Genomic DNA, 57237 nt, shown 5'->3' on the forward strand with positions numbered 1-57237 from the left:
TCCTGCGTTGCCTCTGGGTGCTGTCCCGGGCGGCTGACGCCATCGGCGAGGCCGATGAGGCGGCCCGCTGCGCCCAGTTCCTCCGCGACTGCGACCCGGCCGCGGCGGACGCGCTGGCGAGCGACTGACCGGTCTTCGGACGACCGACGCCGGGCTGGCCGCGGCCAGCCCGGCGTACCGGCTCGTCCTGGTGGATCAGAGCCCCTCGGCCACCGCGGCTGCGATCTTGAGCCAGGCGTCCCGGGCGGCCGACGAGAGCGCCGCGTACCGGAGCGGCTCGCCGGAGTCGATGAGCCGTTCGTACGGGGCCAGGAGCACTGCCCGGGTCCGCGCGGCGAAGTGCGCCTGAATCGCTGGCAGGTCGATCTCTTTCCGGGACGGCGGCATCGATACAACGGTCACCGCCTGCCGCACCAGTCGTTGCCGGCCGCTCTGCTCCAGATGGTCGAGCATCCGGGCGGCTGTCTCCGCCGAGTCGTTTCGGGCCGACATGGTCACCACCAACTGGTCGGTGGCGTCGATCGCGGCCTGCCAGTTCTGCGCCCGCACGTTGTTGCCGGTATCCACGAAGATCAGCTTGTAGAAGCGGCTGACCACCTCGCGGATCTCCGCGAATGCCGTAGCGGTGAGCATCCCCCCACCGGTGGCGGACTCGTCCGACGCAAGGACGTCGAACATCCCCTCGCCCTGGGCCCGCACGTACTGTGACAGGTCCCCGACCCGCCCGTGCGAGCCGTGGAACTGATTCAGATCGCGCAGCAGGTCTCGCACCGTACGGGCGTGGAAATCCTGCTGGGCGCGCATTCCCAGGGTGCCCTGCGTCTCGTTGTTGTCCCAGGCCAGGACGTAGCCGCCACGCTTCTGACCGAAGGTCATGGCGAGTAGCAGGATCGCCACCGTCTTACCGGCGCCGCCCTTCGGGTTGACCACGGTCACCTGTCGAAGCCCGCCGAAGTTGCGGCGGACCATCTCCACGTCGCGGCGTAGCTCCTGCTCCTGACGGCCGGGCGGGAGACGGAGCCCCATCCTGTTGGCCATCGCCCGAACGCCCATGGTGGCCATCGGGTCCGCCGGGCGTAACTGTCGGCGCCGGGCGAAGTCCTCGGCAGTGGGCGGCGTCTGCCCCGTTGACGTCCATCCGGCTGCCGGCGGTACGGGGCCGGCGTGCGTTGGTGGTGGGTAGGGTGCCGGTCCTGCCGGTGGCAGCTCGGCGGTGGGTGGTCCTGCTGGCGGTGGGCCGGCGGTTGGGTAGGGCGTCGGGATGGTTGCCCTGCCCGCGGCCGGTCCGGCCGTCGGGGCGGGCGGTACACCAGACTCCGGTCCGTGGGGATGGGCCGGTCCGTGGGGATGGGCCGGGCCGGGGCGGTCCCCGCCCGAGCCCCCCGGGTCGTAGCTGGCAGCACCCGGGTGGCTGACAGCGTCCTCCGGTGCTGGGCGTTGCGGTGGCGCCACCCATGGCGACTCGGTCGAGGTGCCGCCGCGGCCATCCCAGGCAGCTCTGTCGCCAGCGGCCCCGCTCTCCGTCGACGCCTCGGCGGTCGGTCTACCTCCGGTCGACGTCCCGGGTGCCGGACCGGTCGGGTCGAGGCTGAACGGCTGGTGGAGATTGACGCCGGGAGTCGGTGCCAGGTTGGGGGCGTGGGGCGCCGAGGGGGCATCGGTTACCGCGCTGCGTGGATCGCTGTCCGGGTTCGGCGCCCAGGCGCGTGCCGCGTCGGAGGGGGCGCTCGCCCACCCCGCGGGGGCCGGCGTCCCGTCGGGCGGCGAAGGGGGCTGGTTCTGGTCGTCCGGTCCCGGCGTGGGCGACCAGGACACCGGGTCGACCTCGGCCGCCGGCCACAAGGGCTCGATGTCCCGCTCCGGCGTCGGCTGCTGGCCAGACGTGTACGACCGGTCGACGTTCTCGTCCACCATGGCTCCTCCCCATGCCTCCTGCTGAGGATATGCCTCGGGAAAAGGCCCGAGTCGGCTACCGGTGTGCGGTCAGGGAGACCAGACCGCCCACGCGCCCGGCTCGGTCCACCAGGACCGTTTCCGCTTCAGCTCGCCCTCGGCGCCGTCGTCAAGGAACGGGATCGCCCCCTCCCGGGGCACCACGGCCACCGCCCGACCACGGGCGCGACGAACCTCCAACCGGACCCGGCGGCGACCCCACCGGGACGCGGTGCGGACCGGGACCGCCACCGCGACCTCGACCAGACCGTCGCCCGGGTCGGGGGCGGCGAGCAGGGTCACGTCGGCCAGCTGGGCGTACCCACCGGCGTTGCCGATGGCGCAGGCCAGCAGCGGGTCGTCACCGGCGGAGAGGAGCGTGTCGTCGACCTCGACCCGGCCGCGCCAGTGCAGCGGCTGGCCCCCCTCGTCGGCCGCGCCGAGCAGCGCGCCGTCCAGCGTGACCGAGCCGGCGTCGTTGCGCAGCAGGTCGAGCCGGCGGGGCGTGCCCTCCAACACCGCTGCCGCCACCGCCACCGGGTTGCGGGGCAGCCCGAGCTGCGCTGCCAGATCTCGGGGTTGGCTGCCGCCGCGGGCTGGGTCGAGCGGCAGCACGCCGACCGGTGGCAGGTCCGGCACGGTCCGGTTGGCCGGCAGATCCGCCGGGCGGCGGCTCGGCGGCGGGGCGTACCGCCGGACGAGGCGACGTAGGACGGTGCGCAACTGGGCGTCACTGGCGGTGCCGACGATCAGTCGGGTGCGGGAACCGGGGTCGGGCCAGCCGAGGCCGTCCGGTCGAGGTGGGCCATCGAGGCGGCTCAGCACCTCGTCGATCTCCCGCTCGGAACGGGCGGTCACCAGGTCGACCCGTGCACCCCGGGCGGTGAGTGCGTCCGCGCAGGCCAGCACCGGTACGCGGGGGGTCTCGCAGCGTTCGGTCGAGGGCTTGCCGTTGGTCTTGTCGGTGTCGCCGTTGGCCTTGTCGGTGTCGCCGCAGCAGGCACCGTCGCTGCCGCAGCTGCCCGGCACGTCCCGTTCCGAGCCGAGGGTGAGCAGCACCACGTCGTACACGGGTCGCAGCCTCCTGCCTTTGCGCGCGAACCCCTGCCGGCCGCGCCGTCACTTCTTGTTAGCCTGACACCCCGGGCTCGCCGACCGGTCGCCGCCTGGCACCCGAGCCTTCTGGAGGCTGAAGAAGATGCCAGCGATCGTGCTTCTCGGGGCCCAGTGGGGCGACGAGGGCAAGGGCAAGGTTACCGACCTGCTGGGTGAGCGGGTTGACCACGTGGTGCGCTACTCCGGCGGCAACAACGCCGGCCACACGGTCATCACGCCGGACGGGCAGAAGTACGCGCTGCACCTGATGCCTTCGGGGGCGCTCTCGCCGAACGCGAAGATAGTCATCGGCAATGGCGTGGTGGTTGACCCGAAGGTGCTGCTGGCCGAGATCGACGGGCTCGCCGAGCGCGGTGTGGACGTCTCCCGGCTGCGGATCTCCGGCGACGCCCACCTGATCATGCCGCATCACCGGGCGTTGGACCGGGTGGTCGAGCGGTACCTGGGGTCGTCCCGGATCGGCACCACCGGCCGGGGTATCGGCCCGGCGTACGGGGACAAGGTCGCTCGGATGGGGATCCGGGTGCAGGACCTGCTCGACCCGGGGATCCTTCGCAAGAAGCTGGAACTCGCACTACGCGAGAAGAACCAGATGCTGTTCAAGGTGTACAACCGTAAGGCGATCGACGTCGAGGCGACCGTCGAGGAGTACCTGGGCTACGCCGAGCGGCTCCGCCCGTACATCGCCGAGACCCGGGCGATGCTCTGGGAGGCGCTGGACCGCGGCGAGACAGTGCTGTTGGAGGGCGCCCAGGCGACCATGCTCGACATGGACCACGGCACCTACCCCTTCGTGACCTCCTCGAACCCGACTGCCGGTGGGGCCTGTGTCGGAGCGGGAGTCCCGCCGACCGCCATCACCAAGGTGATCGCGGTCAGCAAGGCGTACGCCACCCGGGTTGGTGCCGGACCGTTCCCGACGGAGCTGCACGACGACAACGGCCAGCACCTGCGCAAGATCGGCCACGAGTACGGCACCACCACCGGTCGGGAACGCCGGTGCGGCTGGTTCGACGCGGTCGTCGCCCGGTACGCGTGCCGACTCAACGGGGTCACCGACCTGGTCGTCACGAAGCTGGACGTGCTGACCGGCCTGCCGAAGGTGCCGATCTGCGTCGGGTACGAGATCAATGGCAAGCGCATCGACGAGATGCCGATGACGCAGACGGACTTCCACCACGCGACTCCGATCTATGAGGAGCTCGACGGCTGGTGGGAGGAGATCACCACGGCGCGGACCGAGGCGGAGCTGCCGCCCGCCGCCCGCCGTTACATCGCCCGGATCGAGGAGCTCTGCCGCACCCGGGTCAGCGTGGTCGGCGTCGGCCCCGGCCGGGAGGAGAACGTCGTCTACCACCCGCTGCTGCCCTGAGTTCCCCGCCGCCCGTCCCTACCCCAGGACCGAGCGGGCCGCGAGTGGGGGCCGTAGGATCATCCCCGTGCGGGTACTTCTGATTGGTAGCGGTGGGCGGGAGCATGCCCTCGCGCTCGGGTTGGCGGCCGATCCCTCGGTCGAGGTGCTTTTCGCCGCGCCGGGGAACCCGGGGATCGGCACGGTCGCCGGGATGCGGGACGTGGTCTTCACCGATCCGGCTGCGGTGGCGGCGCTCGCGGTCGAGTGCAACGCGGACCTGGTGGTCGTGGGGCCGGAGACGCCGCTGGTCGCCGGGGCCGCCGACGCCGTGCGAGCCAAGGGCGTCCCCGCCTTCGGGCCGTCCGCGGCCGCCGCGCGCCTGGAGGGGTCGAAGGCCTTCGCCAAGGACGTGATGACCGCCGCCGGGGTGCCGACCGCCCGCGCGTACAGCTGCGCCGACGCCGAGAGCGTCGGTCGGGCGCTGGATGACTTCGGCGCGCCGTACGTGGTCAAGAACGACGGCCTCGCCGCGGGTAAGGGCGTCGTGGTCACGGAGGACCGCCGGGTGGCCGAGGAGCACGCACGGGAGTGCGGCCAGGTCGTGATCGAGGAGTATCTCGCCGGCCCCGAGGTCTCCCTCTTCGTCGTCACCGACGGTGAGACGGCCGTCCCGCTGCTGCCCGCGCAGGACTTCAAGCGGGTCGGGGACGGCGACACCGGGCCGAACACCGGCGGCATGGGGGCGTACGCACCGCTGCCGTGGGCGCCACCCGGGCTGGTCGACGAGGTGATGCGCGACATCGTCCACCCCACCCTGGCCGAGCTGCGTCGGCGCGGCACGCCGTTCGCCGGGCTGCTCTACGTCGGCCTGGCGATCACCGCCGCCGGCCCCCGGGTGATTGAGTTCAACGCCCGCTTCGGCGACCCGGAGACGCAGGTCGTCCTGGCGTTGTTGGAGACACCGCTCGCCGGGCTGCTGCACGCCGCCGCCACCGGTGAGCTGGCTGCGCACCCGCCGCTGCAGTGGCGTGCGGGCGCGGCGGTCACCGTCGTGGTGGCTGCCGAGGGATACCCGGCGAAGCCGCGCACCGGCGACGTGATTCTTGGGGCGGAGGTCTCGGGCGTCATCCACGCGGGCACGGTGCGTCGGGCTGCCGACGGTGCGCTGCTCTCCGCGGGCGGCCGGGTCCTCTGCTGCACGGCCACCGGCTCCGACCTGGCCGCTGCGCGCGACGCCGCCTACGAGTTGGTCCGCGGCATCGAGCTGGCCGACTCGCACCATCGCACCGACATCGCCGCCGCGGCGGTGGACGGCCGGATCACCCTTCCCGGCTGACCGCCCGCCGGCGCCTGCCGGTGGCCCGCCGGCTCATCGGGAAGCTGGCGGGTCGCGGTGCGCGGCGGGCAGCCACTGCTCGCCGAGCGGCACCGGCCCCTCGCTCCGTCCTGTCGTCCCACCGGGCGGGGCGGGCGGATACCGGGGCGGGTCGTCCAACGCCGCCAGCACCGGCAGTGGCGCGGCGACCAGCACGGCCACCAGGAGCGCACCGGCGAGCACCAGGAAGGCGGTGGCCAGGCCCAGCCACTCCACCAGCGGGCCGGCCAGCAGGTAACCGGCGGGCCCGGCGGCGTACGCGAACGAGGTCATCACGCCGACCACCCGGCCGCGAAGCCGCTCCGGGGTACGGGTCTGCATGGCGTAGTTGGCCAGCGGGCTGACCGGCCCGTAGGCGAGCCCGACCAGGCCGGCGAAGGCGAGCATCCCCGGGTACGGGGGCAGGAACGCGAGCCCGAGCAGGGCCAGGCCGGTGATCACGAGGGCGACGGCTAGCAGGGAGCGGCGGCGGATGAACCGACCGGCCGCCGACGAGCCCAGCGCGCCCGCCACGGCTCCGGCGCTCATCGCCATCAGGACGGTACCGAGGCGGGCGGGTTCACCTTCGGCGACGAACCAGGCGGGCAGCAGCACTCCCTCGACCGGCAGGTAGAGCGCGACCAGCACCATCGTGATCAGGGAGAGGGTGCGCAGCAGTGGGTCCCGCCAGACGAAGCCCAGCCCTTCCAGCGTGCCCCGCCACAGGCCGTTGGGTGGGCGGTCGGGGCGGCCCGCGCCGGGCAGCCGGACGGCCGCGACCAGGAGAACCGACAGCGCGAAGCCGGCGGCGGTGACCCAGAACGTCGCCTCCGGGCCGACCGTGGCGATGAGCAGGCCGCCGACTCCGGGGCCGATCAGGAAGGCCAGCCCGAAGATCGCTTCGTGTACGCCGTTCGCCCGCTCGATCCGCCAGCCGGCGGCCTGCGCGGCGGCGGGCAGCAGCGTCTCGCGGGCGGTCATTCCGGCTGGGTCGAAGACCGCGCCGAGGACGGCCAGCGCGACGATCCAGCCGAGGTTCAGCCCGACCAGGGTGTCAACGAGGGGGATGGCGGCGACCGAGACGGCGGAGAGGGCGTCGGAGGCCAGCGCGGTTCGGCGACGCCCGAGCAGGTCAACGACCGTGCCGGAGAAGAGGCTGGACAGCAGGAGCGGTAGTCCGCTGGCGGCGGCCACCACGCCGGCCGCGGTGGCGCTGCCGGTGCGTTCCAGGACCAGCCAGGGTAGCGCCACGATGGCCACGCCGTTGCCGGTGGCCGAGAACAGCGCCGCCGCCTCGACCAGCAGCAACGGTGTCCGGCGGCGGTGTTCGGTCTGAGTCATTGCGAAGATCATCGTAGCCAGTCCGTCGGGACTGGCAGCGGCGGATCACAGTGTTGATGGATCTGGTGACGGCGCCGGCCGTGCGGAGCTCGGGGCCACTCCCCGGGCCCGGCAGCATCCGGGCCCCAGGGAGTGACCGGGGGAACGTCCGGGTGGGGGAGTGGCCGGGGATCCCGGCGCGGGTCAGCGGATCTGGACGCCGGAGATGGCGCGGGCGACGACGAGTCGCTGGATCTCGGAGGTGCCTTCGAAGATGGTGTAGATCTTGGCGTCTCGGTACCACCGCTCGACCGGGTGGTCGCGGAGGAAGCCGGCGCCGCCGAGCAACTGCACCGCCTTCTCGGTCGCGCTGACCGCGACCTCGCTGGCCTTCAGCTTGGACATCGAGCCCTCGCCGGCGATGAAGGCCCGGTTGTTGCGCCCCATCCAGGAAGCGCGCCAGACCAGCAGCCGGGCGGCGTCGATCTCCATCTTCATGTCGGCCAGCGCGAACGCCACCGCCTGGTTCTCGATAATCGGTCGGCCGAACTGAACCCGTTCCTTCGCGTAGTCCAGCGCGTACTCGTAGGCGGCCCGGGCCACCCCGATCGCCTGCGCGCCGACGGTCGGCCGGGAGAGCTCGAACGTACGCATCGCCGCCTGGGAGGCGGCCCGCCGGCCGGAGCGGGCCCGGGCGAGCCGTTCGTCCAGCGCGTCCTTGCCGCCGAGCAGGCAGCGGCCGGGTACGCGGACGTCGTCGAGGAAGACATCGGCGGTGTGCGACGCGCGTAGGCCCAGCTTGCGGAGCTTGCGGGTCGCGGCGAGCCCGGGGGTGCCCGGCGGTACGACGAAAGCCGCCTGCCCGCGGGAACCGAGTTCCGGGTCGACCGAGGCGGTGACGACGTGCACGCCGGCGATTCCGCCGTTGGTCGCGTACGACTTCTGGCCGCTGAGGATCCACTCGTCGGCGGCCTCGTCGTAGACCGCGCGGGTGCGCATCGCGCCGACGTCGGAGCCCGCCTCGGGTTCGCTGGTGCAGAACGCCGCGACGGCGGGGGACTCGAGGTCGCCGAAGCACTGCGGCACCCACTCCATCAGCTGCTCTGGCGTGCCGGTGCCGTAGATGGCGGCCACGGCGAGGCCGGTGCCGAAGATGCTAAGGCCGATGCCGGAGTCGCCCCAGAAGAGTTCCTCACAGGCGATCGGTAGGGAGAGGCCGCTGGGGTCGCCCCAACAGGTGGCGAGGAACTCGAAGTCGTAGAGGCCGACCTTGGCCGCTTCCTGGATGATCGGCCACGGGGTCTCCTCCCGCGCGTCCCACTCAGCCGCGGCTGGGCGAACGACCTCGCTGGCGAAGCCGTGCACCCAGTCACGAAGATCCCGCTGCTCCTCGGTCAGATCGAGCGAGAACTCGGCCACTGTCAGCTCTTGGGAATATCGAAGAGGTTCGCGATGTTGGCGGCCAGCCCCAGATCGCCCTTGGCCTTCAACTTGCCACTCATGAACATCATGACCGGGTTGGCGCTGCCGGAGACGGTCTTGAGGAACTCCACCGGGCCCAGGGTGAGGCTCAGCTTCGGGTCGTGCTGGGAGGTCTGGTTGACGGTGCAGGCGCCGTCGGCGATGACCACCTCGTAGGTGTCGGTGCCGCCGTCGGGACCGCCGGTGATGTTCCAGTGGATGACCGTGTTGGTCGAGCCCGCCCGGTCGGCGCGGAACAGCTGCGGCATCCGGCCGAAGACCTCGTCAAGGACCTTGCCGCGGAGGTCACCCGACATCATCTCGGTGATCTTGTCGTCGGGGGTGGACTTGACCAGCTGCGCGAACTCCTTGGGTCCGACGTTCGCGAACTTGGCCGGGTCGAAGTCAGTCATGGGGCGCACCTTCCGAAATTGACTACTCGCGCGTAACCCTACGCACGAGTAGGTATGCTCGCAAGAGTGTCCAGTGCTCCCACCTTCCGCCGTCTACCCCGAGCCGTCCGCGAGCAACAGATGCTCGACGCCGCAGTCAAGGTCTTCTCCCGGCGGGGCTACCACGGGGCCAGCATGGATGAGATCGCCGACGACGCCGGCATCTCCAAGCCAATGGTCTACGCGTACCTGGGCACCAAGGAGGAGCTCTTCGTCGCCTGCCTGCACCGCGAGGGCACCCGGATGATGCAGGCCATCGCGGACGTCGTCGCCCCCGACCTGTCGGCCGACGAACGGCTTTGGCGGAGCCTGCAAGCCTTCCTCGGCTTCGTCGGCGCACATCGCGACGGCTGGGCGGTGCTCTACCGGCAGGCCCGGGGCGAGCAGCCCTTCGCCGGGGAGCTCACCGCCCTGCGGCGGCGGATCGTCGAGGTTGTCGCCGGGATGCTCGAACACACCCTGCGCAGCGAGGGGCGCGAGGTGACCGAGACCGAGCTGGAGGTCGTCGCGTACGCCCTGGTCGGCGCGACCGAGTCAGTCGCCGACTGGCTGGTCGACCACCCGGAGGCGGACCCGGAGCAGACCGCCACCCGGATGATGAACGTCGCCTGGGTCGGTGCCGCCCAACTGCTCGCCGGGACCAGCTGGCGCCCGCCCAACCGGCGGGGCGAAGCCCCCTCCTGAGCTGCTCTCCGGGTCGTCCCGTCCGCGGCCGCCGACGGCGGTTTCCTCGATCAGGCTGAGCGGGGTACCCCGGTCACCGCGGCGTCCTCGCTCCTCGGTGGGCGCGGTCCCGGCGGCGCGAGCGCCGGCGTAGTCGCCGCGCCAACTCGAGCAGGCCGGTCACTCCGAGCGACAGGGCCAGGCCGGCGAGGACGCCAAGCAGCGGCTCCCGCTGGAACGCCAGCCCGCCGAAGTAGCCCAACAGCACGCTGTACAACGCCCAGCTCGCCGCGCCGATCGTGTCAAAGAGCAGGAACGACCGGGGTGGATAGCGCACCGCACCCATCGTCAGGGTCACCGCCGTTCGTCCGCCGGGGACGTAGCGGGCGGTGGTGAGGACCAGCCCACCCCGCCGGTGCAACGCCCGCCGGGCCCACTCCGAACTGGCTCTCCGCCGGCTCTCCGCCGGGAACCTGGCGAGCCGCCGGGCGCCGCCGCCCCGTCCGATCACGTACGAGGCGTGGTCGCCGGCCAGCGCGCCGAGGGTGGCGGCGGCCCAGATCGCCGCCAACTCCGGCGGGTTGCCGCTGACCAGCACCGCCGCGGTGATCACCGCCGTCTCGGCCGGCACCATCGGGACGATCGCGTCGACCGCGGTGAGCGCGAACAGCAGTAGATACACCACGGGCGAGGTGATCAGCTGCCGCAGCAGGTCGAGCGCGGACTCCATCTCCTCATGCTCGGGGCGCCGGTATGAAAAGGAGGCCCTTCCGTAACAAAAGGAAGGATGAAGCTGCCCCTCACCGCTCCCGGAGCGCGCCGAGGAGGTGGGGGCGGTCCCGCAGGTCACGCAGCGCGAAGTCGCCCGTTGAGGTGCTGCTGAAGGCGACGGTGGCGGGCAACGGCACCGGTAGCTTGAACGCCACGTCAACGGTGTATGCGTCCGGTAGCCGTGGCTCCAGCGCGGCCAGGCAGCGGGCCTTGCTCCACATGCCGTGCGCGATCGGGCCCCGGAAGCCGAAGAGCCGCGCGCCGAGCCGGGAGGTGTGGATCGGGTTGTGATCGCCGGAGACCCGGGCGTACGCGCGTCCGAGCTGGCGCCCGATGCGCCAGTGCGCCCAGGCGTGCGGCGCTGGGGGCTGGTCACCCCGGCTGGCTCGTTCGCCGCCGCCGGACGTCTGCTCCCGGCCCAGATAGGTGGAGACGCCCCGCCACACCTCCTCGCCGCCGGCGGTGCCCACCAACACCACGTCGATCAGCCGGCCCCGGTCGTGCGGGCGCAGGTTCGTCGCGTACGTGACGAAGTCGAGCGTCTCGGCGGCGTCGATCGGGCGGTGGACAGTGATCTGGTTGCCGATGTGGACCACACCGGAGAGCGGGATCGGGAAGTCCGGCGCGATCATCAGGCGCAGCGCCAGCGGGAAGCCCAGGACGTGTGGGAACGTCGCCGGCAGCCGGTCGGTGAGCCGGAACCCGCAGACCCGGTCGTAGTCGGCGAGGTGCCCGCGGTCGACGGCGATGCCGGCCACCCCCAACTCGACTGCCGGGGGCTGCTCGGCCCGCCGCGACCCGGTCCCGGGCAGCGCGCCGACAAGCGCCCGGCGGTAGAGCGCACCGATCGTCGGCAGCGTCGCCAGCTGGACTCGGGACCGGGTGGCCGGGGCGATGGCGGACGGCTCCTGCGGGCCTGCCATCACGCCCCCAGCAGGCTCTGGCCGCAGACCCGGACCACATTGCCGCTGACCGCGCCGGTGGCCGGCCAGGCCAGCCAGCTGATCGTCTCGGCGACATCCACCGGCAGCCCACCCTGGGCGAGGCTGTTCATCCGCCGGCCGGCCTGGCGCAGCATCAGCGGGATCTGGGCGGTCAGCCGGGTCTCGATGAACCCCGGGGCGACCGCGTTGACGCTGATGCCGCGTGCGGCCAGCACCGGGGCGAGCGACTCGACCAGACCGATCACGCCGGCCTTGCTGGTGGCGTAGTTGGTCTGCCCCCGGTTGCCGGCGATCCCGGCGATCGAGGAGACCGAGACGATCCGGCCCCCGGCCGGGATCAACTCCCGTTCCAACAGGAGGTCGTTGATCCGCTCCTGACTGGAGAGGTTGACATCGATCACCTGGTCCCACCGGTCAACATCCATCCGACCGAGGGTTCGGTCCCGGGTGATGCCCGCGTTGTGTACCACCACGTCAACCCGGCCGTTGCGGGCGGAGAGGTGATCGGCCAACCGGGCCGGGGCGTCCGGGGAGGTGAGATCGAGCTGCACGGCGGTGGCGCCGATGTCGTTGGCCACTGTGGCCAGCTCCTCACCGGCGGCCGGGATGTCCAGGGCGACCACCTCGGCACCGTCTCGGGCCAGGACCCGGGCCAGCGCCGCGCCGATCCCCCGCGCCGCACCGGTGACCAGCACGACCTGGCCGTCCAGCGGGCGGTCCCAGTCCGCCGGGAGCGCGGCCTGCCCGGCGCCGACCCGGATCACCTGACCGGAGACGTACGCGGAGCGCCCGGAGAGTAGGAAGCGGAGCGTGGCCTCGAGGCTGGTTGCGGTGCCCGGGTCATCGGCGGCGGTGACATAGACCAGCTGGGCGGTGACCCCCCGGCCGAACTCCTTCCCGATGCTGCGGGTCAACCCTTCGAGCGCCCGCTGCGCGGTGGCCTCCCGAGCCGTGGAGCACTCGACGGGCGGGGTGCCGAGTACGATCACCCGGCCGCTGGGCAGCACCGAGCGGGCGTGCGGGTGGAGGCAGTCGTAGAGCTGGCGCAGCTCGGTCGAGTCGGTGATACCGGTGGCGTCGTAGACGAGGGCGCCGAGCCGGGCCCCGGGAGTGACATCGGCCGGATCGCGGAGTTCGACTCCGGCGGCGGTCAGGAGCTTGCCGATGCTGCCGGCGAGCCGGCCACCGGCGGCGGCATCGAACAGGACGGGTCCGGGGATGAGGGGGTCACCGCTCCGGTACCGGCGGAGTTGGGGCGGGTCGGGCAGCCCGAGGCGCTTGACCAGCCCCCGGCCGACCCCTGATTGGACGAAGCTCGCGTACCTGTCGGTCATAGGCGTAGCCTACTGGCGAGTAGGTTGAGAGCAACCCCCAAAGGAGGCGGGAAACGTGCAGAACATCCGGCGGGTCGCGGTCATCGGCGGCAACCGCATCCCCTTCGCCCGCTCCAACTCGCGGTACGCCGAGGCGTCCAACGCGGACCTGCTTGGCGCGGCCCTTGACGGGCTGGTCGCCCGCTACGGTCTGGCCGGCCAACGGGTCGGCGAGATGGTGGCGGGCGCCGTGCTGAAACACTCCCGAGACTTCAACCTGGCCCGCGAGGTGGTGCTCGGCTCGAAGCTCGACCCGCACACCCCCGCCTACGACATCCAGCAGGCCTGCGGCACCGGCCTGGAAGCCGCCATCCTGGTCGCCAACAAGATCGCGCTGGGGCAGCTCGAGGTCGGTATCGCCGGTGGCGTCGACACCACCTCGGACGCGCCGCTCGCCGTGAACGAGGAGATGCGGCGCACGCTGCTCAAACTGAACAGTGCCCGGACCCTCGGGGAACGGGTGCGGACCGCCACCCGGCTGCGCCCCTCGCAACCGTTCCGGCCGGAGCTCCCCCGCAACGCCGAGCCCCGCACCGGCCTGTCCATGGGCGAGCACGCCGCCCGTACCGCCCGGCGTTGGCAGGTCAGCCGGCAGGCGCAGGACGAGCTGGCGTTGCGGTCGCACCACCGGCTGGCCGCCGCGTACGAGCGGGGGTTCTTCGACGACCTGATGACGCCGTACCTCGGGCTGACCCGGGACCAGAACCTGCGGCCCGACACCAGCCTGGAGAAGCTCGGCAGCCTCCGCCCGGTCTTCGGGACGAAGGGGCCGGACGCCGAGCAGGCCACCATGACCGCCGGCAACTCGTCGCCGCTGACCGACGGCGCGTCGACCGTGCTGCTCGCCAGTGAGGAGTGGGCGCAGGCGCGCAACCTGCCGGTGCAGGCGTGGTTCACCTGGTCGCAGACGGCCGCCGTGGACTTCGTGCCCGGCGAGGAGGGGCTGCTGATGGCCCCCGCGTACGCGGTGCCCCAGCTGCTGGCCCGCGCCGGGCTCACCCTGCAGGACTTCGATTTCTACGAGATCCACGAGGCGTTCGCCGCGCAGGTGCTGGCCACCCTGGCCGCCTGGGAGTCGCCGGAGTTCTGCCAGGACCGGCTTGGCCTGGACGCCCCACTCGGAGCGATCGACCCCGAGCGGATCAACGTCAACGGCTCGTCGCTGGCCGCCGGGCACCCGTTCGCCGCGACCGGCGGCCGGATCGTGGCGACCCTGGCCAAGCTGCTCGACGAGCGCGGCGGCGGCCGCGGGCTCATCTCGATCTGCGCCGCGGGCGGGCAGGGTGTAACAGCGATCCTGGAACGCTGACGCCAGCCGTGCCGGATCCGTCCGACTCCTTGCTGACGTGGGCTATCGTCCCGGGCAGGTACGGGAGGATATCGACGTACGACTTTTTCGGGCCAGATGAACGACGCCTCCGGTACGAGACGGCGATCGACTGACGGAGCGGAGCAGCGGACATTGCGAGTGGATCCGACAGCCGTCCCCGTCATGAGCAGGTCGCGGCCGACCTGCGATCCCGCATCATGTCCGGCGAGTTGCCGCCGGGGTCAGCGCTGCCGTCGATCCCGACGCTCGTGCAGCAGTACTCCGCTGCCACCGCGACAGTCCAGCGTGCCCTCGGTGCGCTGAAGGCGGAGGGCGCTGTTTACAGCGAGGTGGGAAAGGGCGTCTACGTCCGACCGAGGCGACCGCTGGTGGTGGAGGCGTCGGCTTACCTCGCTCCGACCTCCGACGGGTACGCCTACCGGCTCCGCTCGGTGGCAGAGGTGGTGCCGCCAGCCGAGGTGGCGCGGGAACTGAGGATCGGTGCGGCCGAACGAGCGGTCCTGCGGCATCGGCTACTCATGTGTGGTGAGGAGCCGGTCGAGCTGTCCTGGTCGTACTACCCGGCGGCCATCGCCAGCGGTACGGAGCTCGCCGAGCGGCGCAAGATCCCGGGTGGCGCCCCGCGGGCCCTGGCGGATCTGGGGTACCCGCAGCGGCAGACGCGGGACCGGGTCAGCGCGCGGATGCCCACGACGGAGGAGGTCGAAGCGCTCGACCTGCCGCCGTACGTACCGGTGCTCCGCCAGCTACGGGTGATCCGATCGGGCGACGACAGACCGGTCGAGGTGTCGATCCTCGTCAAGGGCAGCCACCGGCACGAGCTGCACTACGACCAGCGGGGGTAGTCCCGGGCTCGATTCCGGGCGCATCGTGGGCGGAAATCGGTCGATGGTGCGCCCGAGTTTCGGTAGTTTCGGCCCGTGTCCAGCATCGAACTCCGGCGACTCGTCCTCGACCGCCTGAGTTGACCCTTCGTGTCCGGCGGATCGATCCGCCGGACACCCTGGTCGTCGATCCGCTCCCCCGAGATTGGCGTACCTTTCATGAATCTTGAGAAGTTGCTGGCGGACCGGCTGGCACCGGCGTTCTCGGCGGTGGCCGGGGCGCCGGTCGACCCGATTCTGCGGCGGTCGCAGCACGCCGACTACCAGTGCGACGCGGCCCTCTCCCTGGCGCGTCGGCTTGGTCGCCGGCCCCGGGACATCGCGGCCGAGGTGCTGGGCCGGGTGGAGTTGGCGGACCTCTGCTCGGCGGTGGCGGTGTCCGGTCCCGGTTTCCTCAACCTGACGGTCGCCGACTCGGCGCTCGGCACACTGCTGTCGACCGCGGCCGCCGACACCCGGCTCGGGGTCGCGCCCAGCGCCGCGACGGAGACGGTGGTGGTCGACTATTCGTCCCCGAACGTGGCCAAGGAGATGCACGTCGGGCACCTGCGGGGGACCGTGATCGGTGACGCCACCGTACGGCTGCTCGAATGGCGCGGGCATCACGTGATCAAGGCCAACCACCTGGGTGACTGGGGCACTCCGTTCGGGATGCTCATCGAGCACCTGCTCGACCTGGGTGAGTCGGAGGCTGCCGACGAGTTGTCCGTCGGCGACCTGGACTCGTTCTACAAGGCGGCCCGGGCCAAGTTCGACGCCGACGACGCGTTCCGGGCGCGGGCCCGGCGGCGGGTGGTCGCCCTGCAGCGGGGCGACGAGCTGACGCTGCGGTTGTGGCGGCTGCTCGTCGCCGAGTCGGAGAAGTACTTCCTCACCGTCTACGACCAGCTCGGCGTCCTCCTGACCGAGCGGGACTTCCGCGGGGAGAGCTACTACAACGACCGGCTCGCCCCGGTGACCGACGAGCTGGACCGGCTCGGCCTGCTGCAGGAGAGCGGCGACGCCGCCTGCGTCTTTCCGACCGGCTTCACCGGCCGCGACGGGCAGCCGTTACCGATCATTGTGCGGAAGCGGGACGGCGGCTACGGCTACGGCGCCACCGACCTCGCGGCGATCCGCCACCGCACCCAGGACCTCGGCGCGACCCGGTTGCTCTACGTCGTCGGCCTGCCGCAGCGTCAGCACTTCGAGCTGGTGTACGCGGTCGCGCGGCAGGCCGGCTGGCTGAGCCCACCGGCGCGGGCCGAGCATCTCGGCTTCGGCTCGATCCTCGGCTCGGACGGCAGGATGCTGCGCAGCCGGACCGGTGACTCGATCAAACTTGTCGGGCTGCTCGACGAGGCCGTGACCCGGGCCGCCGAGCTGGCCCGGCAGAAGAACCCCGACCTCTCCGCGACGGAGGTCGCTGACGTCGCCCGCGCGGTCGGCATCGGTGCCATCAAGTACGCCGACCTGTCCACCGACCGGAACAAGGACTACGTCTTCGACTGGCAGCGGATGCTCTCCTTGGACGGCAACACCGCCCCGTACCTGCAGTACGCCCACGCCCGGATCCGGTCCATCTTCCGTCGGGCCGGGATCGAGCGGTTCACCCCCGCCCCGATCACGGTAGGGCACCCGGCCGAGCACGCCCTCGCCCTCGAACTGGCGGGTTTCGGAGCCGTGGTGGCCAGCGTCGAGCAGACCCTGCAGTTCCACCGACTCGCCGGCTACCTGCACACCCTCGCCACCACCTTCAGCGGCTTCTACGAAGCCTGCCCGGTGCTGCGGGCCGAGGACGCGGTGCGCGACAGTCGGCTGGCCCTCTGCGACCTCACCGCCCGGGTCCTCCGGCAGGGCCTGTACCTACTCGGCATCGCCACCCCCGACCGGATGTAGCACCCGGGCGTGCCGGCCGCGCCCCCGGATCGCGCGGTCGGCGGCCTCCCGGCCGGGGGCGGCCCGGCCGGGAGCGCCGCGCGCGGGTACCGGAGAATAGGGCCGTGACGACGATCCCGAACGTGCTTGCCAACCGGTACGCCTCCCCCGAGCTGGTCACCCTCTGGTCCCCGGAGGAGAAGATCCGGATGGAGCGGCGGCTCTGGCTGGCCGTGCTCAGCGCCCAGCGGGATCTCGGCGTGGACGTGCCGGACGGGGTGGTCGAGGCGTACCAGCGGGTCCTTGACCAGGTCGACCTGGCCTCGATCGCGCAGCGGGAGCGGGTCACCCGACACGACGTGAAGGCGCGGATCGAGGAGTTCAGCGCGCTCGCCGGGCACGAGCACGTGCACAAGGGCATGACCTCCCGGGACCTGACCGAGAATGTCGAGCAGCTGCAGGTGCGGGCCTCCCTGGAGCTGATCCGGGACCGGGTGGTCGCCACCCTGGCCCGGCTGTCCCAGCTCGCCGTCGAGCACTCCGGCCTGGTGTTGACCGGGCGTTCGCACAACGTGGCCGCGCAGGCCACCACGTTGGGCAAGCGATTCGCCTCGGTGGCGGAGGAGCTGTTGATCGCGTACGAGCGGCTGGACGACCTGATCGGGCGGTACCCGCTGCGGGGGATCAAGGGTCCGGTCGGCACCGCCGCGGACCAGCTCGACCTGCTCGACGGGGACGCCGACAAGGTGGCCGAGTTGGAGCGTCGGGTGGCGGAGCACCTCGGGTTCGGGCGGGTGCTGGACAGCGTCGGGCAGGTCTACCCGCGTTCGCTCGACTTCGACGTGCTCTCGGCGTTGGCTCAGGTGGCGGCCGGGCCGTCGTCGTTGGCCACCACGATCCGGTTGATGGTCGGCCAGGAGTTGGCCACCGAGGGCTTCCGGCCGGGCCAGGTCGGGTCCAGCGCGATGCCGCACAAGATGAACACCCGGTCGTCGGAGCGGGTGAACGGCTTCGCGGTGATCATTCGTGGTTACCTGTCGATGGTCGGTGAGCTCGCCGGCGACCAGTGGAACGAGGGGGATGTCTCCTGCTCGGTGGTGCGTCGGGTGGCGCTGCCGGACGCCTTCTTCGCCGCCGATGGGCTGTTCCAGACGTTCCTCACCGTGCTGGACGAGTTCGGTGCGTACCCGGCCGTGGTCAACCGGGAGTTGGAGCGTTTCCTGCCGTTCCTGGCCACCACCAAGATCCTGGTCGCGGCGGTACGGCGGGGCGTCGGCCGGGAGGTCGCCCACGAGGTGATCAAGGAGCACGCGGTGGCGGTCGCACTGGCGATGCGGGAAAAGGGCGCCACCGAGAACGACCTCTTCGACCGGCTCGGCGCCGACGGCCGACTGAACCTGACCCGCGCCGACATCGCTGACCTGGTGGCCGACCGTACGGTCTTCGTCGGTGCCGCTCCCGCCCAGGTCCAGGCGGTGGTGCAGCGAGTCGCGGCGGTTCTCGACCGCCACCCTGGCGCCGCCGGGTACAGCCCGCCGCCGATCCTCTGATCGCCGCCGTCCCCGCGCCCTGGGCCACCGGCGTCGGTCCTCGCGGGTCGGGACGCGGTGGGTCAGGGTTCGGGGGTGGGGGTCTCGGCCGCGCTCCGCAGGTCGGGGGCGGTGGCCGGCTCGCCGATACCGCTGGGCTCGGGCGTGATCGTCGGCTCGTGTGCGGTCTCCGCCGCCACCAGGGGCTGGTCGGCGGGCATGACGTCGGGGACCCGGGGCACCACGATCACCGCCGTGCCGTAGGCGCAGATCTCCATCCACATCTCGCCGCAGTCCCGGCTGTCGAACCGCATCCCGATCACCGCGTTAGCGCCGAGCCGGCGGGCCTCCTCGCCGAGGCGGGCCACCGAGTCGGCCCGCCAGCGGGTGAGGTTGTCCGGCGCCATCGGGTCGTACGCGCCGCCCCGGAGGTTCTTCACGCCCTCGCGGTACGGGTTACGGGTCCTGGCCATTGAGGAGACCACCTCGCCGAGGATCTGGCGGACGTCATAGCCGGGTAGTTGATCCGTCGTCACGACCAGCACGGTTCTGATGCTGTCAGCCGGCGGTGGGGTCGAACGTGGGCCTTGTTCACCTGATCGGATGGTGAAAAACAACGCAGCGCGGACGGTCGGCGCTTGCGCGGTCACCTGCGTCGTGGAGGCGTTAACTGTCAGACACCGGAAATCGAGATGTTCCAGGAACGCTTCTTCGCGACACTGCCGCCGGATCCGCAGTCCGACGCCGCTGGCGACACGGACCTGCTGGTTGATGGGACTCCGGAGCTGGTTTCCCGGATATGCATTGAAGCACTTGGATTGGTTCGGTTGTGCCGCCCGGTGGCAGACCCCTTCCCTATGCGATAGCTGGCAACGAAATCGCATCGGGAGTACAACGGAAAGGCATCGGTCTTGTTGCTCCGCCTTAACCGCGTCGGAGATCGCCCAAACCGCCTGCGGCCGGTGCGGCCCGCGCGATATCTGCCAGGTAGGCTGGCTCCGCTCGCCCCTAGTGGGTCGGCACCCAACTGCGTACACAGTCAGGAGTGCCCAGTGCCTCGCGTCGTCGTCGACGTCATGCTCAAACCTGAGATCCTCGATCCGCAGGGACAGGCCGTCGCTAACGCGCTGCCCCGGCTCGGCGTCACCGACGTCGCCTCGGTCCGGATCGGCCGACGGATCGAGATCGAGTTCACCGGGGAGCCAGATCTGAACCAGACCCGGGAGATCGCCGACAAGCTGCTCGCCAACCCGGTCATTGAGGATTTCACCATCCGTCTGGCCGAGGATGGCGAGACCGTGGACGCCCAACCGTGACCGCCCGAGTAGGCGTGGTCACGTTCCCCGGTTCGCTCGACGACGGGGACGCGGCCCGGGCTGTCCGGATCGCCGGCGCCGAGCCGGTCCGCCTCTGGCACGCCGACCCGCAGCTGCACGGGGTGGACGCTGTCGTCCTGCCCGGCGGCTTCTCGTACGGCGACTATCTGCGCTGCGGCGCCATCGCCCGGTTCGCCGGCGTGATGGAGACGATCGTGGACGCCGCCCGAGCGGGTCTGCCGGTGCTCGGTATCTGCAACGGCTTCCAGATCCTCTGCGAGGCCCACCTGCTGCCCGGTGCGCTGACCCGAAACCAGCACCTGCACTTCCGCAACCGGGACCAGGTCCTGCGCATCGAGTCGGCCGGCACCGCCTGGACCAACGCGTTCCAGCCCGGCCAGGAGGTGCTGATTCCGGTCAAGAACGGCGAGGGCTGCTACGTCGCGGACGCCGCGACGCTAGACCAGCTCGAAGCCGAGGGCCGGGTGGTCGCCCGCTACGTGGGTAACCCGAACGGGTCCCAGCGGGATATCGCCGCGATCACCAACTCCGCCGGAAACGTCGTCGGCATCATGCCGCACCCGGAGCACGCGGTGGAGGAGCTCACCGGCCCCTCCCTGGACGGCCTCGGCTTCTTCACCTCGGCGCTCAAGCACCTGGTGGAGACCGCGGCGTGACCGCAGGCGCCATCATCGGTCGGCTCACCCGCCCGACGGGCGGCCCGCTGCGTAACAAGGAGAGGCCATGACCACCCAGGACCCGGCCCGGGACACTTCAGCGGCCGCAGCAGCCGGACCGACGGCTGCGCCGGACCGAGGCGCCGACATCGTCGGCTGGGCCGGGGGCGTGGACACCGTCCCCCATGCCGGCGACAGCCCGGGCGAGCTTCAGCCCTACGCCGACCTCGGGCTCCGAGACGACGAGTACCAGCGGATCCGGCAGGTGCTTGGCCGGCGGCCCACCCAGTCCGAGCTGGCCATGTACTCGATCATGTGGAGTGAGCACTGCTCCTACAAGTCGAGCAAGGTGCACCTCCGCCAGTTCGGGGAGAAGGCCTCAACCAGCGACCGGCTACTCGCCGGTATCGGGGAGAACGCGGGTGTGGTCCGGGTCTCCGACGAGCTCGCCGTGACCTTCAAGGTCGAGTCGCACAACCACCCGAGCTTCGTCGAGCCCTACCAGGGCGCGGCGACCGGCGTCGGCGGCATCGTCCGGGACATCCTCGCCATGGGTGCGCGTCCGGTCGCGGTGATGGACCCGCTGCGCTTCGGCGCGGCCGACCACCCCGACACCGCTCGTGTGCTACCCGGCGTGGTCGCCGGGGTCGGCGGCTACGGCAACCGCCTCGGTCTGCCGAACATCGGCGGCGAGGTCGTCTTCGACCCCTGCTACCAGGGCAACCCGCTGGTCAACGCCCTCTGCGTCGGGGTGCTGCCGATCGACCGACTTCAGAACAAGGCCGCCGCCGGCGACGGAAACGTCGTGGTGCTGATGGGCGCCAAGACCGGCCGGGACGGCATCGGCGGCGTGTCGGTGCTGGCCAGCGCCACCTTCGACGAGGGCAGCGAGCAGCGCCGCCCCTCCGTCCAGGTGGGTGACCCGTTCATCGAGAAGCTGCTCATCGAGGCCTGCCTGGAGCTCTACGACGAGCAACTCGTCGTCGGCATCCAGGACCTCGGTGGCGCCGGGTTGACCTGTGCCCTCGCCGAGACCGCCGCCGCCGCGGGTACCGGGATGCGGGTCTGGCTCGAGCGGGTTCCGCTGCGGGAAGCCTCGATGGAGCCGCACGAGATCCTCGCCAGCGAGTCCCAGGAGCGGATGCTGCTGGTGGTTGAGCCGGAGAAGCTGGAGGCGGTACTCAAGACCGCCGAGAAGTGGGGCGTGCTCGCCACCGCGATCGGCGAGGTCACCCCGCGCGGGGCGGACGGGGAGCCGGGCCGCCTGGTCGTAACCTGGCGAGACCATCTGGTCGTTGACGTCCCGCCGGGTTCGTTGGCAGACGACGGCCCGGTATACAACCGGCCGATGCGGGAGCCGGCCGACCTGATCCTGCTCCAGGCCGACCGGGCGGAGACCCTGCCCCGGCCGAGTGACCCGGAGGCCCTGCGGCAGACGGTCCTGCGGATGATCGCCTCGCCGAACCTCGCGGACAAGACCTGGGTCACCGAGCAGTACGACCGGTACGTGCTCGGCAACACCGTGCTCGCCCAGCCCGAGGACTCGGGTGTGATCCGGATCGACGAGCGTAGTGGTATCGGCATCGCGCTCTCCGTTGACGGCAACGGCCGGTACGCGCGCCTCGACCCGTACCACGGTGCCAAGCTCGCGCTGGCCGAGGCGTACCGGAACGTGGCGGTCAGCGGCGCGAAGCCGATCGCCGTCACCGACTGCCTCAACTTCGGCTCGCCGGAGGACCCGGGCGTGATGTGGCAGTTCGCCGAGGCCGTCCGAGGCATCGCCGACGGCTGCGGTGAGCTGGGCATCCCGGTGACCGGCGGTAACGTCAGCTTCTACAACCAGACTGGTGCGGCAGCGATTCATCCGACCCCGGTGGTGGGCGTCCTCGGTGTGCTGGACGACGTGGCCGACCGGGTCCCGATGGGCTTTGTCCCGCGGGAGGACGGTCACGACCAGATCTACCTGCTCGGTGAGACGCACGTGGAGTTGTCCGGCTCGGAGTGGGCGTGGGCTACCCACGAACACCTCGGCGGCGTACCTCCCCGGGTGGACCTCGACCGCGAGCGGGCGATCGCCGACCTGATGGCGGTGGCAGCCCGGGGTGGGCACCTCAGCTCCGCGCACGACCTCTCCGACGGCGGTCTGGCGCAGGTTCTGGTCGAGTCCTGCCTGCGTCGGGGCGTCGGTGCCCGGGTCACCCTGCCGGAGCGGTTCACCGACGGCTCGATGCCGTTCGTCTTCCTGTTCAGCGAGTCCGCCGGCCGGGTGTTGGTCTCGGTGCCGCGCGGGCACGAGAAGGCGTTCACCGGGCTGGCCGCCGAGCAGGGCGTGCCGTGCGAGCTGATCGGCGTCACCGATCCAGCAGGTGGTGCACTGGAACTGCACGGGCAGTTCCAGCTCAGCCTGGCGGAGCTGCGCGCGGCGCACAGTGCCACCCTGCCCCGCCTCTTCGGCGGAGCGGAACTCGCCACCCCGCCGGTTGGGCAGCAGGCCGAAGAGTCGGCCGCGACCGCAGCGCCGACTGCGCCGGTTGAGGAACCGGCCGCGGCCGTTGTACCGGTCGAGACGGCGACGCCCGCCAGCTCCGAGTCGGAGCCGGGGGGACCGAGCGAATCGGCGTGACCACCGCCGCACCGGCCCCAACCGGTTTCGGCACCCGGTCCGAGTAAGGACGATCCGGCCCGGCTGATCTCAGCCGGGCCGGACCTGCTCCCAAGGGACCAGCGCAAACCTCAGGACAGACGGTTGAGGGCCACCCGACTTCGGGTGGCCCTCAACCGTCTCTTGTCAGTCGTCCAGCCAGTCCAGCCGGCGACCACCCCGGTCCGGCGGGGGAGCGTCGGACCGGGCCCGACCGGCCTGCGTCGGGTCCCCGTAGCCACTACCGTAGCCGCCCTGGCCGTACCCGCGGTCGTCGTAACCGCCGTGCTGGGCGGGGGCTTCCTGGCCGTAGCCGCCATGTTGGGCGGGGGGCTCCTGGCTGTAGCCGCCGTACTGGGTGGGGGCTTCCTGGCTGTAGCCGTCGTAGCCGCCGCGTTGGGTTGGCAGCTCCTGGCCGTAGCCGCTGTGTTGGGCGGGGGGCTCTTGGCCGTAGCCGCCGTACTGGGTGGGGGCTTCCTGGCTGTAGCCGTCGTAGCCGCCGCGTTGGGTTGGCAGCTCCTGGCCGTAGCCGCTGTGTTGGGCGGGGGCTTCCTGGCCGTAGCCGCCATGTTGGGCGGGGGGCTCTTGGCCGTAGCCGCCGTACTGGGTGGGGGCTTCCTGGCCGTAGCCGTCGTAGCCGCCGCCCTGTTGGTCGTAGCCGTAGCCCGCGTAGCCGCCGCCCTGTTGGTCGTAGCCCGGGGCCGGCTCGGCACCGTGTCCGTACGCGGGCTCGGTTTGGCCGTAGCCGGCGTCCTGCTGGTATCTCCCCGTGGGGTACGGGTCGGCCGGGGCCGGGTACTGCGTGGCGCCCGCCTGGTAGCGGCCGGTCACCTCGTCGTAACGCTCCTCGTGGCCGTAGGACCCGCCGGAGGTGGGGGGGTAGCCGGTGCCGGCCGGCGAGGACATGCCGTAGTCGTTGGGGCCGTAACCACCGCCGGAGGCGGGAGATGCGGCGCCATAGCCGCCGTCGGCCGGTCCGGTGACACCGAAGTCCCCGGTGCCGTAGCCGCCTGACTTGTCGCCGTAGCCGCTGTCGGCCCAGGTGGACTGGCCGGCGGCCGCACCGTAGGGCTGCGGCGGAGCACCGTAGGGGTCCGGTGGGACGTCGTCAACCACCGGGCTGTGCATCATCGTGGGCGCCTCGGCGAGGGACGGGTCCCCGCCGACCATCGTCGGCGTCGCCGCGGTCGGATTCACGATCCGCGTCTGGTCGTCGGCGCCACCGTAGCCACCGCCGGCGACCGGGACGGCACCTGTGGCCGCGCCGGAGGGGTGGACGCCCGCCTCGTCCTCGTCGTCGCTCTCCTTGCGGCGCAGCCAGAGCAGCACCATCGTGCCGACGCCGGCTGCCACGAGGAGGCCACCGAGCAGGATGATCAGCAGTGAGCCGGTGCCGCCGGAGTCCTCGTCGCTGGCGTCCGCGACGGGGGCATCCACGATGGCTTCGACCGGCTCCTCGGTTAACTCCTCCACCCCGACGGTTGGGGCGGGCTCGATACTCGATGACGGGGTGGGGCTCGGGGTCGGCTCCTCTTCCTTGATCTTGAGCGAAATTCGCTGGCCAGAGACGCTCTGCCCGGCGGAGGCATTCAGTGTCTTGGTGGCGTTGGTGCCGTCGATGCTCGCGCCGATGGCGAGTTGGCCGGGGGTGATCGGGTTCTGGGTGCTGCCGGTGAACCGGAAATTCCCACCGTTGTCGGTGATGGTGTCGAATCTGTTGTTCTTGGAGTCCTTGAGGATGACCTGGGCTCCCGGTACCGCGCTGCCGGTGCTCTGGTTGACCACCTCGCCGGAGACCGACTTCACCGTCTGCACCTGGGGGGCCTGGGAGGACTGGGTCGGGCTGGGTTGCGGCGGCGGCTCCGGCTTGCCCACCAGGGTGACCTTGACGGTCCCGGTATCCCTACCGTCCTCGGTATCGATAGCGGCGACGGTAATCGTGGCCTTTCCGTCGGCCGCGTCGTCCGCCAGTCGGAAGGTGGCCTCGAAGTCCTTGCCCTCGTCGACCTTGCCGTGGCTGCAACCGCTGACGCAGGCGAGCTCTCCGTTGTCGGATGACACCGTCACGTCGACGGTCGTGTCTTCCGAGACCTCGACCGAGTAGCGGACCGTCGTGCTCCCGCCCGCCTCGACCCGGCTCGGTGAGGCCGAGACATTGCTGACCCCGGGGGCGGCGGAGGCCGGGGCGGCGGGGACGGTGAGTAGGGCGCCGAAGAGCAACGCCACGACCACACCGGCCCGCTGCTTCCAGGCACGTCGGTGTGTTGACACGTCCACCGCCTTCCACTGGAGTCCCACGTGGCCGGCGGTCGCCGGGCCGGGATCATCACGGTACGAATACGCCGTGGGCTACTATGCCTTGTCCAGTCGGATCGGCGCGACCCAGGGCCGGTGTGAGAGCATCCGCGCGCGCGCCGTATCGTCCCGCTGTGCCCCCTTCGTACGCTAGGACGCCTGCCGTCGCGGTAGCGCTGTCGGCGCTCGACGCGGGGCATACCCCCGATCGTCCGGTGCTCCGGGCGGCGGTTCGTGCCCTGTTGACCGTGCTCGCGGAGCGGGTACCCGGTCGATCGGTGGAGGTACGGGTCCCGCCCTACGGCGCGGTGCAGTGTGTGCCGGGTCCCCGGCACACCCGCGGCACCCCGGCGAACGTGGTCGAGACCGACCCGGAGACCTGGTTGCGGGTCGCGACCGGGCGCGTCCCCTGGGCGGAAGCGGTCGCTGAGGGTCGCGTACGGGTCAGTGGGGTCCGGGCGGACCTAGCCGCTTACCTGCCGCTTTAGCAGGTGACAGCGGGCGGGGAGTTACAGGATGCAGTGATTTCGTGACTTTCTGTGCAGGTGGGGGGTCGCGTACACTGTCAGCGACGACAAGCGGTCCCGGCCGAGGAGCGAATCCCGTGATTCGCCTGGCCAGTCCAGCAAGAGGGAGCGGCAGGTGCCCCGAGGCGATGGCCGGTTGAGCCACGACCTTGACCCCCAGCGTCCCGGCCCCCAGGACGCCTGCGGCGTCTTCGGTGTCTGGGCGCCCGGCGAGGAGGTCGCCAACCTGACCTATTTCGGGCTGTACGCGTTACAGCACCGGGGGCAGGAGGCGGCTGGTATCGCCGTTAGTGACGGCACGGGTGTGGTGGTCTACAAGGACCTTGGCCTGGTGGCCCAGGTCTTCGACGAGCCAACCCTGGCCAGTCTGCGCGGGCATGTGGCGGTCGGCCACGCGCGTTACTCGACCACCGGCGCTTCCACCTGGGAGAACGCCCAACCGACCATCCGCTCCACCGCCTCCGGCACGACGATCGCCCTGGCCCACAACGGCAACCTGGTCAACACGGCCGAGCTGCAGCGGGAGGCCGGCGAGCGGGCCGTGGCCGGCGATGGGGCCACCAACGACACCTCGCTGGTGACCGCGCTGCTGGCCAGCCGGCCCGACCTCTCGGTGGAGGCCGCCGCGCTGGAGGTGTTGCCGCAGCTACGGGGGGCGTTCAGCTTCGTCTTCATGGACGAGTCAACGCTCTACGCGGCCCGTGATCAGCACGGGGTCCGTCCGCTGGTACTGGGCCGGCTGGAGCGCGGCTGGGTGGTGGCCAGTGAGACGGCTGCGCTCGATATCGTTGGTGCCAGCGTGGTCCGCGAGGTCGAGCCGGGTGAGCTGATCGCCATCGACGAGGATGGGCTGCGCTCTGCCCGCTTCGCCGCCCCGGAGCCGAAGGGCTGCCTCTTCGAATACGTCTACATCGCCCGTCCAGACGCCACGATCGCCGGCCGGAACTTGCACGCGGCTCGGGTGCAGATCGGTCGACAGCTGGCGCGGGAGCACCCGGTAGCGGCCGATCTGGTGATCCCCGTGCCCGAATCGGGCACCCCCGCCGCGATCGGCTACGCGGCGGAGTCCGGCATTACCTTCGGGGCCGGTCTGATGAAGAATCCGTACGTCGGGCGCACCTTCATCCAGCCGTCGCAGACGCTGCGTCAGCTCGGTATTCGGCTCAAGCTCAACCCGCTGCGGGAGAACGTACGGGGTAAGCGGCTGGTCGTTGTGGACGACTCCATCGTCCGCGGCAACACCCAACGGGCCATTGTGCGAATGCTGCGCGAGGCCGGTGCGTTGGAGGTACACGTTCGGATCTCCTCACCGCCGGTCGCGTGGCCATGCTTCTACGGCATCGACTTCGCGACCCGCGCCGAGCTGCTCGCCAATGGTCTGGATAACGAGGGCGTCCGGCGGTCGATCGGTGCCGACACGCTCGGCTACGTGTCGCTCAGCGGTCTGATCGCGGCCACCGAGCAACCGAAGAGCCGGCTCTGCCGTGCGTGCTTCGACGGCGACTATCCAATCGAACTGCCGGCTGACAGCTTGATCGGCAAGCACGTGCTCGAGGGGGTCGGTCGGCGGGTCGCCGCCGAAACTGCCGAACCGCACGTCACTCCGTTCGTCGCCGCCCAGAGCGGTTATGACGCGTTCAGCTCGGCGCGGGTGCCGCGCCCCGACCCGGAAGAGCCGAAAAACCACATCCGGTAGCACCACCCGGGTGCGGTCCGGCCACCAGCCGGTTCGCACCAGGACCATCTAAGGGGAGAACCGTGACGCACGTGTCCGAGCGCAGCGGCGCAGGAAGTAGCCAGACCGGTGCCGGCGGCGACCGCCAGCCCTGGACCACCGCCTCCGGGCGCCCGGTGCGCAAACGCTCGGCCTCGTACCTGGATGCCGGTGTCTCGATCGAGGCAGGCGACCGCGCGGTTGAGCTGCTCAAGTCGAAGGTGAAGCAGACTCGACGGCCAGAGGTGATGGGCGATCTGGGGGGCTTCGCCGGCCTGTTCCGGTTGGATACGAAGAAGTACCAGAATCCGATCCTCGCCTCCTCCACCGATGGCGTCGGCACGAAGCTGGTGATCGCGCAGCAGCTCGACATTCACGACACGGTCGGCATCGACCTGGTCGCCATGGTTGTGGACGACCTGGTGGCGTGTGGTGCCGAGCCGCTGTTCCTGCTCGACTACATCGCCACCGGGGAGGTTGTTCCAGACCGGGTTGCCGAGATCGGCGCGGGTATCGCCGATGGCTGCCGGTACGCCGGTTGTGCCCTGCTGGGTGGGGAGACCGCCGAACACCCTGGTGTCCTCCGCCCAGATGAGTACGACATCTCGGCCACCGGCGTGGGGGTGGTGGAGGAGAGCGAAATCCTCAGCTCCGAGCGGGTGGAGGTCGGCGACGTAGTGATTGCGATGCGCGCCTCCGGCCTACACTCGAACGGATTCTCCCTGGTCCGGCACGTGCTGCTCGGTGCCGGCCGGATGCGGCTGGACGTGGTCATTGAGGACTTCGGCCGGCAACGCACCCTCGGTGAGGAGCTGCTGACTCCCACCAAGATCTATGCCCAGGACTGCCTGAAGCTGATCGCTGAAACGGAGGTCCGGGTATTCGCCCACGTGACCGGGGGCGGCATCCCGGGGAACCTGGTCCGGGTCCTGCCGGAGCACGTGGACGCGGTGGTCGATCGCGCTACCTGGAAACCGCAGCCGATCTTCGACCTGGTGCAGTCCAAGGGGCGGATTGAGGCGCCGGAGATGGAGGCGACGTTCAACATGGGCGTCGGCATGTTCGCGATCGTCTCCGCCGAGGACGCCGACCGCGCGCTGGCCACCCTCACCGGCCGTGGCGTGGACGCGTGGCAGGTCGGCGAGATCGTTGAGGGCACCGGCAATGTGCAGATGGTCGGGCAGCACACCCGTGGCTGATTGCTGCGGTGCCCGGTCGGACTGCCGATCAGGGCTTCACCCGGGTGGCCGACTCCGCCTAGCCTGAGGAGTGCCCTCCACGTCGCCAGGCGCGTCGGGGTGTCGACACCGCGCCCAGGCCTGGTAGAGGAGGGCGATGGCGGTACGCGGGCAGTCGACAGGTGGGATGCGCGGTTTGGCCGCCGTCCCAGCCTATGTGGTTATGCAGCCCACCACGCTCTGCAATCTCGACTGCGAATACTGCTATCTCCCGTTCCGGAAGGTCGACCGGCGGATGCCGGTCGACGTGGCGGAGGCGGTGGCCGCATCGGTCAATCCATGGGCGCGAGCTGGGCGATTCTCCGTGGTGTGGCACGGTGGTGAGCCGCTCGCCGCCGGGCAGGAGCTCCTTGCCGCGCTGATTGCCCCGTTCGGGCCGGAGGTCGAGCATCACGTCCAGACCAACGCGACGCTGATCGACGACTCCTGGTGTCGGTTCTTCGCGGAGCACCGGGTCCGGGTGAGTGTCAGCGTGGACGGGCCGCGGGCGCGCAACGCGGATCGGGTCACCCGGGGCGGGCGCCCCGCGTACGCCCAGATCATGCGGGGAGTCGAGGTGCTGCGTCGACATGGGCTGCCGTTTTCGGCGCTGGCCGTGGTGGGGCGCCCCGAGCCGGGTCTCGCCCGCGAACTGTACGACTTCTTCCTCGACCTCGGCCCGGATGTGTTGGGCGTCAACATCGAGGAGACCGAGGGGGTCAATACGCGGGCCAACCGCCACGACGCGGCTGCGGTGACCGCCTTCTGGGCAGAGCTGGTGGCGGCCTGGCGCCGGAACCCCCGCATCCACCTGCGTGAGATCGAGTGGTCTCTGCGGTACGCCGCGGCGGTGTTGGACGGCGTTGAGGAGCAGCTGCTGCCCCGTCGGCTGGACCCGATTCCCACGGTCGGTCACGACGGTTCGGTGACCGTGCTCTCGCCCGAACTGGCCGGCTTCACGAACCCCCGGTACGGCGACTTCAGCAGCGGCAATGTGCTGGTCACTCCGCTGGCGGAGATCCTGGCTGAGGCCGCGGGGACATCCTGGGTCGGGGAGTTCCTCGCCGGCGTGGAGGCGTGCCGGGCATCGTGTTCCTACTTCGGCTTCTGCGGCGGTGGCCACGCGGCCAATCGCTACTTCGAGCAGGGACGATTTGACGGTACGGAGACCGAGCACTGCCGCAACAGCAAGATCCGCCTACTGGAGGGAGTGTTGGAGCATGCCCGAGAACACCGGTTCCCGGCAACCTGAGCGTACGGTGGGCGCGGTCTCGGACGACGTGGTTGATCGGGTCCGCGCCGCTGGCGCCGACCTCACCACGTTGCTTCACGAGGCCGAGGCGGCCCGCCACCTACGGGCGGAGGCGGCGGGAGACGGCACCTCCAGCGCGGTCTGCGCCTGGAATCATTTCGAGAACATCCCGACGTTCTACAACTGGAACAACCGCCCACGCTGAGCCGACGGGCCACCCCGGGGTCGACTGATCACCCAAGCCCTCCATGCTGCGCCGGCGCTCCCCGGCAGCTGCCGAACAAGGCGTGCCTCGGAGCCACTGCCAGTCACTCCGAGACACGCCCTGCCTCCGTCGGGGACCGCTGACCGATGGGCACAGACATGAGCACGCGGATCGACCGCGTGCTCAGTTGCGACCAGGGGTCAGCGGTTGGGACGAGCCCGGTTGTCCGGGTCGTCGTCCACGTGGTCCTCGTCATCGTCGTCGACATACTCTTTGTAGTCGTCGTCGAAGTCGTGGTCCGACTTGTGGCTGCCGCCGAGTTCGCGTTGCAAGGCGGCGAGGTCGGTGTTCGGGGAGTGGTACTTCAACTCCCGGGCCACCTTTGTCTGCTTGGCCTTAGCTCGGCCGCGCCCCATGGCTCGACCCCCTCGCACAGAATGCGGGGCAGCCCGAAGGCGGGCCCCGATGACGTCAGGCATCTCTCGTGGCTCTTACGGTACATGGAGATGCCATCGTTCGGCACCTCGGGTTACCGTCGCCCGGCTCCGCGCGTCGCGGCGGGCCGGTCGTCACCCAGTGTACTCGGTAAGGGCCAATCCGGGGAGCGCCCCTAACAGCAGGCGAATCACCGTGAATCCAGCTTAACCGCGCCGCGTCGCTGTGGCGGCCCAGGGGCGGAACCAGCCCGGCCCGCCCCCGGGACGTGATCAGGGCAGCAGAATGGTCCGCAGCCGGCCCACCTCAGCCATCCGCCGCTCGGCCAGCCGGTCCGCGGCCACCGCCGGTGGCACCCCTTCGGCATCGGCGAGCGCCAGGATCTCCCCGGTGGTCTCGTAGATCTTGGTCGCCCGTAGCTTGGCGCGTTCGAAGTTGAAGCCCTCGATCTCGTCGGCGACCTGGATCACGCCACCGGCGTTCACCACGTAGTCGGGCGCGTACAGGATGCCCCGGTCGGCGAGGAGTTTCTCGATGCCCGGGTGGGCGAGCTGGTTGTTCGCCGCGCCGGCGACCACCTTTGCCCGCAGCGCCGGGACGGTGTCGTCGTTGAGCGTGCCCCCGAGCGCGCACGGGGCGTACACATCAATGTCGGAAGCGGTCAGCGCGGTGGCGTCGTCCATCAGCGTCACCTGCGGATGGTTGGTCCGCGCCCAGGCCAGGGCCCGTGGGTTCACGTCGGTCGCCACGACCTCGGCGCCGTCGTCAAGGAGGTGGCCGACCAGGTGCTTGCCGACCTTGCCCAGGCCGGCCACGCCGACTCGTCGTCCGCGCAGCGTCGGCGTGCCCCAGGCGTGCTCAGCCGCGGCGCGCATACCCTGGAACACGCCCCAGGCGGTGAGGATCGAGGAGTCGCCGGCGCCCCCGTGCTCCCGGCTTCGGCCGGTCACGAACCGGGTCTCCCGGGCGACCATGTCCATGTCGGCCACGTAGGTACCAACGTCGCAGGCGGTGTAGTAGCGGCCACCCAGGGTGTCCACGAAGCGGCCGTAGGCGCGCAACAGCGCCTCGCTCTTGAGCTGTTCGGGATCTCCCCAGATGACTGCCTTGCCGCCGCCCAGGTCCAGCCCGGCGAGGGCATTCTTGTACGCCATGCCGCGGGAGAGGTCGAGCACGTCGGCGAGGGCCGCCTCCTCGCTCGCGTACGGGTAGAACCGGGTGCCGCCGAGCGCGGGTCCCAGCGCCGTGGAGTAGATGCCGATGATCGCCCGAAGGCCGGACTGTTTGTCCTGGCAGAACAGAACCTGCTCGTGGCCGACCGACCCGGGGTCGTCGGTGGTGGCGAATACGCCCATGACTCACTCCTGGTGTGGTGTGCGGCCTTGTGGGCCGCGGACCTGCGGACGCCGGCGGGATGCTGCCGGTGCCGCTGAGCCTAGTATCGGCCGACATCGTCTCCGTCGTCACCGACGTGTGCGTCCGTACGGCGGGACCAGCTACTCGGCGACTCCGGAGGGCACCCGAAACTGTGCCACCAGGGATTCGCAGCCGACTCGTGGGAGGATCGCGCCGTGCCCTCGCTCTTCGCCGCATACCTGCGCGTGTACGAACCGTTGACCGCCTTCGACCGTGACCGCCAGGCGTACTGGCGGAACTACGTCGAACAGGGACGGGCTGTCGCCCCGGCGGAGGGGCCCGGCCGGCAACTCACGTCGGTGATCGAGGCGCTCGGGGCGGGCTGGACGCGGTTGCCGAATCTGCCGGACGAGGCGTACGTGCTGGAGGCCGACGACACGCTGCTCGTCTGCCCGTGGAACCTGCGTATCCGGGTCGCCGAGGCGGCGCTGAACGCCCGTGACGGCGTGCCTCCGGTGTTGGCTGACGCCTTTGTGCCGCCGGTGCTCGCCGGGAAGGCCAAGGCGGTGGTGGACGACTGGCGTAGCGGGGCGCGTGTCCTGGAGCACGGCGTTCCTCGGGTGCACGAGCAGATCGCCACCTGGGGTGTGCCGCTGCGATGGTTTGTCCTCTTCGAGCCGGCGGAGCGGCACCAGGTCACCGAGCCCGGCCGGCGGGCGCTGCGGTACCGCACCGAGATTTCTAAGGCCCGCCGTCGCTCGTCGCGGGCCCTTGCCGTGTTACGCAAGTCGGTCGGTGCCGCGCCGATCACGGAGGCGGTGGAGGAGGCCGCCCGCTGGCTGGAGGAGTTCCATCCACGGTCGGTGGTGGAACTGGACTACGGCGGGCTGGTGTCGCTGCTCTCCGACGAGACCCTCGCGGCGGACGACTCGCCGGAGTTGGTCGCCGCCGGTCTGGCTGGGCTGTCTCGGGGCGAGGCGGAGGAGGCGTCAACGGCTTACGACAAGCTGGTCGCACGGTGGCGTGCGGTGCAGTTGCTCGAGCGGTGCAACTGACCCCATTTCGGTCGATTGTCCCTCGTTAACCCCGGAAACCATTCGCGTTTGATTCGTCACGAGCCGCTATCATGAGACCACATGAGGTGCCTCCTGTCATACTAAAGGCGAATAATTCGGTCATGGTTCATCCGTCCGTCTAGGGACGTTCGGCCGTTCGGCCCATGTCGGACATCGGGGACTAGCCGGACCATGGGAGACGCGTCGGCCGGCGGGACCCCGGCCGATGTCTATACATGTGGAGGAGTGACCCATGGCATCGCGAACGCACGAACCGGAGCCGCTGCTCACGCCGGCCGAGGTGGCGTCGATGTTCCGTGTCGACCCGAAGACGGTGACCCGTTGGGCCAAGGCCGGCAAGCTGAGTGCAATCCGGACTCTTGGCGGGCACCGCAGATACCGGGAGTCGGAGGTCAGAGCGCTGCTGCAGGGGCAGATCCCACAGCAGCGGCAGGGGGACTGACCGGGTGAGAGCCAGCGGACAATGCGCGTAGGGCGGTGGACGATCAGTCCACCGCCCTACGGCATTTCTGCCCGGCGGACGCGGCTCAACCCCGGGAGGGCTCGACCGCGGTTCAGCCCCGGGACGGCTCCGTGGGCGGGCGCGGCTCAGTCCTTGAGCGTGACCCGAACCCCAACCGTGCCCTCCTCGCCGCGGCGTAGCCGGCTCCCCAACAGGGTGAGCCGGCCGAGTACCCGGTATTTCTCCTTGATCAGGCCGCGGACCCGCCGGGTGCCCGCCGAGTCGGCGAGCGCGGCGTATCCGGGCACCGCCGGGCCGTGCGGTCGACCTCGGACATCGCAGGGGGCGACGGTCACATCGCCGCTGCGCCGGATCCGCTTCACCTTGCCGGAGCTGGCAACTGTCCAAACTACGAGCGCATCGCCGTCACGGACCGCCCAGACCGGGGTCGGCACCGCACGGCCGTCCTTGCGGAAGGTCGTGAGCAGGATGTATTTCTCGGTCGCGAGTCGGTCCAGCGTGGTCACGCCGCCAGGATACGGCCCCGCGGCCGGTTGACCGGGCAGTAAGCCGGACCGGCGTGCCGTACACCGCAGAGCCGGTCGTGGAGCTGCCGCAGCGGTGTCCATCCGGGAGCTCGCCTTCCGCCCGGTGCCGGGCCGCCGCGCGCCGCCACCCAACCAATAGGGTCGCGGGGACGAGCGACACGGACAGGCGGGACGGCGTGGGTGATCCCGGGTCGCCGCCGGAGGGAGGAGGCGCCATGGGTGACCGTTGGGTCGTGATCGGGGCCGGCACGATGGGCCTCGGGATCGCGTACGTGGCCGCCGGTGCCGGCTACGACGTGGACCTGGTCGAGGTCGATCAGGTCCGGGGTGAAGCCGCCGCGGTGCGCCTCGGTGAGCTGTGGGACCGGGCCGTTGGCCGCGGCCGGATGACGGTCGAGCAGGCCGACGCCAGCCGGTCCCGGGTGACTGTTCGGGGAGCCCTCACCGAGGTCAGTGCCGGCCCGGAGGTCGTGGTCGAGGCCGTTCCGGAGCGGGCCGACCTGAAGCGCTCTGTGCTACGCGACGCCGAGGACCTGAGCCCCGCGCTGTTGGCCAGCAACACCTCCAGCATCTCGATCGCCGAGCTGGCCGAGGGGCTGACCCGCCCGGACCGCTTCCTCGGCCTGCACTTCTTCAACCCGGTCTGGGCGATGACGTTGCTCGAGGTCGTGGTCGGCCCGGGGACCGCACCGCAGAGCACGGACGCGGCGGTCGCGCTCGCCGCTCGGCTGGGCAAGGATCCGGTCGTCGTACGGGACCTGCCCGGCTTCGCCACCTCCCGGCTTGGGGTGACGCTCGGTCTGGAGGCGATTCGAATGGTCGCCGACAAGGTGGCGGAACCGGCGGACATCGACAAGGCGATGGTGCTTGGCTACCGGCATCCGGTGGGGCCGCTGGAGCTCACCGACCTGGTCGGACTGGATGTGCGGCTCGATATCGCCCGCACTCTGGCGGCCGCGTACGGGGAGCGGTTCGCGCCGCCGCCGCTCTTGGTCGAGATGGTTGCCGCCGGACACCTCGGCAAGAAGTCCGGCCAGGGTTTCTACCGGTGGGAGAACGGGGTACGGGCGTGAGGGGCCTGCGGATCGACGAACAGGCCGACCGGGTGGTGGCGGTGCTGGACCGCCCGGAGAAGCGCAACGCCATCGACGTTGACCTGGTCCACGCGCTCCACGAACTCTGCGCCGAGTTGGAGGCTCGGCCCCGGCTGCTGCTGCTCACCGGGGGCGCTGACGGCATCTTCGCCGGGGGCGCCGACATTGGGCAGCTCCGCGAGCGAGACCGGCTGGATGCCCTCGCCGCGATCAACTCGGCCGTCTTCGCCCGGATCAGGGCGTTGCCGATGCCGACCGTGGTAGCTGTCGACGGGCCGGCCCTGGGCGGCGGCGCCGAGTTGGCGTACGCCGGCGACCTACGGGTGTGCACCTCGCGGGCCGTCTTCGGTCAGCCCGAGGTGCGGCTCGGCATCCTGGCGGGCGCGGGGGCGACGCACCGGCTGCCGGCGCTGATCGGCGAGGCGCGGGCGAAGGAGTTGCTCTTCACCGGCCGGCGGGTGGACGCTGCGGAGGCCCTGCGGATCGGTCTGGTCAACCGGGTGGTCGCCGAGCCCGCCGAGCTGCTGCCGGCGGCGCACGCCCTGCTCGACGAGGTGGCGAAGGGCTCCGCGCTCGCGTTGCGGCTAACCAAGCTGGCCGTGGACGCTCCGGCCGCCGCACACCCGCACCTGGATCTGGTTGGTCAGGCGGTGCTCTTCGAGGACGAGGAGAAGCACCGGCGGATGACCGACTTTCTCGAGCGTCGGCACCGGCCCTGAACCGGGGTGACGTCGGCGGCGGGCGCGGGGCACATAGCTCGCCGAGTGGGTGCGTAGCTGGTTGGGCGGGTGCGTAACTGGCCGCGTGGGGTGCGGAGCCGGTTGGGCGGGGCCGTGCCGTGCTTCGGTGCGGCCCCGCCCAACCGACTGCGGCTCAGTGGTGCAACGGCACCCCTGCGTCGGCGAGGGCCCGGATCAGCCCGGCCGACTCATTGAAGCCGATGATCACAACAGCGTCGGACCCAGCTTCCTTGATCTCGCGGACCATGGACGTGAAGTCGACCGGTGCCGCCTCGGCGCCCTCCGGTGGCTGATAGGTGTTGAGCTTGAGCCGGCCCGCGTCGATGCCAGCCCGTTCCAGCTCGGATCGGACGATCTCCTGGAGCCCCTCGCCATAGGGATCCTGACGGGCCACGATCGCGATCTGCTGCGGGCCATCCCGCAGGATGACGTCAGCCAGTGCCCGGCCCTGCAAGCTGTCTGGCGGAGCGGTCCGGAAGTAGCGGTTCTCGTCGTCCAGGTCGGTGAGGCTCGCTTCGGTGTTCGATGGGGAGAACAGCACCATCCCCGCCTGCATCACGTCGGGTAACACCGCCCGCGAGACGCCGGATGCGCCGGCGCCGATGATGACGTGGACGCCGGCGGCGGCATGGCTGGCCACAGTCGCCTTGGCGACCGCAGGATCAGTGCCGTCATCGCCGTCTATCCAGGTAACCGGGGCGCCAAGGACGCCACCGGCGGCGTTGATCTCCTGGATGGCGAGCGCGGCGCCGGCGGCGAGGGGTGGGTTGGACAGCACGAGGGCGCCGGTCTGCGGTAGCAGGCCCCCCAGCACCAGCGGGCCTTCGTCGTCCTCGTCAGCCGCCCCGCCCCCGGGCGGCGGCGTGTCGCTCGCGTTGGACTCGAAGCCCGCACCGACGAACTCCGTCTTGGCGTCGTTGATCTGCGTGCCGTCGAAGTGCAGGGTGGCGTAGCTGGCGGTGGAGGGCTCGCCGGCGGCAGTGAACCCACCTCGGGTGATCGAGACGCTGCGGTACTCGATGTCCTGCCCGTCCCGGGCCAGCATGAGGCAGGTTACGGCGGTCTCACACCGCTGGCCGCCGTTGGTGATGCCGACGATCTGTGCGGCGATAGCCGCCGGATCGGTGGTACCGGCGAGCTGCGCGGCCAGCGCGCTGATCAGCACCGCGTCGTAGGCCTCCGCGGCGTAGACGAAGCTGGTCAGGTTGGAGTCGACCGACCGCAACCGGTCCTTGAAATCTTCCGGCAGCGGCGTCAGCGGCGTGGTGCCCTTCATCCCGTCAACCAGGCTGGCCTGGTCTCCCAACTCGGTGGGGAACGAGTTGAGCATGGTGCTGTCGGTGCCGTAGAGACGTACCGAGGAAGCGGTGGCCTCGTCGGACTCATCGGCCCCGCAGGCGCTGCTGGCAAGCAGGAACGTCGCACAGGCGGCCAGGGTGGCAGCTCGCGTGGCGCGTGGGATCAGCATCGCAGTCCTTCCTCGGGCGAAGTAACGCTGCGCAGAGTAGCGCGCCGGGCAAGCTCCCCGGGACCCTGGCTGTCGCTATCCGCAGGTAGGCCACCTTGGTTACGCAGCGTGTTGAAACGTGGTGGGTGCGGCCGGGCCAGTGCCTCAGCCGAGGGTGCGCTTCGCGACCACGATCGCGTAGCGGGCGAGGAGTTCGGACCAGCCAGCGGTCAACGCTCGGCGGTAGCCCTCCGCGGCCGGGCCGTGCCGATCGAAGTGTCGGTGTTCCACCTCCACCCGCGTCTGTCCGGACCGGTCGGGCCGGAAGAGTGCCTCGACCTCGCTGGCCCGGGCCGGATCGGGCGCTGGGACGCGGTCCGCCCCGATCTGCCAGGTGAAGACGAGCCGGCGGGGCGGGGTCCAGGTCAGCACCCGGCCCCAGTCGTTGCGGAAGCCGTGCGGGCCGATTTCGTACAACATCCCGTCGGTCCACGGTTCCATCTCCAGCGTGGTCAGTAGGCCGGGGCCGGACCAGGTGTACTCCATGACCCACCAGTCGGCTATCGCGCCGGTGAATACCGCGAATGCCTGCTGCGTCGACGCGGGAACGAGGAGCGAGCTGCGGAGTGAGTGCCATGCGAAATCCTGCTGGACATTGACCGGATCGACCATCCCCTGTCCCATAAGCCCGGACCATACCGGCTGATGCGGGCCGGTGCAGCAATGCGAGGCGCTCGATTCCCGCCGTTAGCTGCACTCACGCAGGATGGTGCATCGTCAATACCTACCTCGGGAATATTTCCGTGGTGGAAATTCTCGTATTTCGCTCTGGCCTGGTTTTCACGCCGGGCCTAATTTCTTGTTTAGAAAGTTCTGAACGTTCGAGACTATTGCGTCAGGAGGGGAGTTTATGGACCCGGAGGCTGCCCGGCGGTACGCCGAGGAGGTCGGCGTCGTCCTGGCTCGGATGGGCACCACCCCCGCCTTCGGCAAGCTGCTGGGCTGGCTGCTCATCTGCGATCCCCCGAAACAGACCAGCGCGCAGTTGTGCGAGGCGATGGGGCTCTCCAAGGCCTCGGTGTCCACCGGAATGCGAGTGCTGGAACAGTCCGGCCTGGTCCGACGGGTGCCGAGCCAGGGCCGGGCACACGCGTACGAGATGCATCCGGATGCCTTCGCCCGTGCCATCGACCCAACCGACAAGATGCGCGTTTTCATCGAACTGATGCAGCGCGGTATCGATCTGGTCGGCGACGCGGCGGCACCTCAGGCCAGCCGGTTACGCCACACCCGTGACTTCTACGCCTTCATGGTCGAGCGCACACCAGCCCTGCTGGAGGAGTTCCGTCGACAAGCACGAAAGGACAGCTAGGATGCGAATCCTTGTGTTGACCGTTGGGTCGCGAGGGGATGTCCAGCCGTACGTGGCCCTCGGCAAAGGTCTCCAATCAGCCGGCCATAACGTCACTCTGGCCACCTGCGCCCGGTTTCGGTCCTTCGTCACCGACCAGGGTCTGGCGTACGGCGAGCTCAGTGACGACATATTGCAGCTGCTGGATTCGGCAGCAGGTCGGGCCGCGATGGAGGACACCACCGGGGCGCTCGGGGCAGTCAGGACCAACATCAGGCTGGCCCGTCAGGCCAATCCGATCAACCGGAGGTTGCTGGCCGATGCCTGGGCGGCGGCCCGGCAGGCCACGCCAGATCTGGTCGTCTACCACCCGAAGGTGCTGGCCGGTCCGCACATCGCGGAGAAGCTCGGAGTGCCGGTAGTACTGGCCCTACCCGTGCCGGTCTCCGTGCCGACCGGTGACTTCCCCCTCGTCGGGCTGCCCGAACTGCCGCTCGGCCGGTGGTACAACCGGCTGACCTATCGGCTGGCCGGCGCCGGATACCGGATGTACGACGGCATGGTGAACACGTTTCGTCGCGACACGCTCGGACTCGCGAAGACCAGCGGTGCCGCGCTGACCACCCGGCTCCCCGACGGGCGGCCGATCCCGGTGCTGCATGGCATCAGTGAGCACGTCCTGCCGCGCCCCGCCGACTGGCCCGGGCACGCGCACCTCACCGGCTACTGGTTCCTCGATGACGCCGCCAGCTGGCAGCCCCCGGCCGCCCTGGTCGACTTCATCGAGGCGGGCGACCCGCCGGTCTATGTCGGCTTCGGCAGTATGGCCGGGCGCGACCCGCGCCGACTCACCCGCCTCGTCGGCGAGGCGCTGCGCCAGGCTGGCGTCCGCGGCATCGTCGCCACCGGCTGGGGTGGCCTGGCGGAGACCGAGCCGTCAGACACCATCTGGCACCTCAACGAGGCCCCACACGACTGGCTCTTCCCGCGGATGTCCGCCGTCGTGCACCACGGTGGGGCCGGCACCACCGCGGCGGCGTTACGCGCTGGCAAGCCCTCGGTGATCTGCCCGTTTCTTCTGGACCAGTTCGTCTGGGGACGGCGGGTTTTCGCGCTCGGCGCGGGCAGTGCGCCGATACCGCAGCGGAAGCTCACCCCGCAACGGCTGGCTACCGCCATCCGTACGGTCACCACCGACACCGACATCCGGGCCACCGCGGTCAAGCTGCGGAGGAGCCTCGCGGCCGAGGATGGCATCGCGAACGCGGTCCTCAGGATCGACGCTCTTCTCCACTCGGCGGGTTAGGGCCACCAGCGGCACCGAGGGCTGCGCCCCGGGCCGCCCCGGGCCTGAGAACGTCCGGGGCTTCCTGGAAAGGACAGCAGAGAGTGACGTCGGAGAGTGCTGCGACGCGTCACTGTCCCCGATCGCAATCAGTGGCACAGCGGACGTACTCTCGCCCCATCCCCGTTCCTACCTGCGAACTCGCGGGGATCGGCACACTACGCAACCCCCGCGGCTGGAGTAGGTTGTCTGATTTGCCGGCTTGGCTAATCTACGAATTCACCATATCCTACCGGTGTAGCACCTGTTGCCTCCGGCCCTGGCGGGTCGGAGGCTGTGTTTGGGCCCTGAGTTTGCAATCCGGAGTAAAGGGAGTCAAAGCGTTGACCGACGAGTCCGGTAAGGCCAACTTCAGCGGAATCTACAACCAGGAGACGCCGAGCGCGTACTACGCTAACCTGCGCCGGTTGAAATACGAGATCCCGCAGCATGGGGCTACCGTATTCAACCAGCTGATCGATGCCCAACCGTGGGGTGACGGCTATCGCCCCACCGTGCTCGACGTGTGCTGTTCCTACGGCATCGTCGGGGTGCTCACCAAGACCGATCTTGAGCTGGACGACGTGTACACGTACTACCAGGGTGCCGGCGACGACGGGCGTACCGTGGATCAGGTGCGCCGCGCCGAGAACGAATTTCTGGGTCAGCGGGCCCGGCCGGACGCTCCGCACGTCATCGGTTTGGATGTCGCCGAGAATGCTACTCGGCACGGGGTGGCGGTCGGTGCGCTCGACGACGCCTTTGTCGAGAATCTGGAGTCGACAACGCCATCGTCAGAATTGGCCAAGAAGATGTCGGAGGTTGACCTCATCACGACCACGGGTGGCATTGGCTATGTCACCGAGCGAACGTTCGAGCGGCTACTCACCTGCACCGAGGATCCGCCCTGGGTCGCCGCGTTCTGTCTTCGGACGTACGACTACGAGCCGATTTCGGACGTGCTCGCGCAGTACGGGCTCGTGACTGAGAAGGCGGATCAGGCTGTTCGGCAGCGGCGGTTTATCGACGATACCGAACGGCAGTGGGCGATGGCGGAGCTGGCGACGCGGGGGGTCGACCCGGCCGACATGGAGAGCGCGGGATACTTGTACGCCGATTTCTACCTCTCCCGGCCGCGAGAAGATGCAACGGAGAAGCCGCTGGCGGATCTGGTGACGATTCCCGCCAACTAGGTGACTCTGTCCCGGCCTCGTCAACACTGCGCCGGAGGCGCTGGGTGAGTCGGTGAGAGCGCCGTCCTTCGAGCTTGTGGGTTGCGGTGACTTCTGCCGCTCGGTTCGACGGCTGCTACGACGTGGGACTGGGGCTTGGGGACTACTGCACTGTACGGGAGCAAAGTCCCCAAGCCTCTCCCAGGTGGATGTGGTGCTGGGACCCGGGCGTTGAGCTTGCCCCGGGTGGTGCCGGTGGCGCCGGCGATGTTACGTCGTGCCCCGCATGAGGCCGAGCAGCATTCCAAACACGATCACCGTTTGGATCGAGTGCGGAATGACCGAGAGCCACATGCTCCGATAACGCTTTACCGGTAGCGACATGATCACTCCGCTGGTCAGCATGATGCCGCCAGCGGTCCAGGGCTGATGCACGTGGTACAGGCCGAATAGGACTCCGTTGGCGAACCAGTCTGCCGACCCGAACACGCCCTGCATCCTGGGTAGGAGGATTCCGCGGAAGAGGAACTCCTCACCGAGGAAGACGTTGAAGATGCTGAGCGTCAGGAACAGCGCAAGAAACCACCAAGCCCCTTTCATCTGTGGGGCGACTTCGGCCGAGAAGAGCGTTTCGGCTTTCTGGAAGGGCAGTGGAGCCGGCCCGGGTAGCAGGTACTGCTGCAGCTTCTCAACCGCCGGCGCCACGTACATCATGTTGAGCACGAACGCGATTCCCAGTGGTGCTAGCAGCCACAGGAGGCGTTTGCGGGGTCGACCGTTCACCGGGTCTCTGGGAACTTGTAGCCACAGCCGACGGACCATGGCGGCGCGACGTATCGACCCCTCCTCGCGCCGGAGTATCAACAATGCCAGTACGAACTGCCAGATCAGGCCGGCCGCGAGCGTGACGGTAGCCAGCACCACGGTGTCGTAGGGGCCGTCTGCGACCGCGGGGGTAATCACCCAATAGCCCAGTCCCATGGGTAGGGTGGCGGCCGCCCAGATTCCCAGGATTTTCGCCAGCGAGTACTGCACCGGCAGGCCGCCCGACGCCGGGGTGGATGAGCTCGGTCGCTGCCCCGGCGGGCCTAGCCGATTCTGCGTGGTGCCACCGCCCATGCCGCTCAGCTCCTCGAAATGTGCTGCGCCTGGCTTCGGGCCTAATTCTGGTGCCGGCTAAAGGCGTCCGTCCATGGCGGTCAGCCCGCCAATCTCGGGCAGGGGCACCCCTACCGTCCGGCTTGGGGTTCTCCCTACCTTTCTGCCGGATTCCACAACGCTTCGGTGGTACGGGGTTCGCTGCTGCGTTAACTCGCAGGTGTTTTAGAGCGTTATGCGAATTATTGTCGGTTTTCGGTCTGCTGGCGTCATTGCTGACAGTGGCCTCACACTTGCATGTATAGCGATGTGAGCATATGTTCGTGGCGGCGCTGATTGGCGAGAAGGGAGAGGCGGATGGGTGCGGGGCACGATCACGGTCAACAAGCGGCGCGGGCCGGTGCGAAGCACCGGGGTCGGCTGTGGGCGGCCTTCGGGCTGCTCCTCACCTTCATGGCGGTGGAGGCGGTCGCAGCGGCGATGACCGGCTCCTTGGCGCTGCTCTCCGATGCCGGCCATATGTTCACCGATGTCCTCGGCATCGGCATGGCCCTGGCCGCGATCACCGCCGCCAGCAGGGCGTCCCGGTCTGGCCAGCGCACGTTCGGGCTCTACCGGATGGAGGTGCTGGCGGCGTTGGCCAACGCGGTCCTGCTGTTCGCGGTGGCCTGCTACGTGGTGGTCGAGGCGGTACGTCGGTTCAGTCAGCCGCCGGAGGTGCTGGCGGGGCCGATGCTGGCGGTGGCGGTGGCGGGCCTGGCGGCCAACATCGTCGCCTTCTTCCTCCTGCGCGCGGGCTCGCGGGAGAGTCTGAATGTGCGGGGCGCCTACCTGGAGGTTCTGGGAGACCTGTTCACCTCCGTCGGCGTGATCGTCGCCGCGGTCGTGATCGCCGTGACCGACTGGTGGTACGCCGACCCGCTGATCGCGGTGGCGGTGGGGCTGTTCATCCTGCCCCGTGCGTACCAGTTGGGTCGCGCCGCGCTGCGGGTGTTGGTGCAGGCCGCGCCGGCACATCTGGACATCTCCGCGGTGCGGGCGGCGCTACTCGCCGTGGACGGGGTAGCCGACGTGCACGACCTGCACGTATGGACGCTAACCTCGGGGATGGACGTTGCTTCGGCGCACCTGGTTCTCGAGCGTGATGCCGATCTTGCCGCAGTGCTGGCCCGGTCCCGGCGGCTGCTGCAGGATCGTTTCGCAATCGAGCACGCCACCCTGCAAGCCGAACCGGCGGAGCCGGCCGACGCGGACGCTGTCTGCCACGGGAGCGGGTGGTGACCTGCGTCGCTCCTGGGAACCAGCGGGCGCAACCGGCCGACTACCTGATGTGCCGTCACCTATCTGGGAGCTGTTCGTGAACCGCCCATCCAGCCCGACTTCCAACCGGGCCGCCGCCTGGCGGGAAGTCGCCGGTCTTCGGCCGGTCCCCCGCCACCCGCGTCGGTTGGCGACCCGGTGATGAGTCTCGCCCCGGTCCGGCGTCAGCCGTTTCTGCTGTCGGCGGGGACGGTGCTGGTGGCGGCCGCCGTCGGGGCGGTGCTGCTGTGGTGGGGTGGTGGTGCGGTCGCGGAGGCCCCGCCCGGGCTGCCGGACCCAGGACCAACCACGGCCTGGTTGCTGCCGGCCTCCCGGCTGGGCATGCAGATCAGCGCGGTCGCCACGGTCGGCCTACTGCTGGCAGCGGTAGCGCTCTCGCCCCGGGACGACGGCGGTCGATTGTCCCCGATCGGCTACCGGCGCATGCGCGCCGCCGCTGGCGCCGCCTCGGTGTGGGCTGTGACGTCCACGGTTGCGGTCTGTTACACCCTGGTCGATCTCTTCGGTCTCCCCGCCGCGCAGGTGTTGTCCTTGCGGGCGGTGCTCAACTTCGCCACCACCGTTTCGTTGGGGCAGTCCCTGGCGCTGAGCGGCGTCCTGGCCCTGACCGCGGCGGTGGTCGCGGCGACCAGCCTGCGGCCCGGCGGCGCGCTGACTGCTCTGCTGCTGGCGCTGGGCGGCCTGGTGCCGCCGGTCTTCACCGGGCACGCCGCGGGCAGCGGAGACCACCAGCTGGCGGTCTCCGGTCTGCTCCTGCACGTGCTGCCCGTCACCCTCTGGGCCGGTGGCCTGCTCGCCCTGGCTGTTACCAGTCGCGGCACGACCGCCGACCTGGCGCGGGCCGTGCGCAGATTTTCCCCGCTCGCCGTTGCCTGCCTGACCGCAGTGGGTCTGTCCGGGCTGCTGTCGGCCGCTGTTCGGCTCCCGAGCGCCGCCGATCTGGTGGGCACCCGCTACGGGCAGGTGCTTCTGATCAAGGCTGCTGCGCTCGTCGCGATCGCCGCCGCGGGCCTGGCGCACCGTCGCCGGGCCCTGCCGGCCCTGGTGGCAGGTCGGCGCGGGCCCTTCCTGCGGGTCGCGGTCGTCGAAACGCTGCTCTTCGCCGCTGCGATCGGTACCTCGGTCGCCCTGTCCCGTACCCCGGCACCCATCGGCGAGGAGACGGAGGACCTCGCCACCGCGCTACTCGGCTTCCCGATGCCGCCGCCGCTGACCATCGGCAACCTCGCCACCGCGTGGCTGCCCGAGCCGCTGATTATGGCGGGCGCGCTGGCCGCCGCCGGGTTCTACACGGCCGGGGTGTGGCGGCTGCGCCGCCGTGGCGATGCCTGGCCCGTCTCCCGTACCGCCATGTGGCTGGTGGGCTGTGCCCTGATCATCGTGGCCACCTCGAGTGGCCTGGCCCGCTACGGGCCGCTGCTGTTCTCGATCCACATGATTCAGCACCTGCTGCTGATGATGATCGCCCCGATTCTGCTCGCGCTCGGCGGTCCCATCACCCTGGCGCTACGCGCCCTGGCCCCGTCAACCGACCCGCGCTGGCCGGGCCCCCGCGAGTGGCTGCAGGTGGCGCTGCACTCGCGGCTCTCGCGTGTTCTCACCAACCCGGTGGTCGCGTTGGTGATCTACGTCGCCAGCCTCTACCTGATGTACTTCACCGGCCTGTACGAGCTGGCACTACGCTCGCACGCCGCGCACCTGGCCATGGTCGGGCACTTCCTCGGCGCCGGCTATCTGTTCTTCTGGGTCGTCATCGGTGTTGATCCCGCGCCGCGCCGCATCCCACATCCGCTGAAGCTGATCCTGGTCCTGATCAGCATGGTGCTGCACGCCTTCCTCGGCGTCACGCTCATGCAGTCCACCACCCTGATCGCGGAGAACTGGTGGATCGCGCTGGACCGCCCCTGGGGCGCTGCCCCCTTGGAGGACCAACGCACCGCCGGCGGTATCGCCTGGTCCTTCGGTGAGTTGCCCACCGTCGTTGTGCTGGGCGCGCTGATGCGCCAGTGGATGAAGGCCGACGAGCGAGAGGCCCGCCGCCGGGACCGGGCCGCTGACCGCGCCGAAGCCGAAGGGCGCGAGGACGCCGAGCTGGCCGCGTACAACCGGATGCTGGCGGAGCTGGCCGACCGCGACCGGCACGTCCGTCGGTGAGTAGGCGGTTGGCCCGCCGCTCTGCGGGCGTCAGCGAGCCGGATCGGGGTCCGGCTGGCCCCGCCGCTCGGTGTGGCCCTGCCTGTTCCGCGCTGAACAGGCGAATCACAGTGATCCGTGGCGGTGCGCCCGGTACCTTTGCGTCCGGCGTTCCGCCTGCCCAGGGCGGTCGCCGCGGGATCGGATAGACCGACAGGAGACGGAGATATGACGAGGAACATCCGGCTGACCCTTGCCGCGGTCGTGGCGTTGATTCTGGTGGCGGTCGTCGTGCTGGCGTTCAACCGCCGCGACGCGATTCCCAGCGCGGAGACGACCGGCGACACGGTCGAACCCGCGGTCCTGGTCCGTGAGGACAGCCACCGACTGACCTCTGCTCCCGACGGCAAGGTAACCCTGGTGGAGTTCCTCGACTTCGAGTGTGGGGCATGCGCGTCGGTGTACCCGAAGGTCAAGGAGATCGTCAGCGACTACGAGGGGCAGATCACCTTCGTGGTGCGGTACTTCCCCATCTCCAGCCACCCCAATGCCGAGCTCGCCGCCCGCACCGCCGAGGCCGCGGCCAACCAGGACCGCTTCGCCGAGATGTACCAGCTGCTCTTCGAGAACCAGGACGACTGGAGTCGCCAGGAGGAGCCGCAGACCGAGGTCTTCCTCGACTACGCCCGTACCCTCGGTCTGGACATCGACAGCTTTCAGCGTGACCTGGACGACCCCGCCACCGCTGCCCGGGTCGCGAAGGACCGCACCGACGGTGAAGCCGTCGGCGTGCGGGGCACCCCCACCTTCTTCCTCAACGGGGAGCCCCTCTCCGACCTGCACAAGGATGATCTGGTCGCCATGATCGACACTGCCCTGGCCGGATGACGACCGCCACCGCCGATCGACCCGTCACCACCTCCGCGGAGCGGCACTTCCTGACTGTCGTCACCGCGTGGGTCCTCACCATCGGCGGTGGTGTCGGTCTCCTCGCCGCCGCCACCCTCACCATCGAGAAAATCAACCTGCTGGCCGACCCCGGGTACCTCCCCACCTGCAGCATCAACCCGGTCCTGTCCTGCGGTTCGGTGATGAGCACTCCGCAGGCCGCGGTGTTCGGATTCCCCAACCCGCTCCTCGGCATCGCGGGGTTCGCCGTGGTAACCACGCTCGGCGTCGTCCTCCTCGCCACCGGAGGCCTCCCGCGGTGGATGTGGCTCGGCCTGCAGGGGGGCGTCACCTTCGGGGTCGTCTTCGTGCACTGGCTCATCTACCAGAGCCTCTATGTGATCGGCGCGCTCTGCCCGTACTGCATGGTGGTCTGGGCGGTCACCATTCCGATCTTCCTCTACACCACGCTGCAGACCCTGCGCGACAACGCGACCGTCCTCCCGCGGGCACTGCGGCGCGCGACGGAACAGGTCGCCCTCTACCACAGCCTGGTCCTCGTCATCTGGTTCGCGTTCATTGTCGCCGCGATCCTGCACCGTTTCTGGGACTACTGGATCACCCTGGTCTGAGGTCGTCGCGGCTCCCAAACCAGGCCCGGTCGCCCCGGAAGCGTCCGGCGTTGCCGCTGTTCAAGGGAGGAACTGGAAGATCCTGCCGGTGGTGGTCAGTGGCTGCGGGGTGCTGGTAAGGCGGTGAACCCCGACCGAGAAGAGCTCTCCTTCCGGCGCGGTGAACTCTCGCTCGGCGAACCCGGCGGCGGACATCCAGGTGCGGATGGCCGGGGTCAGGTCGGGGGGTCGTCGACTCCTGGTCCAGATCACCGTGGCGCCGGCCGCGCAGAGCTGCGGCAGCACGCGGACAGTTGCGCGGATGTCGGCGTCGCTGATGTTGCCCAGGACTCCGGCCATGAGGACGAGGTCGGCGGGCACGGCGTCCCGGTAGGAGGTCAGGTCGCCGGCGTCGGCCTGGCGGACGGTCACCGATTCGAGGTTCGCCGCGGCTGCTCGGGCCTGTGCCGCGGCGACGTTCCGTGGGTCGTACTCGAGCAGCGTGGCGCGGACCCGGTCGGCGTCAAACCGCGACGCCAGGGTGCCCAGTAGGTCATGTCCCTGACCGGCGCACATGCTGACCACGGAGCGGGGTTGATCCGGTTGTTCGTCGAGCCAGGCGGCGATGTGCTGCTGGACCAACCGCAGCCGACGTGCCAGTGCTGATTTCGGATCGGTGTAGGGGTGGTGCCAGTGGTACCAGTCCTTGCCGTCGGCCATGGGGCTGAGCCTGCCAGAATCACACCGCACCGGTGGGGCACAGGACGGCCGACCGTAAACGGGCCACCGGGTGCCAATTGGTGGGAACAGAAGAAACCGGGCTGACCTCGTTGCCGGTTTCAACGAGGTCAGCCCGGCCGTTACTGCGCTCCAGGTCCGTGGTCGGTTGGAGCTGGATGGGACGGTCAGCTGGGCTTGGGTGCTCCCGGGCGCGCGTAGCGTTGCCAGGTGATGACGACGCAGAGGGCAGCGAATGCCAGCCCGACGAGGTAGAACGCGGTCGGGGACATGATCGTCAGGCCGATGCCGAAGAAGAACGGGCCGAAGGCAGCGATCGCCGCGGTCCAACCGATGACCCCACCGGCCTGCCGGCGCTCGAAAATCATCGGCATCTGCTTGAAGGTGGAGGCGTTACCGATCCCGCTGAACAGGAAGATCGCGAGCATTCCCCAGAGGAACCGGTCGAAGCCGGCATCCAGCGCCGCGGCCGAGCTGGTGTCGGGTCGCAGTGCGGTGATGGTGAAGGCGATGGAGACGACGAGGCCGATCCCGGAGATCAGGGTCCACCGGGCGCCGCCGAACTTGTCGGTCAGCGGCGAGAACGCGACGCGGGCCGCGGCACCGACCAGCGGGCCGAGGAAGACGAACTTGACCGGGTCGGGTACGGCGTAGCCGTCCACGAGCAGCTGCGCGGCGGCCCCGCTGCCCTGCACGATGTCCGGGTTGCCGGCACCGTAGAGGTTCTTCATCAGCAGCCCGAACTGGGCGGACAATCCGGCGAAGGTGCCGAAGGTCATGATGTAGAGCAGCGTCATCCACCAGGTGTCAACGTTGCGGAAGATGTCGAACTGCTGCCGGATGTTCGCCTTGACGGGGACCGACCGCAGCATGGTCCAGGCGAGCACGGCACCGACGATGATGAACGGGATGTAGATGTACGCCGCGTTCTGGTACCAGACGTCCCGGGCGGGTTCGCCCGGCGAGGTGGCCATCGGCCGGGAGCTGCCGAGGAAGCCGATCAGCGAGAAGCCGATGACCCACGGGGTCAGCAGCTGAACCAGCGAGACGCCGAAGTTTCCGATTCCGGCCTGGACGCCCAGCGCGGTGCCCTGGAGTCGGCGGGGGAAGAAGTAGGAGGTACTCGGCATGAAGCCGGAGAAGGCCCCGCCACCGATACCGGAGAGGAACGACAGCGACAGCAGCACCCAGTACGGGGTGGACGGGTCCTGAACGAAGATTCCCCAACCCAGCACCGGGAGGAGCAAAAGCACGGTGGTCAGGGTGACCATCTTGCGGGTGCCCATGATCGGCGGCAGCACCATCCAGATCAGGCGCATGAGACCGCCGGCCAGGCCGGGCATGGCGGTGAGCCAGTAGAGCTGGGCGGTGCTGAGGTCGAAGCCGAGGTTCGTCAGCTTCGGGGCGATCGCTGAGGCGAGGAACCACGAGGTGAAGCAGAGGGTCAGCGTGAAGGTGCTGATCCAGAGGGTCCGCCACGCCAAGCCCTTGTCCCAGGAGTCCGCGTCTTCCGGATTCCAAGACTCCAGCCACTCGCGGTTGCCGGCTCGGCCGGCCCGGGAGGAACTCGAGGTGTTCATTCGTGGGCCTCCTTGGGCGCACGGGTCGCTTCCGAAGCGGGAGCGGCCGAGCGGTTCGTGAAGTCGGGCTTCTCGAAGTGGTCAGCGAGCTGGGGTGATTCGCCGTGCAGCATGCGCACGACAGTGAGGTGCATCCAGACCGCACAGATGACGGTGAGGATGAACAGGACCAGGAAGGTGCTCGACGGGAGGCCGGTCCAGGTCTTGGTGTAGGCGAAGAGCGGAGGCAGGAAGAATCCACCGAGGCCACCGAGCATGCCGACCAGACCGCCGACGGCTCCTACCTGGCTGGGGAAGTACTCCGGGATGTGCTTGTACACCGCGGCCTTGCCAACGCCCATGGCGCAGCCGAGCAGGACGACCAGCAGGGTGAAGGGCACGATGCCGAGCTGGTAGGCGAGGTGGGTGGTCTGGCTGCCGTCGGGGTGGTTGACGACGATGTGGCCCGAAGGCATCATCAGAATGCCCGTGCTGAGCAGCATCAGACCGAATGTCCAGTACATCACTCGACGGGCACCCAGGCGATCGGAGAGAGATCCGCCGACCGGCCGGAGCAGCGAGGCGGGGAAGATGTACAGGGCGGTCAGGTAGGCCGCGGTCTGTAGGGACACGTCGTAGTTGTTCATGTAGTAGGTCGGCAGCCACGCGGCGAGCGCCACGTAGGCACCGAACACCGCCACGTAGTACAGGCTGAATCGCCACACCCGCAGCTGCTTGAGCGGCACGAGCTGCGCGCGGAGCGGAGTGCCGTGGCTCGGCACCCGATCCCGACGCGGCGTGAGGAACCAGGTAGCCGCCGCGAGGACGAGCAGCAACACCGCGTAGACGACGGGGACCAGCCGCCAGCCGCCCTCGATGACGCCGAGATAGGTGGCACCGGCGGTACCGGCGATTAGCGGTGGGCCGATGAACTTGGTGACGGAGGCGCCGACGTTGCCGGCGCCGAAGAGGCCCAGCGCGAATCCCTGCTTCTCCCGCGGCTGCCAGGCGGAGTTCCAGGCGATACCCGCGGTGAAGGAGTTACCGGCGAAACCGACCAGGAACGCCAGCACCAACAGCATCGCGTACGAGTCGGCGCGGGATACCAGGAACGAGGCGACCGCGGTCACGAGGAGCGTCGCGGTCATTACCCGGCGTCCGCCGATCCGGTCCGCCACAATCCCGGCGGGGAGCCGCCAGAGCGAGCCGTTGAGCACGGCAGCGGCGATGATCCAGGACAGCTGCACCTCGGAGAGCCCGAACTCCTCGCTGATCGGCTTGCCGAGGATGCCGAACATGAGCCACACCGCGAACATGACGGTGAAGCCGATGGTGGACAGGGTCAGGACCCGGGTACGCCCACGATCGTTGCGGCTGTTCTGCTCGGCCGCCGTTTCCGGCGTCGGGTCGTCTGGAGCGGGTTTGACGTACACGGCAATTCCTCGATCAGCGGTAGACGGAGGTCGGCGCTAGCGTCACTGGCGCGACTGTGTACCCAAGGCTGCTGTCGTTTATCAGCAGCGGGTAGGGACCTTCTTCCCCGTCTGACTGGCTGCAGGTCCCGTCGGTCGCACTCCACGCGGTCGAATAGCGGGGTGGCCGGGACCTTGGTCCCAACGGGTCGGGACCGGGGCCTCCCGATCTGGCGGTTGAATTCGCGAATCCTGGTATGCGTGGCGCACTGCCGTGTGCCGCCGACAACCCTCGCGTTGTCGCTCGCCGCCGGAGGAGTGCCCACGTGTCAGCGCACCGCCCGCCAGAAGCTCATGATCCTGCGACGGACCAGGTCCCCGGCGCGGCGCCGTTGCTGGCTGCTCGGCGCTTCCTCCGCCGGGAGGCGGTCGGTGACCACGGCCGGACGCTGCACCAGGTGGACGACGGCGACTGGGAGCGGTTCTACCGCGACCGGTGGCGCTACGACCGGGTGGTGCGCTCCACCCACGGCGTCAACTGCACCGGCTCCTGCTCGTGGAACGTCTTCGTCAAGGATGGCCTGATCACCTGGGAACACCAGGCCACCGACTACCCGACCACCGGCCCGGACTCGCCGGACTACGAGCCGCGCGGCTGTCCCCGCGGCGCCTCCTTCTCCTGGTACGAGTACTCGCCCTCCCGGGTGCGCCACCCCTACGTACGCGGGGTGCTGGCCGAGATGTTCCGCGATGGGCTGGCGCGCCTGGGTGATCCGGTGTCCGCCTGGGCCGACATCGTGGAGAACCCACTCAAGGCGCGCGCCTACAAGACCCAGCGGGGACGTGGCGGCTTCGTCCGCGCCAGCTGGGACGAGGTGACCACGATGGTCGCCGCCGCACACGTGTACACCACGAAGACGTACGGACCGGACCGGGTGGTGGGTTTCTCGCCGATTCCGGCGATGTCGATGGCGTCCTTCGCCGCCGGCACCCGCTACCACGCCCTGCTCGGCGGCACCCTGCTGAGCTTCTACGACTGGTACGCCGACCTGCCGATCGCCTCGCCGCAGATCTGGGGCGACCAGACCGACGTACCCGAGGCCGGCGACTGGTGGAACGCCACCTACCTGATGATGTGGGGTTCGAATATTCCGGTCACCCGTACGCCGGACGCCCACTTCCTGGCCGAGGCCCGCTACCGGGGCACGAAGGTCGTCGCGGTCAGCCCGGACTACGCCGACAACGTCAAGTTCGCCGACGACTGGCTGGCCCCGCACCCGGGTACCGACGGCGCGCTGGCGATGGCGATGGGCCACGTCGTACTCACCGAATTCTTCCGGGACCGCACGGTCGACTACTTCGCCGACTACATTCGCCGCTACACGGACCTGCCGTTCCTGGTCACGCTGCGACCGACCGCGGACGGCCGGTGGACCACGGATCGGTTCCTCACCGCGGCGGACCTGGGCCAGGAGGACGGGGCGCACAAGACCGTCCTGGTAGACGAGCGCACCGGCGAGTTGGTCGTGCCGAACGGGTCGCTGGGCTTCCGCTACGGCGAGGCCGGCGAGGGGCGCTGGAACCTGGACCTGGGCGAGGTGCTCCCCGCGCTCGGGCTGCTCGACCGGAGCGACGAGGCGATCGAGGTCGACCTGCCCCGCTTCGACGTCGGGGAGACCGAGGGCGGGGCCACCATCCGCCGCGGCGTACCGGCCATGCGGGTCGGCGAGCAGCTGGTCACCTCGGTCTACGACCTGGTGCTGGCGCAGTACGGGGTGCGCCGCGGTGACCTGCCGGGGGAGTGGCCGACCGGCTATGACGATCCGGACTCCCCGAACACCCCGGCCTGGCAGGAGCGGATCACCGGGGTGCCGGCCGCGGTGGCGGCCCGGATCGGCCGGGAGTTCGCCCGCAACGCGGAGCGTAGCCAGGGGCGCTCGCTGATCGTCCTGGGCGCCGGCGCGAACCAGTGGTTCCACTCCGACATGACCTACCGGGCGCTCATCTCCCTGGTTACCCTGACCGGCTGCCAGGGCGTCAACGGTGGCGGCTGGGCGCACTACGTGGGGCAGGAGAAGGCCCGGCCGATCACCGGCCAGCAGCACATGTCCTTCGGGCTCGACTGGCAACGGCCGATGCGGCACCAGGCGAGCACCCCGTTCTGGTACCTGCACACCGACCAGTGGCGGTACGAGCGGGTTCCGGTCGATGAGCTCTCCTCCCCGTTGGGCACCGGCCGGTTCGCGGGGATGGCCTTCGCCGACACCGTCGCCGCCGCGCAGCGGATGGGCTGGAGCCCCGGCCACCCGTCGTTCAACCGCAACCCCCTCGACCTCACCGACGAGGCGGCGGTGGCCGGGGTGACGGTGCAGGAGCACATCGTCGCCGAGCTGAAGGCTGGCCGACTACGGTCGGTGGCGGAGGACCCGGACGACCCGGCGAACTTCCCGCGCTGCCTCACCCTGTGGCGGGCGAACCTGCTCGGCTCCTCCGGCAAGGGCAACGAGTACTTCCTGCGGCACCTGCTGGGGATCGACTCGACCGCCACCGCGTCGGAGTGCGACCCGGAGCACCGACCCCGGGACCTGGTGTGGCGAGATGAGGCACCGACCGGGAAGCTTGACCTGCTCACGGCGATCGACTTCCGGATGACCAACACCGGCCTGCACGCCGACGTGGTGCTGCCCACCGCGACCTGGTACGAGAAGCACGACATCTCCACCACGGACATGCACCCGTTCGTGCACGCGTTCAGCCCGGCGGTGGAGCCACCCGCCGACGCCCACTCCGACTACGACACCTTCCTGGCGCTCGCCGACCGGTTCAGTGAGCTGGCCGTCGACCACCTGGGGGTGCGGCGGGACGTGCTGGCCGCGCCACTGCAGCACGACACCCCGGACGAGTTGGCCATGCCCAGCGGGCGGGTGCGGGACTGGAAGGCCGGCGAGTGCGAGCCGGTCCCTGGCTCCACCATGCCGAAGCTCATCGAGATCGAGCGGGACTACGCCCAGATCGGCGCGAAGATGCGTGCCGTCGGCCCGCTCCTCGACAAGCTCGGCACCAGCACGAAGGCGCTCACCGTGGACGTGACCGCGGAGCTGGCGTACCTGCGGGAGCAAAACGGGGTCGTCCCCGACGGGCCGTTCGCCGGCCGGCCGTCGCTGGCCACCGCCGACCGGATGTGCGAGGCGATCCTGGCGCTGTCGGGCACCACGAACGGTCGGGTCGCCGCGGCCGGTTTCGCGGCGTTGGAGCAGCGGACCGGACAGCCGTTCGCGGATCTGATCGCCGGGCACGAGACCGACCAGATCACGTACGCGGACACCCAGCGGGCGCCGCAGTCGGTCTTCACCAGCCCGGAGTGGTCCGGCTCGGAGAAGGGCGGCCGTCGCTACTCGCCCTTCACCCTCAACGTGGAGCGGCTCAAGCCGTGGCACACCGTCACCGGTCGGCAGCACTTCTTCGTGGAGCACGACTGGGTGGCGGAGCTGGGCGAGCAGCTGCCGGGCTTCCGGCCCCCGCTGAACATGGCCCGGCACTTCGGTGCCCCGGGTGAGTTCGTTGACGGCGGAGTCACCGTACGCTTCCTGACCCCGCACGCGAAGTGGTCGATCCACTCGATGTACCACGACAACGAACTGATGTTGGCGTTGTCGCGGGGTGGGCCGGTGATCTGGATGAGTGTGCCGGACGCCGCCAAGGTCGGGGTTCGGGATAACGACTGGGTCGAGGCGCACAACCGCAACGGAGTCATCGTGGCCCGGGCGGTGGTCAGTCACCGGATGCCGGAGGGCACGGTGTTCCAGTACCACTCGCCGGAGCGGACGATCAACGTGCCCAAGGCCGAGAAGAGCGGTCGCCGCGGTGGCTACCACAACTCGTTGACCCGGCTGCTGGTCAAGCCGACCCACCTGGCTGGCGGGCACGCCCAACTCACCTACGCCTTCAACTACTACGGCCCGATCGGCAGCCAACGCGACGAGATCACGGTGATCCGCCGCCGCGACCAGGAGGTGGAGTACTGATGAGGATCCGAGCGCAGGTCGCCATGGTGATGAACCTGGACAAGTGCATCGGGTGTCACACCTGCTCCGTAACCTGCAAGCAGACCTGGACCAACCGGGACGGCACCGAGTACGTCTGGTTCAACAACGTCGAGACCAAGCCGGGCATCGGCTACCCCAAGCACTACGAGGATCAGGACCGCTGGCACGGGGGCTGGCAGCTGGACGAGAAGGGCCGGCTGAAGCTGCGCTCCGGTGGCCGGGTCAAGCGGCTCAGCCGGCTGTTCGTCAACCCGGATCTGCCCTCGATCGACGATTACTACGAGCCGGCGACCTTCGACAAGGACATCCTGGTCAACGCGCCTGCCGGGCTCAAGGACACTCCGGTGCAGCAGCCCCGTTCCGCGCTGACCGGCGAGCCGATGGCCCTCACCTGGGGGGCCAACTGGGAGGACAGCCTCGGCGGAGCCCATGAGCACGGCACCGGTGATCCGAACCTCGCCCGGATGTCGGCGGAGGCGGCGGCGCGGGTGAAGTTCGAGTTCGAGAAGACCTTCCTGTTCCACCTGCCGCGCATCTGCGAGCACTGCCTCAACCCGGCGTGTGTGTCGGCCTGCCCCTCCGGTGCGATGTACAAGCGGGAGGAGGACGGCATCGTCCTGGTCGACCAGGACCGCTGCCGGGGTTGGCGGATGTGTGTCTCCGCCTGCCCCTACAAGAAGGTGTACGTCAACCACAGCACCGGCAAGGCGGAGAAGTGCACCCTGTGCTTCCCGCGGATCGAGGCCGGGCAGCCGACAATCTGCTCCGAAACCTGCGTGGGTCGGCTGCGCTACCTGGGCATCGTGTTCTACGACGAGGACGCTGTGCTCGCTGCCGCTTCGGTGACCGACGAGCACGACCTGCTCGAGGCGCAGCGTGCGGTCTTCCTCGACCCGACCGACCCGGCCGTACAGGAGGCCGCCCGGGCCGCCGGCATGCCGCAGGAGTGGCTGGACGCCGCCGAACGGTCCCCGGTGTGGCGGCTGATCAGCGAGTACAAGGTGGCGCTGCCGCTGCACCCGGAGTATCGGACGCTACCCATGGTCTGGTACGTCCCGCCGCTGTCGCCGGTGCTGGACGCGGTGGGGGAGGCCGGCCGGGACGACACCGACGCCGACGACATCTTCCACACCATCCGGGAGCTGCGGATTCCGGTGGAGTACCTGGCCGAGCTCTTCACCGCCGGTGACGTGGAGGCGACCGCCGGGGTCCTGATGAAGCTGGCGGCCATGCGCTCCTACATGCGCGCTCGCACCCTCGACGGTACCGTCGCCGACGATCTGCTCGACGGAATCGGGATGACCGCGGACCAGGTCGAGGCCATGTACCGGTTGCTGGCCATCGCCAAGTACGACGAGCGCTATGTGATCCCGGCCGCCTACAGCAAGGACGCCGCCGCGTTGGAAGCACAGGCCACCGCGAACCAGGACTGCGCGCTGGACTGCGAGGGCGGCCCGGGAATGACCACGCAGGCCTCCGCGGAGAGCTTCCACCTGGTCGAGGATGATCAGGTTCGTCCTGGCCGGCCCGGACTCCTCTCCCGTCGCGCCGACGGCCGGCGGGGCTTCACGATCAACCCGCTGCGAGGCGGCGCATGACCGCCGCGACCGACCGGGCCCGCATCTTCGAGCTGGTCTCGCTGCTGCTGACCTACCCGGATGACGAGCTCCTGAGCGCCGCGGACGAGCTTCGGGGCGCCGCCGCGCAGATTGAGACGCCGGAGGCCCGGGAGCGGATCGACGGATTCCTGGACTGGCTGCTGGAGAACACCCCGATCGACGTACAGCAGCACTTCGTACAGACCTTTGACCTGCGCCGCCGCTCCGGTCTCTACCTCACCTACTACCTGCACGGAGACACCCGTAAGCGGGGAATGGCGCTGCTGGTGCTCAAGCAGCGGTACCGGGCGCACGGACTGCGGCTCGCGGATGGCCAACTGCCGGACCTGCTGCCGGTGGTGCTCGAGTTCGCCGCCATGGTGGGTCCCGGCGCGGGGGAGGCGCCCCTACGCCAGCATCGGCAGGGCATCGAGCTGCTCCGCGCCGCACTGACCGACTGCGGCACCCCCTACCGCCTGCTGCTGGACGTCGTCTGCGCGGTGTTGCCGGCGCTGACCGACGCCGACCGGGCCGCTATCGCGGCGCTCGCCGTTGACGGGCCGCCGGTGGAGACGGTCGGCCTGGATTCTCTCGGCGACGGTCCGGACCTGCACGCCGCCGCGCTTGCCCCTTACCCCGCCTGCTCCCCGTCGGAGGCATCGCGA

Annotated in this window: 50 protein-coding genes (3 of these 50 only partly in view); 31 read left to right on the forward strand and 19 right to left on the reverse strand. The window is 70.0% G+C overall.

Annotated features, from left to right (window positions below; genetic code table 11):
• Nucleotides 1-128, forward strand: the 3' portion of a protein-coding gene (locus SALPAC4_RS0110560; protein WP_018254810.1) for a DUF3151 domain-containing protein. It extends 301 nt beyond the left edge of the window; 128 of the gene's 429 nt are visible here — the last part of the coding sequence; its start codon lies off the left edge, out of view; the stop codon is at nucleotides 126-128.
• Nucleotides 129-195: 67 nt separating this feature from the next.
• Here SALPAC4_RS0110560 and SALPAC4_RS0110565 read toward each other — a convergent pair whose 3' ends face one another.
• Nucleotides 196-1914, reverse strand: a complete 1719-nt coding sequence (locus tag SALPAC4_RS0110565; RefSeq protein WP_027644746.1) for a MinD/ParA family ATP-binding protein — start codon at nucleotides 1912-1914, stop codon at nucleotides 196-198.
• A gap of 69 nt (nucleotides 1915-1983) precedes the next feature.
• Nucleotides 1984-3003, reverse strand: a complete 1020-nt coding sequence (locus tag SALPAC4_RS0110570) for a diacylglycerol kinase family protein (RefSeq protein ID WP_019870295.1) — start codon at nucleotides 3001-3003, stop codon at nucleotides 1984-1986.
• 127 nt (nucleotides 3004-3130) lie between these two features.
• Here SALPAC4_RS0110570 and SALPAC4_RS0110575 point away from each other — a divergent pair, with 127 nt between their 5' ends.
• A complete protein-coding gene (locus SALPAC4_RS0110575; RefSeq protein ID WP_019870296.1) occupies nucleotides 3131-4420 on the forward strand; it encodes an adenylosuccinate synthase in 1290 nt (429 codons plus the stop codon).
• Between the two features lie 67 nt (nucleotides 4421-4487).
• On the forward strand, nucleotides 4488-5738 hold the full coding sequence (purD, locus tag SALPAC4_RS0110580; protein WP_019870297.1) for a phosphoribosylamine--glycine ligase: 1251 nt from the start codon (nucleotides 4488-4490) through the stop codon (nucleotides 5736-5738).
• Between the two features lie 33 nt (nucleotides 5739-5771).
• Here purD and SALPAC4_RS0110585 read toward each other — a convergent pair whose 3' ends face one another.
• The 3 genes from SALPAC4_RS0110585 to SALPAC4_RS0110595 all read right to left on the reverse strand — a co-directional run bounded on the left by SALPAC4_RS0110585 (nucleotide 5772) and on the right by SALPAC4_RS0110595 (nucleotide 8950).
• Nucleotides 5772-7109: an MFS transporter gene (locus tag SALPAC4_RS0110585; RefSeq protein ID WP_019870298.1), complete on the reverse strand. Its 1338-nt coding sequence runs from the start codon at nucleotides 7107-7109 to the stop codon at nucleotides 5772-5774.
• Between the two features lie 171 nt (nucleotides 7110-7280).
• On the reverse strand, nucleotides 7281-8495 hold the full coding sequence (locus SALPAC4_RS0110590) for an acyl-CoA dehydrogenase family protein (protein ID WP_019870299.1): 1215 nt from the start codon (nucleotides 8493-8495) through the stop codon (nucleotides 7281-7283).
• Nucleotides 8496-8497: 2 nt separating this feature from the next.
• Nucleotides 8498-8950, reverse strand: coding sequence for an SCP2 sterol-binding domain-containing protein (locus SALPAC4_RS0110595; protein ID WP_018730841.1), 453 nt, complete (start codon nucleotides 8948-8950; stop codon nucleotides 8498-8500).
• Between the two features lie 66 nt (nucleotides 8951-9016).
• Between SALPAC4_RS0110595 and SALPAC4_RS0110600 the strand changes: the two genes are divergently transcribed.
• The gene (locus tag SALPAC4_RS0110600) at nucleotides 9017-9673 is read left to right on the forward strand and encodes a TetR/AcrR family transcriptional regulator (protein ID WP_188116848.1); all 657 of its coding nucleotides are present in this window, start codon (nucleotides 9017-9019) and stop codon (nucleotides 9671-9673) included.
• Nucleotides 9674-9746: 73 nt separating this feature from the next.
• Here the strand turns inward: SALPAC4_RS0110600 and SALPAC4_RS0110605 are convergent, their stop codons facing one another.
• The 3 genes from SALPAC4_RS0110605 to SALPAC4_RS0110615 form a co-directional block, all read right to left on the reverse strand.
• Nucleotides 9747-10382, reverse strand: coding sequence for a DedA family protein (locus SALPAC4_RS0110605; protein ID WP_019870300.1), 636 nt, complete (start codon nucleotides 10380-10382; stop codon nucleotides 9747-9749).
• Between the two features lie 70 nt (nucleotides 10383-10452).
• The gene (locus tag SALPAC4_RS0110610; RefSeq protein WP_019870301.1) at nucleotides 10453-11346 is read right to left on the reverse strand and encodes a MaoC/PaaZ C-terminal domain-containing protein; all 894 of its coding nucleotides are present in this window, start codon (nucleotides 11344-11346) and stop codon (nucleotides 10453-10455) included.
• Nucleotides 11346-12701 (reverse strand): 3-oxoacyl-ACP reductase, encoded by a 1356-nt coding sequence (locus SALPAC4_RS0110615; protein ID WP_019870302.1) that lies wholly within the window; start codon nucleotides 12699-12701, stop codon nucleotides 11346-11348. The genes SALPAC4_RS0110610 and SALPAC4_RS0110615 overlap by 1 nt, the downstream gene beginning before the upstream one ends.
• A gap of 55 nt (nucleotides 12702-12756) precedes the next feature.
• On the opposite strand from SALPAC4_RS0110615, the gene SALPAC4_RS0110620 reads away from it, so the two are divergent.
• The 4 genes from SALPAC4_RS0110620 (at nucleotide 12757) to purB (ending at nucleotide 18361) form a co-directional block, all read left to right on the forward strand.
• Entirely contained in the window at nucleotides 12757-14049 is a 1293-nt protein-coding gene (locus SALPAC4_RS0110620; RefSeq protein WP_019870303.1) for an acetyl-CoA C-acetyltransferase, read from the forward strand.
• A 152-nt stretch (nucleotides 14050-14201) separates the two neighbouring features.
• Nucleotides 14202-14915: a GntR family transcriptional regulator gene (locus SALPAC4_RS0110625; RefSeq protein WP_027644747.1), complete on the forward strand. Its 714-nt coding sequence runs from the start codon at nucleotides 14202-14204 to the stop codon at nucleotides 14913-14915.
• 198 nt (nucleotides 14916-15113) lie between these two features.
• Nucleotides 15114-16832, forward strand: a complete 1719-nt coding sequence (argS, locus tag SALPAC4_RS0110630; protein WP_019870305.1) for an arginine--tRNA ligase — start codon at nucleotides 15114-15116, stop codon at nucleotides 16830-16832.
• A 104-nt stretch (nucleotides 16833-16936) separates the two neighbouring features.
• Nucleotides 16937-18361 carry an adenylosuccinate lyase gene (gene purB, locus SALPAC4_RS0110635; protein ID WP_018730833.1) on the forward strand — a complete coding sequence of 475 codons (1425 nt, stop codon included), beginning with the start codon at nucleotides 16937-16939 and terminating at the stop codon, nucleotides 18359-18361.
• A gap of 62 nt (nucleotides 18362-18423) precedes the next feature.
• On the opposite strand, the gene SALPAC4_RS0110640 is transcribed toward purB, so the two are convergent.
• On the reverse strand, nucleotides 18424-18990 hold the full coding sequence (locus SALPAC4_RS0110640; RefSeq protein ID WP_026323925.1) for a YbjQ family protein: 567 nt from the start codon (nucleotides 18988-18990) through the stop codon (nucleotides 18424-18426).
• 402 nt (nucleotides 18991-19392) lie between these two features.
• Here SALPAC4_RS0110640 and purS point away from each other — a divergent pair, with 402 nt between their 5' ends.
• The 3 genes from purS to purL all read left to right on the forward strand — a co-directional run bounded on the left by purS (nucleotide 19393) and on the right by purL (nucleotide 22956).
• Nucleotides 19393-19656 (forward strand): phosphoribosylformylglycinamidine synthase subunit PurS, encoded by a 264-nt coding sequence (gene purS / locus SALPAC4_RS0110645; RefSeq protein WP_018254791.1) that lies wholly within the window; start codon nucleotides 19393-19395, stop codon nucleotides 19654-19656.
• Nucleotides 19653-20333: a phosphoribosylformylglycinamidine synthase subunit PurQ gene (gene purQ, locus SALPAC4_RS0110650; RefSeq protein WP_018730830.1), complete on the forward strand. Its 681-nt coding sequence runs from the start codon at nucleotides 19653-19655 to the stop codon at nucleotides 20331-20333. The genes purS and purQ overlap by 4 nt, the downstream gene beginning before the upstream one ends.
• A 67-nt stretch (nucleotides 20334-20400) precedes the next feature.
• Entirely contained in the window at nucleotides 20401-22956 is a 2556-nt protein-coding gene (gene purL, locus SALPAC4_RS0110655) for a phosphoribosylformylglycinamidine synthase subunit PurL (protein WP_019870306.1), read from the forward strand.
• Nucleotides 22957-23121: 165 nt separating this feature from the next.
• Here purL and SALPAC4_RS0110660 read toward each other — a convergent pair whose 3' ends face one another.
• Entirely contained in the window at nucleotides 23122-25272 is a 2151-nt protein-coding gene (locus SALPAC4_RS0110660; protein WP_019870307.1) for a hypothetical protein, read from the reverse strand.
• 131 nt (nucleotides 25273-25403) lie between these two features.
• On the opposite strand from SALPAC4_RS0110660, the gene SALPAC4_RS0110665 reads away from it, so the two are divergent.
• The 5 genes from SALPAC4_RS0110665 to amcA all read left to right on the forward strand — a co-directional run bounded on the left by SALPAC4_RS0110665 (nucleotide 25404) and on the right by amcA (nucleotide 30184).
• Nucleotides 25404-25757 (forward strand): sterol carrier family protein, encoded by a 354-nt coding sequence (locus SALPAC4_RS0110665; RefSeq protein WP_223874730.1) that lies wholly within the window; start codon nucleotides 25404-25406, stop codon nucleotides 25755-25757.
• A gap of 154 nt (nucleotides 25758-25911) precedes the next feature.
• Nucleotides 25912-27492 carry an amidophosphoribosyltransferase gene (gene purF / locus SALPAC4_RS0110670; RefSeq protein ID WP_027644749.1) on the forward strand — a complete coding sequence of 527 codons (1581 nt, stop codon included), beginning with the start codon at nucleotides 25912-25914 and terminating at the stop codon, nucleotides 27490-27492.
• 62 nt (nucleotides 27493-27554) lie between these two features.
• Nucleotides 27555-28709 carry a phosphoribosylformylglycinamidine cyclo-ligase gene (purM, locus tag SALPAC4_RS0110675; RefSeq protein WP_019870309.1) on the forward strand — a complete coding sequence of 385 codons (1155 nt, stop codon included), beginning with the start codon at nucleotides 27555-27557 and terminating at the stop codon, nucleotides 28707-28709.
• 166 nt (nucleotides 28710-28875) lie between these two features.
• Entirely contained in the window at nucleotides 28876-29979 is a 1104-nt protein-coding gene (amcB, locus tag SALPAC4_RS0110680; protein ID WP_019870310.1) for a cyclophane-forming radical SAM peptide maturase AmcB, read from the forward strand.
• Complete coding sequence (gene amcA, locus SALPAC4_RS0110685) at nucleotides 29948-30184, forward strand: multiple cyclophane-containing RiPP AmcA (RefSeq protein WP_027644751.1); 237 nt, start codon at nucleotides 29948-29950, stop codon at nucleotides 30182-30184. Before amcB ends, amcA begins: the two co-directional genes overlap by 32 nt.
• A gap of 200 nt (nucleotides 30185-30384) precedes the next feature.
• Here amcA and SALPAC4_RS0110690 read toward each other — a convergent pair whose 3' ends face one another.
• Entirely contained in the window at nucleotides 30385-30600 is a 216-nt protein-coding gene (locus tag SALPAC4_RS0110690; protein ID WP_011904080.1) for a DUF3073 domain-containing protein, read from the reverse strand.
• A 291-nt stretch (nucleotides 30601-30891) separates the two neighbouring features.
• Entirely contained in the window at nucleotides 30892-31974 is a 1083-nt protein-coding gene (locus tag SALPAC4_RS0110695) for a Glu/Leu/Phe/Val dehydrogenase dimerization domain-containing protein (RefSeq protein ID WP_019870312.1), read from the reverse strand.
• 216 nt (nucleotides 31975-32190) lie between these two features.
• Here SALPAC4_RS0110695 and SALPAC4_RS0110700 point away from each other — a divergent pair, with 216 nt between their 5' ends.
• Together SALPAC4_RS0110700 and SALPAC4_RS0110705 are read left to right on the forward strand one after the other, a co-directional pair.
• Nucleotides 32191-33030 carry a hypothetical protein gene (locus SALPAC4_RS0110700; RefSeq protein ID WP_019870313.1) on the forward strand — a complete coding sequence of 280 codons (840 nt, stop codon included), beginning with the start codon at nucleotides 32191-32193 and terminating at the stop codon, nucleotides 33028-33030.
• A 253-nt stretch (nucleotides 33031-33283) separates the two neighbouring features.
• Nucleotides 33284-33493 carry a BldC family transcriptional regulator gene (locus SALPAC4_RS0110705; RefSeq protein ID WP_007073996.1) on the forward strand — a complete coding sequence of 70 codons (210 nt, stop codon included), beginning with the start codon at nucleotides 33284-33286 and terminating at the stop codon, nucleotides 33491-33493.
• A gap of 146 nt (nucleotides 33494-33639) precedes the next feature.
• Here SALPAC4_RS0110705 and SALPAC4_RS0110710 read toward each other — a convergent pair whose 3' ends face one another.
• Entirely contained in the window at nucleotides 33640-34020 is a 381-nt protein-coding gene (locus tag SALPAC4_RS0110710; protein WP_018730820.1) for a PPOX class F420-dependent oxidoreductase, read from the reverse strand.
• Nucleotides 34021-34256: 236 nt separating this feature from the next.
• Here SALPAC4_RS0110710 and SALPAC4_RS0110715 point away from each other — a divergent pair, with 236 nt between their 5' ends.
• Nucleotides 34257-35114, forward strand: a complete 858-nt coding sequence (locus tag SALPAC4_RS0110715) for a 3-hydroxyacyl-CoA dehydrogenase family protein (RefSeq protein WP_018730819.1) — start codon at nucleotides 34257-34259, stop codon at nucleotides 35112-35114.
• On the forward strand, nucleotides 35111-35854 hold the full coding sequence (locus SALPAC4_RS0110720; protein ID WP_019870314.1) for an enoyl-CoA hydratase/isomerase family protein: 744 nt from the start codon (nucleotides 35111-35113) through the stop codon (nucleotides 35852-35854). Before SALPAC4_RS0110715 ends, SALPAC4_RS0110720 begins: the two co-directional genes overlap by 4 nt.
• Nucleotides 35855-36008: 154 nt before the next feature.
• On the opposite strand, the gene SALPAC4_RS0110725 is transcribed toward SALPAC4_RS0110720, so the two are convergent.
• On the reverse strand, nucleotides 36009-37343 hold the full coding sequence (locus tag SALPAC4_RS0110725; RefSeq protein ID WP_019870315.1) for an ABC transporter substrate-binding protein: 1335 nt from the start codon (nucleotides 37341-37343) through the stop codon (nucleotides 36009-36011).
• Between the two features lie 144 nt (nucleotides 37344-37487).
• Nucleotides 37488-38006: an SRPBCC family protein gene (locus tag SALPAC4_RS0110730; RefSeq protein WP_027644752.1), complete on the reverse strand. Its 519-nt coding sequence runs from the start codon at nucleotides 38004-38006 to the stop codon at nucleotides 37488-37490.
• A gap of 226 nt (nucleotides 38007-38232) precedes the next feature.
• Here SALPAC4_RS0110730 and SALPAC4_RS0110735 point away from each other — a divergent pair, with 226 nt between their 5' ends.
• The 3 genes from SALPAC4_RS0110735 (at nucleotide 38233) to SALPAC4_RS0110745 (ending at nucleotide 41190) form a co-directional block, all read left to right on the forward strand.
• Nucleotides 38233-38694 (forward strand): GbsR/MarR family transcriptional regulator, encoded by a 462-nt coding sequence (locus tag SALPAC4_RS0110735; protein ID WP_019870317.1) that lies wholly within the window; start codon nucleotides 38233-38235, stop codon nucleotides 38692-38694.
• A gap of 1 nt (nucleotide 38695) precedes the next feature.
• Complete coding sequence (locus SALPAC4_RS0110740; protein ID WP_027644753.1) at nucleotides 38696-39979, forward strand: glycosyltransferase; 1284 nt, start codon at nucleotides 38696-38698, stop codon at nucleotides 39977-39979.
• A 362-nt stretch (nucleotides 39980-40341) separates the two neighbouring features.
• Nucleotides 40342-41190, forward strand: a complete 849-nt coding sequence (locus SALPAC4_RS0110745; RefSeq protein ID WP_019870319.1) for a hypothetical protein — start codon at nucleotides 40342-40344, stop codon at nucleotides 41188-41190.
• Nucleotides 41191-41439: 249 nt separating this feature from the next.
• On the opposite strand, the gene SALPAC4_RS0110750 is transcribed toward SALPAC4_RS0110745, so the two are convergent.
• Nucleotides 41440-42288, reverse strand: coding sequence for a CPBP family intramembrane glutamic endopeptidase (locus SALPAC4_RS0110750; RefSeq protein ID WP_019870320.1), 849 nt, complete (start codon nucleotides 42286-42288; stop codon nucleotides 41440-41442).
• Nucleotides 42289-42624: 336 nt separating this feature from the next.
• On the opposite strand from SALPAC4_RS0110750, the gene SALPAC4_RS0110755 reads away from it, so the two are divergent.
• The 4 genes from SALPAC4_RS0110755 (at nucleotide 42625) to SALPAC4_RS0110775 (ending at nucleotide 47240) form a co-directional block, all read left to right on the forward strand.
• On the forward strand, nucleotides 42625-43548 hold the full coding sequence (locus SALPAC4_RS0110755) for a cation diffusion facilitator family transporter (protein ID WP_018741027.1): 924 nt from the start codon (nucleotides 42625-42627) through the stop codon (nucleotides 43546-43548).
• 180 nt (nucleotides 43549-43728) lie between these two features.
• Nucleotides 43729-45741 carry a cytochrome c oxidase assembly protein gene (locus SALPAC4_RS0110765; protein ID WP_020113485.1) on the forward strand — a complete coding sequence of 671 codons (2013 nt, stop codon included), beginning with the start codon at nucleotides 43729-43731 and terminating at the stop codon, nucleotides 45739-45741.
• 207 nt (nucleotides 45742-45948) lie between these two features.
• Complete coding sequence (locus SALPAC4_RS0110770) at nucleotides 45949-46608, forward strand: DsbA family protein (RefSeq protein ID WP_019870322.1); 660 nt, start codon at nucleotides 45949-45951, stop codon at nucleotides 46606-46608.
• Entirely contained in the window at nucleotides 46605-47240 is a 636-nt protein-coding gene (locus SALPAC4_RS0110775; RefSeq protein ID WP_019870323.1) for a vitamin K epoxide reductase family protein, read from the forward strand. Before SALPAC4_RS0110770 ends, SALPAC4_RS0110775 begins: the two co-directional genes overlap by 4 nt.
• Before the next feature lie 60 nt (nucleotides 47241-47300).
• Here the strand turns inward: SALPAC4_RS0110775 and SALPAC4_RS0110780 are convergent, their stop codons facing one another.
• The 3 genes from SALPAC4_RS0110780 to SALPAC4_RS0110790 form a co-directional block, all read right to left on the reverse strand.
• Nucleotides 47301-47939: a methyltransferase domain-containing protein gene (locus tag SALPAC4_RS0110780; protein WP_019870324.1), complete on the reverse strand. Its 639-nt coding sequence runs from the start codon at nucleotides 47937-47939 to the stop codon at nucleotides 47301-47303.
• A gap of 185 nt (nucleotides 47940-48124) precedes the next feature.
• Entirely contained in the window at nucleotides 48125-49537 is a 1413-nt protein-coding gene (locus SALPAC4_RS0110785) for an MFS transporter (RefSeq protein ID WP_019870325.1), read from the reverse strand.
• Nucleotides 49534-50949: an MFS transporter gene (locus SALPAC4_RS0110790; protein ID WP_019870326.1), complete on the reverse strand. Its 1416-nt coding sequence runs from the start codon at nucleotides 50947-50949 to the stop codon at nucleotides 49534-49536. The genes SALPAC4_RS0110785 and SALPAC4_RS0110790 overlap by 4 nt, the downstream gene beginning before the upstream one ends.
• A gap of 305 nt (nucleotides 50950-51254) precedes the next feature.
• Between SALPAC4_RS0110790 and SALPAC4_RS0110795 the strand changes: the two genes are divergently transcribed.
• Nucleotides 51255-54953: a nitrate reductase subunit alpha gene (locus tag SALPAC4_RS0110795; protein ID WP_033664971.1), complete on the forward strand. Its 3699-nt coding sequence runs from the start codon at nucleotides 51255-51257 to the stop codon at nucleotides 54951-54953.
• Nucleotides 54953-56572, forward strand: coding sequence for a nitrate reductase subunit beta (gene narH, locus SALPAC4_RS0110800; protein ID WP_027644754.1), 1620 nt, complete (start codon nucleotides 54953-54955; stop codon nucleotides 56570-56572). Before SALPAC4_RS0110795 ends, narH begins: the two co-directional genes overlap by 1 nt.
• Nucleotides 56569-57237 carry the 5' portion of a nitrate reductase molybdenum cofactor assembly chaperone gene (gene narJ / locus SALPAC4_RS0110805; protein WP_018737955.1) on the forward strand. It continues 3 nt past the right edge of the window, so 669 of the gene's 672 nt are visible here — the first part of the coding sequence; it begins with the start codon at nucleotides 56569-56571; its stop codon lies off the right edge, out of view. Before narH ends, narJ begins: the two co-directional genes overlap by 4 nt.
• Nucleotide 57237, forward strand: a 1-nt sliver of a protein-coding gene (narI, locus tag SALPAC4_RS0110810) for a respiratory nitrate reductase subunit gamma (protein ID WP_019870329.1). 743 nt of this gene lie beyond the right edge of the window; only 1 of the gene's 744 nt is visible here; only part of the start codon is in view: it crosses the right edge, with 1 base visible at nucleotide 57237; its stop codon lies beyond the right edge, outside the window. The genes narJ and narI overlap by 4 nt, the downstream gene beginning before the upstream one ends.

The organism is Salinispora oceanensis, from assembly GCF_000383575.1.
In the GTDB taxonomy this organism is placed as follows: domain Bacteria; phylum Actinomycetota; class Actinomycetes; order Mycobacteriales; family Micromonosporaceae; genus Micromonospora; species Micromonospora oceanensis.

Bases quoted from the DNA above. Each gene is read 5' to 3' on its own strand.
- SALPAC4_RS0110730 (WP_027644752.1), bottom strand. From the start codon at position 38,006: ATGGGACAGGGGATGGTCGATCCGGTCAATGTCCAGCAGGATTTCGCA.
- SALPAC4_RS0110705 (WP_007073996.1), top strand. From the start codon at position 33,284: ATGGCATCGCGAACGCACGAACCGGAGCCGCTGCTCACGCCGGCCGAG.
- SALPAC4_RS0110605 (WP_019870300.1), bottom strand. From the start codon at position 10,382: ATGGAGTCCGCGCTCGACCTGCTGCGGCAGCTGATCACCTCGCCCGTG.
- SALPAC4_RS0110735 (WP_019870317.1), top strand. From the start codon at position 38,233: ATGGACCCGGAGGCTGCCCGGCGGTACGCCGAGGAGGTCGGCGTCGTC.
- SALPAC4_RS0110715 (WP_018730819.1), top strand. From the start codon at position 34,257: ATGGGTGACCGTTGGGTCGTGATCGGGGCCGGCACGATGGGCCTCGGG.
- SALPAC4_RS0110610 (WP_019870301.1), bottom strand. From the start codon at position 11,346: ATGGCAGGCCCGCAGGAGCCGTCCGCCATCGCCCCGGCCACCCGGTCC.
- argS (WP_019870305.1), top strand. From the start codon at position 15,114: ATGAATCTTGAGAAGTTGCTGGCGGACCGGCTGGCACCGGCGTTCTCG.
- SALPAC4_RS0110775 (WP_019870323.1), top strand. From the start codon at position 46,605: ATGACGACCGCCACCGCCGATCGACCCGTCACCACCTCCGCGGAGCGG.
- SALPAC4_RS0110695 (WP_019870312.1), bottom strand. From the start codon at position 31,974: ATGGGCGTATTCGCCACCACCGACGACCCCGGGTCGGTCGGCCACGAG.
- amcA (WP_027644751.1), top strand. From the start codon at position 29,948: ATGCCCGAGAACACCGGTTCCCGGCAACCTGAGCGTACGGTGGGCGCG.
- SALPAC4_RS0110780 (WP_019870324.1), bottom strand. From the start codon at position 47,939: ATGGCCGACGGCAAGGACTGGTACCACTGGCACCACCCCTACACCGAT.
- SALPAC4_RS0110575 (WP_019870296.1), top strand. From the start codon at position 3,131: ATGCCAGCGATCGTGCTTCTCGGGGCCCAGTGGGGCGACGAGGGCAAG.
- purL (WP_019870306.1), top strand. From the start codon at position 20,401: ATGACCACCCAGGACCCGGCCCGGGACACTTCAGCGGCCGCAGCAGCC.
- SALPAC4_RS0110585 (WP_019870298.1), bottom strand. From the start codon at position 7,109: ATGATCTTCGCAATGACTCAGACCGAACACCGCCGCCGGACACCGTTG.
- SALPAC4_RS0110755 (WP_018741027.1), top strand. From the start codon at position 42,625: ATGGGTGCGGGGCACGATCACGGTCAACAAGCGGCGCGGGCCGGTGCG.
- SALPAC4_RS0110690 (WP_011904080.1), bottom strand. From the start codon at position 30,600: ATGGGGCGCGGCCGAGCTAAGGCCAAGCAGACAAAGGTGGCCCGGGAG.
- SALPAC4_RS0110750 (WP_019870320.1), bottom strand. From the start codon at position 42,288: ATGGGCGGTGGCACCACGCAGAATCGGCTAGGCCCGCCGGGGCAGCGA.
- amcB (WP_019870310.1), top strand. From the start codon at position 28,876: ATGCGCGGTTTGGCCGCCGTCCCAGCCTATGTGGTTATGCAGCCCACC.
- SALPAC4_RS0110765 (WP_020113485.1), top strand. From the start codon at position 43,729: ATGAGTCTCGCCCCGGTCCGGCGTCAGCCGTTTCTGCTGTCGGCGGGG.
- SALPAC4_RS0110725 (WP_019870315.1), bottom strand. From the start codon at position 37,343: ATGCTGATCCCACGCGCCACGCGAGCTGCCACCCTGGCCGCCTGTGCG.
- SALPAC4_RS0110740 (WP_027644753.1), top strand. From the start codon at position 38,696: ATGCGAATCCTTGTGTTGACCGTTGGGTCGCGAGGGGATGTCCAGCCG.
- SALPAC4_RS0110565 (WP_027644746.1), bottom strand. From the start codon at position 1,914: ATGGTGGACGAGAACGTCGACCGGTCGTACACGTCTGGCCAGCAGCCG.
- SALPAC4_RS0110785 (WP_019870325.1), bottom strand. From the start codon at position 49,537: ATGAACACCTCGAGTTCCTCCCGGGCCGGCCGAGCCGGCAACCGCGAG.
- SALPAC4_RS0110615 (WP_019870302.1), bottom strand. From the start codon at position 12,701: ATGACCGACAGGTACGCGAGCTTCGTCCAATCAGGGGTCGGCCGGGGG.
- SALPAC4_RS0110595 (WP_018730841.1), bottom strand. From the start codon at position 8,950: ATGACTGACTTCGACCCGGCCAAGTTCGCGAACGTCGGACCCAAGGAG.
- SALPAC4_RS0110770 (WP_019870322.1), top strand. From the start codon at position 45,949: ATGACGAGGAACATCCGGCTGACCCTTGCCGCGGTCGTGGCGTTGATT.
- narH (WP_027644754.1), top strand. From the start codon at position 54,953: ATGAGGATCCGAGCGCAGGTCGCCATGGTGATGAACCTGGACAAGTGC.